This window comes from Pseudonocardia sp. EV170527-09 (assembly GCF_008369905.1).
Lineage (GTDB): Bacteria > Actinomycetota > Actinomycetes > Mycobacteriales > Pseudonocardiaceae > Pseudonocardia.
In genome coordinates, this window is the sequence record NZ_VRMC01000041.1 from 1 (window position 1) to 49143 (window position 49143).

The 49143-nt window shown below is 74.6% G+C and carries 49 protein-coding genes and 3 pseudogenes; 34 read left to right on the forward strand and 18 right to left on the reverse strand.

From position 1 onward, the window contains the following. Window positions 1-392, forward strand: a 392-nt coding sequence (locus FVA95_RS14500; RefSeq protein WP_193564307.1) for a transposase, incomplete at its 5' end; no start/stop codon positions are given. 36 nt (window positions 393-428) lie between these two features. Here FVA95_RS14500 and FVA95_RS14505 read toward each other — a convergent pair. Together FVA95_RS14505 and pdhA are read right to left on the reverse strand one after the other, a co-directional pair. Further along, window positions 429-878 (reverse strand): annotated as a pseudogene (locus FVA95_RS14505) (alpha-ketoacid dehydrogenase subunit beta); the annotation flags it as partial. Window positions 879-916: 38 nt separating this feature from the next. Further along, a complete protein-coding gene (gene pdhA / locus FVA95_RS14510; RefSeq protein ID WP_370460867.1) occupies window positions 917-1975 on the reverse strand; it encodes a pyruvate dehydrogenase (acetyl-transferring) E1 component subunit alpha in 1059 nt (352 codons plus the stop codon). A gap of 171 nt (window positions 1976-2146) precedes the next feature. Here pdhA and FVA95_RS14515 point away from each other — a divergent pair, with 171 nt between their 5' ends. Continuing rightward, window positions 2147-2575: an Lrp/AsnC family transcriptional regulator gene (locus tag FVA95_RS14515; protein WP_255474649.1), complete on the forward strand. Its 429-nt coding sequence runs from the start codon at window positions 2147-2149 to the stop codon at window positions 2573-2575. Here the strand turns inward: FVA95_RS14515 and FVA95_RS14520 are convergent. Genes FVA95_RS14520 through paaZ form a run of 3 tightly spaced genes read right to left on the reverse strand, consistent with a single transcriptional unit; the run spans window position 2572 to window position 6645 of the window. Then, complete coding sequence (locus tag FVA95_RS14520) at window positions 2572-3234, reverse strand: DsbA family oxidoreductase (protein ID WP_149664710.1); 663 nt, start codon at window positions 3232-3234, stop codon at window positions 2572-2574. The genes FVA95_RS14515 and FVA95_RS14520 overlap by 4 nt on opposite strands. A gap of 49 nt (window positions 3235-3283) precedes the next feature. Continuing rightward, a complete protein-coding gene (paaK, locus tag FVA95_RS14525) occupies window positions 3284-4615 on the reverse strand; it encodes a phenylacetate--CoA ligase PaaK (protein ID WP_149664711.1) in 1332 nt (443 codons plus the stop codon). Next, the gene (paaZ, locus tag FVA95_RS14530; RefSeq protein WP_149664712.1) at window positions 4615-6645 is read right to left on the reverse strand and encodes a phenylacetic acid degradation bifunctional protein PaaZ; all 2031 of its coding nucleotides are present in this window, start codon (window positions 6643-6645) and stop codon (window positions 4615-4617) included. Before paaZ ends, paaK begins: the two co-directional genes overlap by 1 nt. 214 nt (window positions 6646-6859) lie before the next feature. Between paaZ and FVA95_RS14535 the strand changes: the two genes are divergently transcribed. Both FVA95_RS14535 and FVA95_RS14540 read left to right on the forward strand, forming a co-directional pair. After that, complete coding sequence (locus tag FVA95_RS14535; protein ID WP_149664713.1) at window positions 6860-7678, forward strand: enoyl-CoA hydratase/isomerase family protein; 819 nt, start codon at window positions 6860-6862, stop codon at window positions 7676-7678. Continuing rightward, a complete protein-coding gene (locus FVA95_RS14540; protein ID WP_149664714.1) occupies window positions 7675-8271 on the forward strand; it encodes a TetR/AcrR family transcriptional regulator in 597 nt (198 codons plus the stop codon). Before FVA95_RS14535 ends, FVA95_RS14540 begins: the two co-directional genes overlap by 4 nt. 13 nt (window positions 8272-8284) lie before the next feature. Here FVA95_RS14540 and FVA95_RS14545 read toward each other — a convergent pair whose 3' ends face one another. Further along, window positions 8285-9232, reverse strand: coding sequence for a DUF559 domain-containing protein (locus FVA95_RS14545; RefSeq protein ID WP_161992307.1), 948 nt, complete (start codon window positions 9230-9232; stop codon window positions 8285-8287). Between the two features lie 162 nt (window positions 9233-9394). Between FVA95_RS14545 and paaA the strand changes: the two genes are divergently transcribed. The 14 genes from paaA to FVA95_RS32915 all read left to right on the forward strand — a co-directional run bounded on the left by paaA (window position 9395) and on the right by FVA95_RS32915 (window position 22046). Beyond that, entirely contained in the window at window positions 9395-10342 is a 948-nt protein-coding gene (gene paaA, locus FVA95_RS14550; RefSeq protein WP_149664716.1) for a 1,2-phenylacetyl-CoA epoxidase subunit PaaA, read from the forward strand. Between the two features lie 44 nt (window positions 10343-10386). Continuing rightward, complete coding sequence (gene paaB / locus FVA95_RS14555; RefSeq protein WP_149664747.1) at window positions 10387-10740, forward strand: 1,2-phenylacetyl-CoA epoxidase subunit PaaB; 354 nt, start codon at window positions 10387-10389, stop codon at window positions 10738-10740. Beyond that, the gene (gene paaC / locus FVA95_RS14560; RefSeq protein ID WP_149664717.1) at window positions 10737-11615 is read left to right on the forward strand and encodes a 1,2-phenylacetyl-CoA epoxidase subunit PaaC; all 879 of its coding nucleotides are present in this window, start codon (window positions 10737-10739) and stop codon (window positions 11613-11615) included. Before paaB ends, paaC begins: the two co-directional genes overlap by 4 nt. After that, window positions 11612-12100 (forward strand): 1,2-phenylacetyl-CoA epoxidase subunit PaaD, encoded by a 489-nt coding sequence (gene paaD / locus FVA95_RS14565; RefSeq protein WP_255474650.1) that lies wholly within the window; start codon window positions 11612-11614, stop codon window positions 12098-12100. Before paaC ends, paaD begins: the two co-directional genes overlap by 4 nt. Window positions 12101-12242: 142 nt before the next feature. Beyond that, window positions 12243-13352: a 1,2-phenylacetyl-CoA epoxidase subunit PaaE gene (gene paaE, locus FVA95_RS14570; RefSeq protein ID WP_161992309.1), complete on the forward strand. Its 1110-nt coding sequence runs from the start codon at window positions 12243-12245 to the stop codon at window positions 13350-13352. A gap of 24 nt (window positions 13353-13376) precedes the next feature. Further along, window positions 13377-14153: an IclR family transcriptional regulator gene (locus FVA95_RS14575; protein WP_149664719.1), complete on the forward strand. Its 777-nt coding sequence runs from the start codon at window positions 13377-13379 to the stop codon at window positions 14151-14153. A 94-nt stretch (window positions 14154-14247) separates the two neighbouring features. After that, window positions 14248-15591, forward strand: coding sequence for an MFS transporter (locus tag FVA95_RS14580; RefSeq protein WP_149664720.1), 1344 nt, complete (start codon window positions 14248-14250; stop codon window positions 15589-15591). Further along, window positions 15588-16640: an aromatic ring-hydroxylating dioxygenase subunit alpha gene (locus tag FVA95_RS14585; RefSeq protein ID WP_149664721.1), complete on the forward strand. Its 1053-nt coding sequence runs from the start codon at window positions 15588-15590 to the stop codon at window positions 16638-16640. The genes FVA95_RS14580 and FVA95_RS14585 overlap by 4 nt, the downstream gene beginning before the upstream one ends. Next, a complete protein-coding gene (locus FVA95_RS14590) occupies window positions 16637-16864 on the forward strand; it encodes a hypothetical protein (protein ID WP_020622247.1) in 228 nt (75 codons plus the stop codon). The genes FVA95_RS14585 and FVA95_RS14590 overlap by 4 nt, the downstream gene beginning before the upstream one ends. Further along, a complete protein-coding gene (locus FVA95_RS14595) occupies window positions 16861-17793 on the forward strand; it encodes a PDR/VanB family oxidoreductase (protein ID WP_149664722.1) in 933 nt (310 codons plus the stop codon). The genes FVA95_RS14590 and FVA95_RS14595 overlap by 4 nt, the downstream gene beginning before the upstream one ends. Window positions 17794-17857: 64 nt before the next feature. After that, a complete protein-coding gene (locus FVA95_RS14600) occupies window positions 17858-18460 on the forward strand; it encodes a phosphoribosylanthranilate isomerase (RefSeq protein WP_149664723.1) in 603 nt (200 codons plus the stop codon). Between the two features lie 97 nt (window positions 18461-18557). Further along, on the forward strand, window positions 18558-19736 hold the full coding sequence (locus FVA95_RS14605; RefSeq protein ID WP_149664724.1) for a CaiB/BaiF CoA-transferase family protein: 1179 nt from the start codon (window positions 18558-18560) through the stop codon (window positions 19734-19736). Window positions 19737-19746: 10 nt separating this feature from the next. Next, complete coding sequence (locus FVA95_RS14610) at window positions 19747-20937, forward strand: alpha-amylase family glycosyl hydrolase (RefSeq protein ID WP_149664725.1); 1191 nt, start codon at window positions 19747-19749, stop codon at window positions 20935-20937. Window positions 20938-21158: 221 nt separating this feature from the next. After that, window positions 21159-22046, forward strand: a complete 888-nt coding sequence (locus tag FVA95_RS32915; protein WP_240051492.1) for a hypothetical protein — start codon at window positions 21159-21161, stop codon at window positions 22044-22046. Window positions 22047-22064: 18 nt separating this feature from the next. On the opposite strand, the gene FVA95_RS14620 is transcribed toward FVA95_RS32915, so the two are convergent. Both FVA95_RS14620 and FVA95_RS14625 read right to left on the reverse strand, forming a co-directional pair. Beyond that, the gene (locus tag FVA95_RS14620) at window positions 22065-22631 is read right to left on the reverse strand and encodes a DUF305 domain-containing protein (protein WP_149664726.1); all 567 of its coding nucleotides are present in this window, start codon (window positions 22629-22631) and stop codon (window positions 22065-22067) included. 63 nt (window positions 22632-22694) lie between these two features. Then, window positions 22695-23156, reverse strand: a complete 462-nt coding sequence (locus FVA95_RS14625) for a DUF6153 family protein (protein ID WP_149664727.1) — start codon at window positions 23154-23156, stop codon at window positions 22695-22697. Between the two features lie 75 nt (window positions 23157-23231). Between FVA95_RS14625 and FVA95_RS14630 the strand changes: the two genes are divergently transcribed. The 3 genes from FVA95_RS14630 (at window position 23232) to FVA95_RS14640 (ending at window position 26194) form a co-directional block, all read left to right on the forward strand. Beyond that, window positions 23232-23513, forward strand: coding sequence for a metal-sensitive transcriptional regulator (locus FVA95_RS14630; protein WP_043278418.1), 282 nt, complete (start codon window positions 23232-23234; stop codon window positions 23511-23513). A gap of 52 nt (window positions 23514-23565) precedes the next feature. Next, the gene (locus FVA95_RS14635; RefSeq protein WP_149664728.1) at window positions 23566-23769 is read left to right on the forward strand and encodes a heavy-metal-associated domain-containing protein; all 204 of its coding nucleotides are present in this window, start codon (window positions 23566-23568) and stop codon (window positions 23767-23769) included. A 73-nt stretch (window positions 23770-23842) separates the two neighbouring features. Continuing rightward, a complete protein-coding gene (locus tag FVA95_RS14640; RefSeq protein ID WP_167306421.1) occupies window positions 23843-26194 on the forward strand; it encodes a cation-translocating P-type ATPase in 2352 nt (783 codons plus the stop codon). On the opposite strand, the gene FVA95_RS14645 is transcribed toward FVA95_RS14640, so the two are convergent. Together FVA95_RS14645 and FVA95_RS14650 are read right to left on the reverse strand one after the other, a co-directional pair. Beyond that, window positions 26151-26951: a GAF and ANTAR domain-containing protein gene (locus FVA95_RS14645; RefSeq protein WP_149664729.1), complete on the reverse strand. Its 801-nt coding sequence runs from the start codon at window positions 26949-26951 to the stop codon at window positions 26151-26153. The two genes, FVA95_RS14640 and FVA95_RS14645, sit on opposite strands and share 44 nt — an antisense overlap. 133 nt (window positions 26952-27084) lie before the next feature. Then, a complete protein-coding gene (locus tag FVA95_RS14650; protein ID WP_149664730.1) occupies window positions 27085-28224 on the reverse strand; it encodes an aromatic acid exporter family protein in 1140 nt (379 codons plus the stop codon). A 192-nt stretch (window positions 28225-28416) separates the two neighbouring features. On the opposite strand from FVA95_RS14650, the gene FVA95_RS14655 reads away from it, so the two are divergent. Beyond that, window positions 28417-29103: a type 1 glutamine amidotransferase gene (locus tag FVA95_RS14655; protein WP_149664731.1), complete on the forward strand. Its 687-nt coding sequence runs from the start codon at window positions 28417-28419 to the stop codon at window positions 29101-29103. Here the strand turns inward: FVA95_RS14655 and FVA95_RS14660 are convergent. The 4 genes and pseudogenes from FVA95_RS14660 to FVA95_RS14675 all read right to left on the reverse strand — a co-directional run bounded on the left by FVA95_RS14660 (window position 29075) and on the right by FVA95_RS14675 (window position 33426). Continuing rightward, window positions 29075-31183 (reverse strand): xanthine dehydrogenase family protein molybdopterin-binding subunit, encoded by a 2109-nt coding sequence (locus FVA95_RS14660; RefSeq protein WP_149664732.1) that lies wholly within the window; start codon window positions 31181-31183, stop codon window positions 29075-29077. The genes FVA95_RS14655 and FVA95_RS14660 overlap by 29 nt on opposite strands. After that, window positions 31180-32195 (reverse strand): annotated as a pseudogene (locus FVA95_RS14665) (xanthine dehydrogenase family protein subunit M). The gene FVA95_RS14660 and the pseudogene FVA95_RS14665 overlap by 4 nt, the downstream one beginning before the upstream one ends. After that, entirely contained in the window at window positions 32192-32779 is a 588-nt protein-coding gene (locus tag FVA95_RS14670; protein WP_149664733.1) for a 2Fe-2S iron-sulfur cluster-binding protein, read from the reverse strand. The pseudogene FVA95_RS14665 and the gene FVA95_RS14670 overlap by 4 nt, the downstream one beginning before the upstream one ends. An 80-nt stretch (window positions 32780-32859) precedes the next feature. Continuing rightward, window positions 32860-33426 (reverse strand): TetR/AcrR family transcriptional regulator, encoded by a 567-nt coding sequence (locus FVA95_RS14675; RefSeq protein ID WP_205015861.1) that lies wholly within the window; start codon window positions 33424-33426, stop codon window positions 32860-32862. Between the two features lie 125 nt (window positions 33427-33551). Between FVA95_RS14675 and FVA95_RS14680 the strand changes: the two genes are divergently transcribed. Then, a complete protein-coding gene (locus tag FVA95_RS14680; RefSeq protein ID WP_149664735.1) occupies window positions 33552-34805 on the forward strand; it encodes an FAD-dependent monooxygenase in 1254 nt (417 codons plus the stop codon). On the opposite strand, the gene FVA95_RS14685 is transcribed toward FVA95_RS14680, so the two are convergent. Continuing rightward, window positions 34757-35212 (reverse strand): MarR family winged helix-turn-helix transcriptional regulator, encoded by a 456-nt coding sequence (locus FVA95_RS14685; RefSeq protein ID WP_149664736.1) that lies wholly within the window; start codon window positions 35210-35212, stop codon window positions 34757-34759. The two genes, FVA95_RS14680 and FVA95_RS14685, sit on opposite strands and share 49 nt — an antisense overlap. A 257-nt stretch (window positions 35213-35469) precedes the next feature. Between FVA95_RS14685 and FVA95_RS14690 the strand changes: the two genes are divergently transcribed. From FVA95_RS14690 to FVA95_RS30850, 4 genes are read left to right on the forward strand one after another with little or no spacing between them, the layout of a single operon-like run. Then, entirely contained in the window at window positions 35470-36165 is a 696-nt protein-coding gene (locus FVA95_RS14690; protein ID WP_304627181.1) for an ABC transporter ATP-binding protein, read from the forward strand. Further along, window positions 36162-37379 carry an ABC transporter permease gene (locus tag FVA95_RS14695; protein WP_149664738.1) on the forward strand — a complete coding sequence of 406 codons (1218 nt, stop codon included), beginning with the start codon at window positions 36162-36164 and terminating at the stop codon, window positions 37377-37379. Before FVA95_RS14690 ends, FVA95_RS14695 begins: the two co-directional genes overlap by 4 nt. Window positions 37380-37399: 20 nt before the next feature. Then, window positions 37400-38950, forward strand: coding sequence for an HlyD family secretion protein (locus tag FVA95_RS33700; protein ID WP_149664739.1), 1551 nt, complete (start codon window positions 37400-37402; stop codon window positions 38948-38950). After that, complete coding sequence (locus FVA95_RS30850; RefSeq protein ID WP_161992308.1) at window positions 38916-39080, forward strand: hypothetical protein; 165 nt, start codon at window positions 38916-38918, stop codon at window positions 39078-39080. The genes FVA95_RS33700 and FVA95_RS30850 overlap by 35 nt, the downstream gene beginning before the upstream one ends. Window positions 39081-39093: 13 nt before the next feature. Here the strand turns inward: FVA95_RS30850 and FVA95_RS14705 are convergent, their stop codons facing one another. Beyond that, complete coding sequence (locus FVA95_RS14705) at window positions 39094-40650, reverse strand: MFS transporter (RefSeq protein WP_149664740.1); 1557 nt, start codon at window positions 40648-40650, stop codon at window positions 39094-39096. Between the two features lie 78 nt (window positions 40651-40728). Here FVA95_RS14705 and FVA95_RS14710 point away from each other — a divergent pair, with 78 nt between their 5' ends. The 4 genes from FVA95_RS14710 (at window position 40729) to eutC (ending at window position 44977) form a co-directional block, all read left to right on the forward strand. Then, entirely contained in the window at window positions 40729-41307 is a 579-nt protein-coding gene (locus FVA95_RS14710; RefSeq protein WP_149664741.1) for a TetR/AcrR family transcriptional regulator, read from the forward strand. 186 nt (window positions 41308-41493) lie between these two features. Next, complete coding sequence (eat, locus tag FVA95_RS14715) at window positions 41494-42888, forward strand: ethanolamine permease (RefSeq protein ID WP_149664742.1); 1395 nt, start codon at window positions 41494-41496, stop codon at window positions 42886-42888. Next, the gene (locus FVA95_RS14720) at window positions 42885-44261 is read left to right on the forward strand and encodes an ethanolamine ammonia-lyase subunit EutB (protein ID WP_149664743.1); all 1377 of its coding nucleotides are present in this window, start codon (window positions 42885-42887) and stop codon (window positions 44259-44261) included. Before eat ends, FVA95_RS14720 begins: the two co-directional genes overlap by 4 nt. Continuing rightward, the gene (gene eutC, locus FVA95_RS14725; protein WP_075310997.1) at window positions 44258-44977 is read left to right on the forward strand and encodes an ethanolamine ammonia-lyase subunit EutC; all 720 of its coding nucleotides are present in this window, start codon (window positions 44258-44260) and stop codon (window positions 44975-44977) included. Before FVA95_RS14720 ends, eutC begins: the two co-directional genes overlap by 4 nt. Here eutC and FVA95_RS14730 read toward each other — a convergent pair. Continuing rightward, window positions 44946-45929, reverse strand: a complete 984-nt coding sequence (locus FVA95_RS14730) for an LLM class flavin-dependent oxidoreductase (protein ID WP_205015862.1) — start codon at window positions 45927-45929, stop codon at window positions 44946-44948. The two genes, eutC and FVA95_RS14730, sit on opposite strands and share 32 nt — an antisense overlap. A gap of 45 nt (window positions 45930-45974) precedes the next feature. Between FVA95_RS14730 and FVA95_RS14735 the strand changes: the two genes are divergently transcribed. From FVA95_RS14735 to FVA95_RS14745, 3 genes are read left to right on the forward strand one after another with little or no spacing between them, the layout of a single operon-like run. Further along, on the forward strand, window positions 45975-46955 hold the full coding sequence (locus FVA95_RS14735) for an ABC transporter substrate-binding protein (RefSeq protein ID WP_240051494.1): 981 nt from the start codon (window positions 45975-45977) through the stop codon (window positions 46953-46955). After that, complete coding sequence (locus FVA95_RS14740) at window positions 46952-48088, forward strand: iron ABC transporter permease (protein WP_149664745.1); 1137 nt, start codon at window positions 46952-46954, stop codon at window positions 48086-48088. The genes FVA95_RS14735 and FVA95_RS14740 overlap by 4 nt, the downstream gene beginning before the upstream one ends. Further along, window positions 48085-48849 carry an ABC transporter ATP-binding protein gene (locus FVA95_RS14745; protein WP_149664746.1) on the forward strand — a complete coding sequence of 255 codons (765 nt, stop codon included), beginning with the start codon at window positions 48085-48087 and terminating at the stop codon, window positions 48847-48849. Before FVA95_RS14740 ends, FVA95_RS14745 begins: the two co-directional genes overlap by 4 nt. 72 nt (window positions 48850-48921) lie before the next feature. Here FVA95_RS14745 and FVA95_RS31380 read toward each other — a convergent pair. Further along, a pseudogene (locus FVA95_RS31380) lies at window positions 48922-49143 on the reverse strand (ABC transporter ATP-binding protein); the annotation flags it as partial.

Genomic DNA, 49143 nt, shown 5'->3' on the forward strand with positions numbered 1-49143 from the left:
GAGCTATTTACACCGCGTCCACCGCCGATGCCGCTGCAGCCGCGCTGGATGATCTCGATGACGAGTGGGGGCGAGCCTATCCGGCGATGATACGTTTGTGGCGTAACGCCTGGACCGAGTTCATGCCGTTCCTCGACTACGACATCGAGGTCCGGAGGGTGATCTGTACGACGAACGCGATCGAATCGTTGAACGCCCGCTACCGGCGAGCGGTCCGAGCGCGAGGGCATTTCCCCAGCGAGCAGGCCGCGATGAAATGTCTGTACCTTGTCACCCGCAGCCTCGACCCGACCGGACGAGGCCACACCCGATGGATGATGCGCTGGAAGCCAGTCCTCAACGCCTTCGCCATCACTTTCGGTGACCGCTGGCCGGGCGCCGAGCACTACTGACAACATCGCCGGAACCACCGTTCTCGTTACAGACCCGTGGGCATCGGCGTTCGTGGCCGGGGCGAGCACGGTCAGCCCGGCGGTGTGGGCGTAGTACGCCTCGGAGGAGTCGCAGTGGTGCTCGACGCCGCCGATCCCGCCGGCGTAGGGCACCCGGATGACCATCGGCAGCCGCATCCGGCCCGAGGTGCGGTTGCCGAACTTCGCGACGTGGCTGACGATCTGCTCGAACGCCGGGTAGGCGAACGCGTCGAACTGCATCTCGACGACGGGCCGCAGCCCGTTCATCGCCATCCCCACCGCAGTGCCGACGATGCCGGACTCGGCGAGCGGGGTGTCGAAGCAACGGTGCTCGCCGAACTCGGCGGTGAGCCCGTCGGTGACCCGGAAGACCCCGCCGAGCGGGCCGACGTCCTCCCCGAACACGACGACGGTCGGGTCGGCGGCCATCGCCTCGCGCAGCGCGGTGTTGATCGACTGCGCCATCGTGAGCTTCACGGGACCGGTGTGCACTGCCTCGGTGTTCACGGCGTGACCTCCAGCTCGGCGCGCAGCTGGTCGCGCTGCTCGCGCAGCTGCGGGGTGGGGTGGGCGTAGACGTGCGCGAACAGCTCCTCGGGGTCGGCCGGGGACTCGGCCGCGATGCCGGCGCGCAGGTCCGCGGCCATCTGCTCGGTGTCCTCGACGAGAGCGCGCTCGGTGTCGTCGTCGAGCAGGTCGTCGGCGCGCAACCGGGCGCGCAGCCGCGCCAGCGGGTCGCGCGCGGCCCAGGAGGCGACCTCGTCGTCGCTGCGGTAGCGGCCGGCGTCGTCGGCGTTGGTGTGGGCGTCCATCCGGTAGGTGTCGGCCTCGACCAGCGTGGGGCCGCCGCCGGCGCGGGCCCGCTCCACGGCGTCGTCGAGGACGGTGAGCAGGGCCGCGAGGTCGTTGCCGTCGACCCGGACACCGGGCATGCCGTAGCCGACCGCCTTGTCCGCGAGGCTGGCGGCAGCGCTCTGGCGGTGCAGCGGCACCGAGATCGCGTACTTGTTGTTCTGCACCAGGAACACCACCGGCGCCCGGAAGACCGCGGCGAAGTTCAGCGCCTCGTGGAAGTCGCCCTCGCTGGTGGCGCCGTCGCCGCAGAGCGCAAGGACGGCGTCGGGCTCACCCTTGAGCCGCGCGGCGTGGGCGACGCCGACCGCGTGCAGCAGCTGCGTCGCGAGCGGGGTCGCCTGCGGGGCGACGCGGTGGGCGGCGACGTCGTAGCCGCAGTGCCGGTCCCCGCGCAGCATCGTGAGGACCTCGACCGGGTCGACACCGCGGGCGACGATCGCGGCGGTGTCGCGGTAGGTCGGGAAGAGCCAGTCGCCGTCGGCCAGCACCATCGCCGCGGCCACCTGGCAGGCCTCCTGCCCGCGCGAGGACGGGTACACGGCCAGGCGTCCCTGCCGGACCAGCGCGCCGGCCTGCTCGTTGAGCCGACGGGCGCGCACCAGGCCGCGGTAGCCGGCGAGGAGCCGGTCGGGCGACGGGAGCTGGGCCCCGGGAACCGTGGTGCCGTCGGGCTCCACGAGGCGGACGGTCTCGTGCCGGTCGTCCACGACGACTCCCTTCCGTGCGGCCACAGTGCTCCGAGAATGGCGCATGATCCGTACGATCAGCCTGGATCGTGGAGAGGACGAGACGATCGGCCCGCAGCGCGATATCGCCCCGGACGAGTGGTCCTGGGCACCCTCGCCCGGCGGGTCCCGGCGAGACGAACGGAGGCGGCGGTGCTCGACGACATCGACCGGCGGATGGTCGCGGAGCTGCAGCACGACGGCAGGCTGACCGGCCGCGCGCTGGCCGAGCGCCTGACGATCTCGCGGGCGAACGCCTACGCCCGCCTCGCCCGGCTCGTCGACGACGGCGTGATCACCGGGTTCACCGCCGTCGTCGACCCGCACCGGATGGGGCTGCACACCTCGGCGTACGTGACGCTGACGGTGCGCCAGAACAGCTGGCGCGAGCTGCGCGAACAGCTGCGCGCCATCCCCGAGGTCCGGCACATGGCGTTGGTCGGCGGGGACTTCGACGTGCTGCTGCTGGTGCGCACCAGCGGCAACGACGCGTTGCGCAGCGTCGTGCTCGAGCGCCTGCAGGCGCTCCCGACGGTCGTGTCGACGCGGACGATCCTGATCTTCGAGGACGAGTCCCGCTAGCTCCGGGCGGGTGTCTCCTGCTCGGACCAGGCGGTGTCGAGGAGCTGGCGCAGCGCGTCCACCGGCTGGGCGCCGGCGACGCCGTAGCGGTCGTCGACGACGAGGAACGGCACCGAGGTGATGCCGAGGCGGCGGGCCATGTCCTCGTCGGCGCGGACGTCGTCGAGGTACCGGTCGGAGCCGAGCACGGCGCGCACCTCGCCGTCGTCGAGACCGGCGGCCACCGCGATCCGGGCGAGCGCCTCGGGGTCGCCGATCGGCTCGCCGTCGGTGAACGAGGCGCGCAGCAGCCGCCCCTTCAGCGTGTCCTGCAGCCCGGACCCGCCGGTCGCCCAGGCGTGGTGGAGCAGCCGGTGGGCGTCGACGGTGTTGCCCTGGCGGGCCCGGTCGAAGCGGAACTCCAGCCCGTCCGCGGCCGCGGTGGCGGTGACCTGCTCCTCCATCCGGCGGGCCGCCGCGACGCTCACGCCGTACTTGGCCGCCAGGTGCTCGGCGCGGTCACCGGGCTGCTCGCGCGGCGCGGCCGGGTCGAGCTCGACGCTGCGCCACCGCAGTGTCACCTCGTCGCGGTGCGCCAAGCCGGACAACGCCGTCTCCAGGCGCGCCCGCCCGATCGCGCACCACGGACAGACGACGTCGGACCAGATCTCGAGCTTCACGACCGGTCGCAACCCGCACGCGACCCACGGCATTCCCGCGCCGGACAGGTCAGGACCTCGGCTCCCGCCGGTCCTTGAGGCGTTGCAGCTTCCCGACCGAGCGCTCCAGGGTGTCGGGGTCGACGACCTCACAGGTCACCGAGATCCCGACGGTCTCCTTCACCGCGCGCACGAGCTCGGCGGCGGCCGGGTCGCGGCGGTCGGCGGGGGTGTCGCCGCGGGCCTCGACGCGCACCGTCATCGCGTCGAGCCGGCCCCGGGTCGTCAGCTCCAGCTGGAAGTGCGGCGCGAGCCCAGGCGTGCGGAGCACGATCTCCTCGATCTGGGTCGGGAACACGTTCACCCCGCGCAGGATGATCATGTCGTCGGACCGGCCGGTGATCTTGGCCATCCGCCGCATCTGCGGCCGCGCGGTGCCCGGGAGCAGCGTCGTGAGGTCGCGGGTGCGGTAGCGGATGATCGGCAGCCCCTCCTTGGTGAGGCTGGTGAACAGCAGCTCGCCCTCGGCGCCGTCGGGCAGCGGGGTGCCGTCGAGCGGGTCGACGACCTCGGGCAGGAAGTGGTCCTCCCAGATGTGCAGGCCGTCCTTGGTCTCCACGCACTCCTGCGAGACGCCGGGCCCCATGACCTCGGAGAGCCCGTAGATGTCGACGGCGTGGATGCCGGCCCGCTCCTCGATCTCGGCGCGCATCCGTTCGGTCCACGGTTCGGCGCCGAGGATCCCGACCTGCAGGCTCGTGGTCCGCGGGTCGACGCCCTGGCGCTCGAACTCGTCGAGCAGGGTCAGCATGTAGCTCGGGGTCAGCATGATGACCTCGGGGGCGAAGTCGCCGATGAGCTGCACCTGCCGCGGGGTCATGCCGCCCGAGACCGGGATGACGGTCGCACCCAGCTTCTCCGCGCCGTAGTGCGCGCCGAGCCCGCCGGTGAACAGCCCGTACCCGTAGGCGACGTGCACGCGGTGGCCGGGGCGCCCGCCCGCGGCCCGGATGGACCGCGCGACGAGCCCGGCCCACCGGTCGAGGTCGCTCCCGGTGTAGCCGACGACGGTCGGGCGGCCCGTGGTGCCCGACGACGCGTGGATCCGTGCGATCCGCTCCCGGGGCACCGCGAACATGCCGAACGGGTAGGTCTCCCGCAGGTCGGCCTTGGTCGTCGTCGGGAACTTCGCGATGTCGGCGAGCTCGCGGCAGTCGTCGGGGTGCACGCCGTGCTCCTCGAACCTCCGCCGGTAGTGCGGGACGTTGTCCCAGGCGTGCCGCAACGTCCACTTCAGACGCCCCAGCTGCAGGGTGCGCAGCTCGTCGACCGACATCCGCTCGGCCGGGTCCAGCAGCTCCGCCGGGGGCGCGTCGCCGAGGCGCTTGGTGGCCGCGGTCATCACACGTCCTTCTTCGCGACGAGGGTGAGCACGTCGTAGCGGGCGACGGACTCGCCGTCCTGCCGCGTGACGTCGGCGTCCCAGCGGACCTCGCCGTAGCCGGCGGACTCGCGCGGGGTGAGCTGCTTGCAGGTCAGGGTGACGGTGAGCTCGTCGTCGAAGCGGACCGGGGTGAGGAACCGCAGCCCGTCGACGCCGAAGTTCGCGAGCACGGGGCCCGGGTCGGGGTCGACGAACAGCCCGGCGGCCAGGGACACGACCAGGTAGCCGTGCGCGACGCGCTGTCCGAACAGCGGGTTCGCCGCGGCAGCTGCCTCGTCCATGTGCGCGTAGAACGTGTCGCCGGTGAACTCGGCGAAGTGCTCCACGTCCTCCCGGGTCACCCGGCGCGGGCCGGCGACCAGGCAGTCGCCCGGGCGCAGCTCCTCCAGGTGCTTGCGGAAGGGGTGCACATCGGTGGTGTGGCGCTGCGCTCCGGTGACCCAGCGCCCGGTGATCGCGGCGAGCGAGTCGGGGTCGGCCTGGACCGCGGTGCGCTGCATGTGGTGGAACACCCCGCGCACGCCGCCCATCTCCTCGCCACCGCCGGCCCGGCCCGGCCCGCCGTGGACGAGCTGCGGCAGCGGCGACCCGTGCCCGGTGGACTCGCCGGCGTCGCGGGCGTTGAGCACGTGCACGCGGCCGTGGAACGGGGCGACGCCGAGCACGACCTCGCGGACGAACCCGGGGTCGGCGGAGACGACGGAGCCGGCGAGCGAGCCCTGGCCGCGGGCGGCGTAGTCGATCAGCTGCTCGGTGGTGTCGTAGGGCAGCACGGTCGACACCGGGCCGAACGCCTCGACCTCGTGCGGCTCGGCGCGGTCCGGGTCGCCGACCAGCAGCAGCGGGGAGACGAACGCGCCGCGGTCGGCGTCGGCGCCGGCCACCTCGACGCGGTCGGGGTCGCCGAACACGATCCGGCCGGCGTCGCGCAGGGACTTCACGCTGCGGCGGACCTCCTCGCGCTGGTCGAGGCTCGCGAGTGCCCCCATCCGGACACCCTCGGCACCGGGCGCACCGACCACGACCGTCGACAGCCGGGCCGAGACCGCCTCGACGACGGCGTCGACGTGCGCGCGCGGCACGAACGCGCGCCGGATCGCGGTGCACTTCTGTCCGGCCTTGACCGTCATCTCGGTGGTGAGGGCCTTCACGAACAGGTCGAACTCCGCAGTGCCGGGCGTCGCGTCCGGGCCGAGCGCGGCCAGGTTCAGCGAGTCGGCCTCGGCGGAGAACCGCACGGAGTTGCGGACGATCCCGGGGTGGCTGCGCAGGGTCTGCGCGGTCGACGCCGAGCCGGTGAAGCTCACCAGGTCCTGCCCGGTGAGGTGGTCGAAGGCGTCGCCGAGCGACCCGGCGACGAACTGCACGGACCCCTCGGGCAGCAGACCGGAGCCGATGATCAGCTCGACGAGCTCCGCGGTGAGGAACGCCGTCGGCGACGCCGGCTTGATCAGCGTCGGGACCCCCGCGAGGAAGGCCGGGGCGAGTTTCTCCAGCGGGCCCCAGACCGGGAAGTTGAAGGCGTTGACCTGGACCGCGACCCCGCGCAGCGGGGTCAGCACGTGCTGACCGAGGAAGGTCCCGCCCCGACCGAGCGGCTCGACGTCGCCCTCGACGTGGATCGTGTCGTTGGGCAGCTCGCGCTTGGCCCTGGACGCGTAGGCGAGCAGGACGCCGATGCCGCCGTCGACGTCGAACGTGGAGTCGCCGAGCGTCGCGCCGGTCCGCGCGGAGACGGCGTAGAGCTGCTCGCGGTGCTCGCGCAGGTGCTGCCCGAGCGCCTTGAGCAGGGCGGCGCGCTGGTGGAACGTGAGCGCGCGCAGCGCGGGCCCGCCGGTCCGCCGCCCGAACTCCAGCGCCCCGGCGAGGTCGAGACCGTCGGCGGAGATGCGGGCGACCTCGTCGCCGGTCACCGCGTCGTACAGCGGGCGGCCCTCGCCGGTCCCCGTCTGCCAGGTGCCGGAGAGGTGACTGCGGAGCAGGGTCATCGGCGGGCCTCCGTCGCGCTTCGTCGTCGCGGGTCGGCCATTGGACCGACCGTTCGTTCGGGGAACCTAGCACCGCTCCACGGAGCCGCACCAGGGTCCGTCCGGGCGTCCGGCGGCACCCGGACAACGGGCCCGGGGGCACGCGTGGGACGCCTCCCGGCATCGCCCGCCGGACAGGGAGACCGATCGTTCGGTCGGCCGTTAGGCTCAGCGGATGACCTCCCCCGCCACCGGCACCGATCCCGCCGTCCTCGTGACCCGCGACGAGACCGACCCGTCGGTCGCGGTGGTCACGCTCAACCGGCCGGCGAAGTACAACGCGCTCACCGTCGAGCTCAAGGAGGCGCTGCTCGCCGCGGTCGTCGAGGTCGCCGGGGACGAGTCCGTGCGCGCGATCCTGCTGACCGGCGCGGGGAAGGCGTTCTGCGTCGGACAGGACCTGGGCGAGCACGCCGCGACACTCGACGCCGACCCGGTCGGGGCCCTGGGCACCGTGCGCCAGCACTACAACCCGCTGATCCGCGCGCTCAACGAGGCACCGAAGCCGGTGGTCGCCGCGATCAACGGACCCTGTGTGGGCGCCGGGCTCGGCATCGCCCTGGCCGCCGACCTGCGGATCGCCGCGGACGGGCTGAAGTTCGCGACCGCGTTCACCGGCATCGGACTGTCCACCGACAGCGGGCTCGCGGCGTCACTCGCACACGCCGTCGGGGTCTCCCGGGCCACCGAGCTGGTGATGCTGAACGAGCAGTTCACCGCCTCCGACGCCCGCAACTGGGGTCTGGTGCGCGACGTCGTGCCCGCCGAGAAGGTCCTCGACGCCGCACTGGACCTGGCGCGGCAGCTCGCGGCGGGTCCCACCCGCGCCTACGCCGAGGTGAAGGGCGCGCTGCGCTTCGGCGCGGTCAACGAGCTCCCCGCCGTCCTGGAGTACGAGGCCGACGCCCAGATCCGGCTGTCGACCACGCGCGACCACCAGCAGGCCGTGAGCGACTTCCTGGCGAAGAAGAAGCCCGTCTTCGAGGGCCGATGAGCTCGCCGGTCAAGCGGGCCCGGCGCCCGAGCGGGGGCCGCGACGCGCTGCTCGAGACCGCGGTCGGCGAGTTCATCGACCGCGGCTACGACGCGACGTCGATGGAGGACCTCTCGCGGGCCGCCGGGATCACGAAGTCGTCGTTCTACCACCACTTCGCGGGCAAGGAGGCACTGCTGCGCGCGGCCCTGGAACGCGCCGTCGACGGGCTGTTCGGGGTGCTCGACCTGCCCGAGGCCCGCACCGGCTCCCCCGCCGAGCGGCTGCGGACGATCGTCGCCGCGCAGGTCGGGGTGCTCATGGCCGAGCTGCCCTACGTCACCCTGCTGCTCCGGGTGCGCGGCAACACCGAGACCGAGCGCTGGGCGCTGGAACGCCGCCGCGCGTTCGACGGGGCCGTGCGCGCCCTGGTCAGCGAGGCCGTCGACGCCGGCGAGGTCCGCTCCGACGTCGATCCCGCCCTGGCCGCCCGGCTGCTGTCCGGCACGATCAACTCGATCGTCGAGTGGTACCGCCCCGGTCGCCCCGGGACCGCCACCCTGCCGCAGGACGTCGTCCGCGCCGCCTTCACCGGCATCGTTCCGGCCCCCTGACACCCGCCGAGCGTCACGAACCGGTGCCCACGACCACGGATTCGCGACGCTCGAGGTGGGCCCGGACGGTGAGTGCGAGCAGGTCCGGGTGCCGGAGGACGTCGGCGGCGGAGGGGCGCAGGATCACCCAGCCCGCCCGGGACAGGTACTGCTGCCGCTCCAGGTCCCGCCGGGCCTGCGCCGGGTCACGATGGTGCTCGCCGTCGTACTCGATGCCCCACCTCAGCCGCGGGTAGGCGAGGTCGATCGCGTAGGGACCGACCGAGCACTGCAAGACGGGTGGCGGCAGCCCGCCGTCGTGCAGCGCCAGCCGGACACGGGTCTCCATCGGGGACCCGGCGAGCGGGTCCGACAGCGCGACGAGGCCGGGAAGCCGCCGGATCCCCCGCGCTCCCGGACACCGCCCGGCGAGATCGAGCACGGCGGCCGGGGCGAAACCGCCGACCCGGGCCAGTGCGTCGAGGGCGATCACCGCTTCCGTGCGCGGCACCCGGCGGGCCAGGTCGAAGGCGGTGCGCAGCGGGGTGGTGGCCGTGACCGTCCGGCCGGGGACGAACCTGGGCCGACGGCCACCGGGGGCCGGGATCCGCACCCCCGCCACCAGCTCGTCCGGCGCGAGCAGGCCACGGTGGACCAGCACGCCGTCGAGCCGCCGGTTGCCACCCGGTACGGCGATCTCGACCGGAACGCCCTGCGGCGCGCACCGTGCGTCGTGCACCTCCGCCGCCGCCCAGCCCGCGAGCGCGGTACGGGCGTCGCCCGGCCGAGGTCGACCCGTGGCGGCGAGCGCTCCGACCGTCAGCGCCACTGCCTCACACCGCAGCAGGTAGGTCACCGGAACGTCGACGCGGACGTGGACGCCCCGAACCAGACGCCGGAAGCGCGGGCCGCGCAGCTCGTTGGGGGTGACCAGGCCGGCGCGGACCGCCGTCGCCCCGTGGAAGGGTCTCGTGAGATCCATGGGTCTTGGACGACACCAGCGGCGCTGCGGTTCCACTCGTCGTCGAGTGTCGCGTTCGCGTGGTGGGGACCACGGGAACGCGACACCCGGCGTCGGGGTTGCGGGAGCATCCGGCATCGGCCACACTCGTAGCCGAACGAACATTCGGTACGGAGGTGTCCAGTGACGAGCACCGCGCCACCCCCGGCGGAGCTGGCGGAGCGGTTCGACGCGACAATCGCGGCGGACCAGCGGATCGAGCCGCGGGACTGGATGCCCGAGGCCTACCGCAGGACGTTGATCCGGCAGATCGCCCAGCACGCGCACTCGGAGATCATCGGGATGCAGCCGGAGGGCAACTGGCTGCTGCGTGCACCCTCGCTGCGGCGCCGGGCGATCCTGCTGGCCAAGGTGCAGGACGAGGCCGGCCACGGCATGTACCTCTACGCGGCGGCCGAGACCCTCGGCGTCGACCGCGAGGAGCTCACCGAGAAGCTGATCGACGCCAAGCAGAAGTACAGCTCGATCTTCAACTACCCGACGCTGTCCTGGGCCGACATCGGGGTGATCGGGTGGCTGGTCGACGGCGCGGCGATCGCCAACCAGGTCCCGCTGTGCCGCTGCTCCTACGGGCCCTACGCCCGGGCGATGATCCGCATCTGCAAGGAGGAGTCGTTCCACCAGCGCCAGGGCTACGAGTCGCTGCTCGCCCTGACCGCGGGGACCGACGCGCAGAAGCGGATGGTGCAGGAGGCCGTGGACCGCTGGTGGTGGCCGTCGCTGATGATGTTCGGCCCGGCCGACGGCGACTCCCCCAACACCCACCAGTCGATGGCGTGGGGCATCAAGCGGCACACGAACGACGAGCTGCGCCAGCGCTTCGTCGACATGACCGTGCCGCAGGCGGCGGCGCTGGGCGTGACGTTGCCCGACCCGGACCTGCGCTGGAACTCCGAGCGGCAGGCGCACGACTTCGGGGAGCCGGACTGGTCGGAGTTCAATGCGGTCGTCTCCGGGGCGGGACCGGCGAACCGGCAGCGACTGGACCACCGCCGCCGGGCGCACGAGAACGGGTCGTGGGTCCGCGAGGCGGCCCGGGCCTACGCCGAGAAGCAGGGGGCACGGGCATGAGCGAGCAGGACGTGGGCACCGAGAGCAGCGCCAGCGGAACGAGCATGAACACCGAGGGCGGCCACGGCGCCGTCCCGACGACGGGCGTCGAGACCGGGCAGGGCGAGCGGCCGAGCCGTCGCGCCTGGCCGCTCTACGAGGTGTTCGTCCGCGGCAAGCGCGGGCTCAACCACGTGCACGTCGGGTCGCTGCACGCCCCCGACGACGAGATGGCCCTGCACAACGCCCGCGACGTCTACACCCGTCGCAACGAGGGCGTGAGCATCTGGGTGGTCCGCGCGGACTCGATCACCGCGTCCAGCCCGGACGAGAAGGACCCGTTCTTCGCCCCCAGCGGGGACAAGGTCTACCGGCACCCGACGTTCTACGCGATCCCGGAGGAGGTGCCGCACCTGTGAGCGGCTCCGTCTACGACGCGCTGACCGAGGAGGGCGACGACCCCCGCTGGGCGTTCGGGTCGGGCTTCGAGGACTCCGAGGCCGACATCGTCGCGCCCGTCCCGGACGGCGTCGACCCCGCCGACCTGGCCGCGTACTGCCTGATGCTCGGCGACGACGCGCTGGTGCTGTCGCACCGGCTCACCGAGTGGGTCTCGAACGCCCCGGAGCTGGAGGAGGAGGTCGCGCTCGCCAACACCGCGCTCGACCTGCTCGGTCAGGCCCGGGTGCTGCTCTCGCGCGCCGGGCACCTGACCGGCCGCGACGAGGACGCGCTGGCCTACTGGCGCGAGGTCGAGGAGTTCCGCTGTGTCGGGCTCGTCGAACCGTCCGACGACCTGGACTTCGCCCGGTGCATCGCCCGGCTGCTGGTGTTCTCCACCTGGCGTCTCGCGCTCCTGCACCGGCTGCAGGGCTCGGCCGACCCGGTGGTCGCCGCCGTCGCCGCGAAGGGGGTCAAGGAGGTCACCTACCACCGCGACCACGCCGCCCGCTGGACGCTGCGCCTCGGCGACGGCACCGACGAGTCCCACCGCCGCATGCAGGACGCACTGGAGTGGGTGTGGCCGCACATCGAGGAGCTGTTCCGCACCACCGAGCAGGAACGACGCCTGGTCGCGGCCGGGGTCGCGGTCGACCCCGCCGACACCCGCGAGGAGGTCGAGGTCGTGCTCGCGCAGGTGCTGGAGCGGGCCACGCTGACCCGCCCGACCGTGCCGCCGACCGGGACGGTCGGCGGTCGCGGCGGCCGGCAGGGGCTGCACACCGAGAAGCTGGAGCACGCGCTGGTCGTGCTGCAGAGCCTCGCGCGCCGGCACCCCGGGGCGTCCTGGTGAGCGGGGCGGGCGGGGTCGTCGCGCAGGTCGTCGACCCCGAGATGCCGATGCTCACCCTCGACGACCTCGGGGTGATCCGGTCGGTCTCCGAACAGGACGGCACGGTGACCGTCACGATCACCCCGACCTACTCCGGCTGCCCGGCGATCGAGGAGATGCGGGCCGACATCCGCGGCGCGCTCACCGCGGCCGGGTACACACGCGTCGAGGTGCGGACGGTGTTCTCCCCCGCCTGGAGCACCGACTGGATCAGCGGGACCGGGCGCCGCAAGCTCGCCGAGGCCGGCGTCGCACCGCCCGGGAGCGCCCCGCGCACCACCGGGCCGATCCCGCTGACGCTGGACGCGCCGTCGACGGTCGTGCCCTGCCCACAGTGCGGGTCGCGGGCGACCGAGGAGCTCTCGCGCTTCGGCCCGACCGCGTGCACCGCGCTGCGCCGGTGCACGACCTGCCGTGAGCCGTTCGAGCACATGAAGGAGATCTGAGGGTGCGTGAGCATCGCAGCGAGCCCTGGCGAGCGAGGAGCGGAGCGTGCCCGGTGATCGACCGAACCGGCGAGGAGCTGTGATGAGCGAACGGCGCGCGGCGGCGTGGCAGGCCCGGGCCAACCGGGCGTACGGCCGGACGATGCTCGCCCTGGACGACGAGATCGAGGCCCTGCTGACGGAGGGGACCGAGCTCCCCGCCGGCTTCCACCGGCTGGTCGTCAGCGGGGTCGAGCGGCTGTGCGACGACGCCGTCGCCGTCACCTTCGACGTGCCCGACGACCTGCGCGCGCACTACGACTTCCGGCCCGGCCAGTACCTGACCCTGCGGAAGGTCACCGCCGACGGCGAGGAGCGCCGGTCGTACTCGATCTGCTCGGCCGCCGGGACCGCGCCGCGGGTGGGGGTGCGCCGGGTCGACGGCGGCCTGTTCTCCGCGTGGCTGGTCGACGAGGTGACCCCGGGCGACGTCGTCGAGGTCGGCCCGCCCGCCGGGTCGTTCACCCCGGAGCTGAGGGCGGGCACGCACCACGGCCTCGTCGCCGCGGGGTCCGGGATCACACCGGTGCTGTCGATCGCGGCGTCGCTGCTGGCCGCGCACGACGACACCCGCGTCACCCTCGTCTACGGCAACCGGCGGACCGACACGGTGATGTTCACCGAGGAGATCGCCGACCTGAAGAACCGCTACGGCCCGCGGCTGCACCTGCTGCACGTGCTGTCCCGCGAGCCCACCGAGGCCGAGATCGTCAACGGCAGGCTCGACGCCGACCGGCTGCGGCTGCTGTTCACCGCGCTGGTCGACACCGGCGACGTCGACGACTGGTGGTTGTGCGGCCCGCTCGGGATGACCGAGGCCGCGGTCGCGGTGCTCGGCGAGCTGGGTGTCGAGCGGCGCCGGGTGCACCGCGAGCTGTTCTACGTCGACGAGCCGCCGCCGGAGGTCGACCGCCACGAGCCCGAGCCGGACGGCGACGGCGCGCAGGTCACGGTCGTCCTGAACGGACGGTCGACGACGCTGGCCGTCCCGTCCGGGGCGTACCTCCTCGACGCCGCGCAGAAGGTCCGCGGCGACCTGCCGTTCGCCTGCAAGGGCGGGGTGTGCGGGACCTGCCGGGCGAAGGTGACCGACGGCGAGGTGACCATGCGGCGCAACTACGCGCTGGAGCCCGAGGAGGTCGCCGCCGGGTTCGTCCTCACCTGCCAGTCCCGCCCGGTGACGGGGACCGCCACGGTCGACTACGACGCCTGACCACGACGCCTGATACTGGCGGGCATGACCACGTCGCGTCGCGGCCACCCGGTGGGGCCGACCGGGTCGGTCGTGGTGCGCGCGCTCGGCCTGCTCGACGCGTTCGGACCCGACCGGTCCGCGCTGTCGCTCAGCGACCTCGCCCGGCACGCCGACGTCCCGCTGTCGACCGCCCACCGGCTCGTCGCCGACCTGGCGGCGTGGGGTGCGCTGGAGCGTGACGAGCAGGGCCGCTACCGGATCGGGCTGCGTGTCTGGGAGCTGGGCGCGCTCGCCCCGCGCGGGCAGGCGCTGCGCGAGACGGCGTTGCCGTTCCTGGAGGACCTGTCCCGGATCACCCGGGAGAACGTGCAGCTCGCGGTGCGCGAGGGCGCCGAGGTGGTGTTCGTCGAACGGCTCGCCGGGTCCGGCGCGGTCCCGGTGCAGACCCGGGTCGGGGGGCGTTTCGCGCTCACCGCGACCGGGGTCGGCCTGGTGCTGCTCGCGCACTCGCCGCCGGAGTTGCAGGACGAGGTGCTGGGCGGGCGGATCGAGCGCTACACCCCGTTCACCGTGACCGACCCGCAGCGGCTGCGCCGCATGCTCGCCGACGTCCGCCGCGACGGCCACTCGGTCAGCGACCGGCAGGTCACCGACGACGCGCTGTCGGTCGGCGCCCCCGTCTCCGACGCCCGCGGCCAGGTCGTCGCGGCCGTCTCGCTCGTGGTGCGGCACGGCAGCGTGCCCGCCCGTGCGCTGGCCCCGCTGGTGCGCACGACCGCCGCCGGGATCAGCCGCGCGCTCAGCACCAGCACGCCCTGAAACCCTTCCATTCTCCGGAAGGCACGTACGGCGCTCGCCCCGTCGCCCCGCATCCTCGCTGCACCACCACCGCGCGGAGACGACGGAGTCCACCATGCCCCCACCACCCGCGACGGACACCGTCCGCCGCCTGCTCGACGACGCCCCCATGTCCCGCTACCAGTGGGGCGCGGTCGCGGCGTGCGTCCTGCTCAACGTCCTGGACGGCTTCGACGTCCTGGTCATGGCCTTCACCGGCCGTTCGGTCGCCACCGAGTGGGGCCTGTCCGGCAGCCAGCTCGGCCTGCTCCTGTCCGCGGGCCTGGTCGGCATGGCCGCCGGTTCGGTCCTCATCGGACCGTGGGCCGACCGCATCGGGCGACGACCGATCGTGCTGGGCTGCCTGGTCGTCGCGGGGCTGGCGATGCTGGCCTCGTCCGCGGCGCAGTCCCCCGGTCAGCTCGGCGCGCTGCGGCTGGTCACCGGGCTCGGTGTCGGCGGCATCCTCGCCACCAGCAACGTCGTCGCCGCCGAGTACGCCTCGGCCCGCTGGCGGGGGCTCGCGGTCAGCCTGAACTCCACCGGCTACGCGATCGGGGCCGTCCTCGGCGGCGTGCTCGCCGCCACGCTGATCGGGCAGCTCGGCTGGCGGTCGGTGTTCCTCGTCGGGGGTCTGGCCACCCTGGCGGCGGTCCCGCTGGTCTGGTGGCGGCTGCCGGAGTCGCTGGACTTCCTGCTCGTGCGTCGCCCGGCCGGGGCGCTGGAGCGGGTCAACGTGCTGCTGGCCCGCATGGGGCACGCGGCGCTGCCCGCGCTCCCCGGGGACGCTCCGGTGCGCACCGGTGTCGCAGCCGGGTACGGCGCGCTGCTGCGCCCCGCGCTGCGCCGCACCACGGTGCTGCTCTGGATCAGCTTCTTCTGCGTGATGGCCGGGTTCTACTTCGTCACCAGCTGGACGCCGACGCTGCTCGTCGAGGCCGGGCTCTCTCCGGACGCGGGCATCGCGGGCGGCACCCTGCTCAACGTCGGCGGCATCTTCGGCGCCGCCGGGCTCGGCCTGCTCGCCGCCCGGTTCGCGCTGCGGCACGTGCTCGCCGGGTACCTGCTGGCCACCGCGGTGCTGCTCGCCGTGTTCATCGCCAGCACCTCCTCGCTCGCGGTGGCGTTCGTCGTCGCCGCACTGGTCGGGCTGTTCGTCAACGGCTGCGTCGCCGGGCTGTACGCGATGGCACCGACCTCCTACGGCGCCGACGTGCGCACCACCGGCGTCGGCACCGCACTCGCGGTCGGCCGGTCCGGGGCGATCCTCGCGCCGACCCTGGCCGGGGCGCTGCTCGACGGCGGCGCCACCCCGCAGTCGCTCTACCTGCTCTTCGCCGCGGTGTTCGTCGGCGCGGCCGTCCTCGTCCTGCTGCTCCGCCGATCCGGCGCCCCCACCACCCAGGGAGTCCCCGCATGAGCTCGATCCCCCGCGACCAGTGGTACGTCGCCGCCTACTCCGCCGAGATCGGGCGTGAGCTGTTCGGCCGCACGATCTGCGACGAGCCGATCCTGTTCTGGCGCACCGAGGCCGGCCAGGTCACCGCGCACGCCGACCGCTGCGTGCACCGCCGGTTCCCGCTGTCCCAGGCCCCGAGCCGACTCGTCGGCGACACCGTCGTCTGCGGCTACCACGGCTTCACCTACGGCGCCGACGGCGCGTGCGTCGCGGTGCCGGGCCAGAAGCGGGTGCCGCGCACGGCCCGCCTGGCGGCCTACCCGGTCGTCGAGCAGGACTCGCTGATCTGGGTCTGGATCGGCGCCCCGGAGCGCGCCGACGCGACCCGCATCCCGCGCGCGACCTACCTCGACGACGACGCGTGGACCACGGTGCGCGGCATGGAACCCCTCGCGGCGCGGTTCTCGCTGCTGGTGGACAACCTGCTCGACCTGTCGCACGAGACCTACCTGCACGGCGGCTACATCGGCACCCCCGAGGTCGCGGCCACCCCGATCTCGACCGAGGTCGACGAGGACGCGGGCATCGTCCACGTCTCCCGGCACATGGCCGACGCCGAGTGCCCGCCGTTCTACGAGCGCTCCACCGGCCTGTCCGGGCGGATCTCCCGCTGGCAGGACATCGAGTACACCCCGCCGTGCCTGTACAAGCTGCACTCCCGGATCGCGCCGGTCGGCACCGTCCCGAACCCGGACGGCTCCGACCCGGACGCCTTCCACGTCGAGGTCGTCTACGCGATCACACCGGAGACCGAGCACTCCACGCACGACTTCTGGATGGTCGCGCGCGACTTCGCCCCGGGCGACGTCGAGGTCTCGGCGTTCCTGGCCGAGCAGAACCGCACCGTGGTGCTGCAGGACGTCGAAGCCCTCGACGTGCTGGAGAAGGTCGTCGCGACCGAGCCGCCCGGCTACCAGGAGCTGTCGGTCAACATCGACACCGGTGGGCTCGCCGCCCGCCGGATGCTGGCCAGGATGGCCTCGGCACCGCAGGCGGCGACCGTCCGGTGAGCGACATCCCCGAGGCGCCCCCGGTGTTGCACGGGCGCCGCGTGCAGCGCATCCACTGGGTGCTGGGCACCGATCTGCAACGCGCGGTGTGCCACTGCGGCGCCGAACGCGTCTTCGACGACCCCGTCCCGCTGTGGGAGTGGCTGCTCGCCCACCCCGACGGCCACGACCCGCTGCCCGGGCCGCCGTCCGCCCGGCGGGAGTTGGAAGGGGCGACGCGATGAGCACCCCCCTCGTGGTGGAGAAGAAGGAGGCCGCCGCCGACGGCGTGGTGCTGCTGACCCTGCGCGACCCGTCCGGTGCGGACCTGCCGGCCTGGGAGCCGGGCGCGCACATCGACCTGCGGATCGGGCCGGACCTGGTCCGGCAGTACTCGCTCTGCGGCGATCCCGGGGAACGGTCGGTCTACCGCGTCGCGGTGCTGCGGGAGGTCGACGGTCGCGGCGGGTCCGCGCACGTCCACGACGTCCTCGCCGAGGGCGACACCGTCGACGTGGACGGCCCCCGTAACCACTTCGGGCTCGTCGACGCGCCCGACTACCTGTTCGTCGCCGGGGGCATCGGGATCACCCCGATCGTCCCGATGGTCGCGGCGGCACAGGCTGCGGGAGCGGACTGGCGGCTCGTCTACGGCGGCCGCAGCCGGGCGTCGATGGCCTTCACCGAGCTCGCCGAGCGGTACCCCGACCGCGTGGTCCTGGTGCCGCAGGACGAGGACGGGCCGCCCGACCTCGCCGCCGTGCTCGGGGCGGCCGGGGACCGGCCGGTCTACTGCTGCGGTCCCGGCGGCCTGCTCGACGCCGTCTCCGAGCTCGGCGACCGGCTCGGCCTCGACGTCCACCTCGAACGGTTCGCCCCCGCCGACGGCGCGCTCGACGGGCCGCAGGACGGGTTCGAGGTGCAGCTCGCCGGGTCCGGCCGGGTGGTCGAGATCCCGGCAGGCTGCTCGATCCTCGACGCGCTCGAGGGCGCCGGGATCACGATGCTGTCCTCGTGCCGGGAGGGGACCTGCGGCACCTGCGAGACCGGGGTGCTGGACGGCGAGCCCGACCACCGTGACTCGCTGCTCTCCGACGACGAGCGCGCGGCGGGCGAGGTGATGATGGTCTGCGTGTCCCGCTCGCGGTCCCCGCGGCTCGTGCTGGACCTGTAACGGATCCGCCGGCCTCCTCCCCGGCGCGCCGAGCAGCGCGGCCGTGCCACGTAGGGTCGACCCCGTGTTCGTGAAGGTGTGCGGGTTGTCCACCCCGGCCGACGTCGACGCGGCCGTGGCCGCCGGCGCCGACGCGGTCGGGTTCGTCGTGTACCCGCCGAGCCCCCGCCACGTCGACCCGGCCGGGCTGGCCGCACTCGTCGCGCGGGTGCCGGACGGGGTGCGGTCGGTGGTCGTGGTCGCCGACCTGCCCGCGGGCGAGGCCGCCGCGGTGACCGCCGACGCCGACGCCGATGTGCTGCAGCTGCACGGCCGCTACACCGCCGGGGACTTCGCCGTCGCCGGGCGGCACCCGGTGACCCTGTGGCGGGCCACCTCGCTCGCGGACGACCCGGACCTCACCGTCGGCCTGCACGGCGAGGACGTCCTGCTGCTCGACTCCCCCGTCGCCGGGTCCGGCGAGCGGTGGGACGCCGAGGCACTCGACCCGAAGCCGGACGGGCGCTGGCTGCTCGCGGGCGGCCTGGACCCCGGCACGGTCGGACAGGCGGTGCGCCGGGTGCGGCCCTGGGGCGTCGACGTCTCCAGCGGCGTCGAGTCCGCCCGCGGGGTGAAGGACCACGGGCGCATCCGCGACTTCGTCGCCGCCGCCCGCGACGCCGGCTGACCCCCGGCCGGGCCCACGACGGCCGGGCGGGGCGTCGTCGGTCGGGGTCGTGCATGATCCGGGGGACCAGGCATCGTCTCTACGCCGAGGAGCCGTCATGGCCACGGACGCACTGCTCCCGCTGGAGGGCCTGCTCGTCGTCTCCTGCGAGCAGGCCGTCGCCGCGCCGCTGGCGACCCGGCACCTCGCCGACCTCGGCGCCCGCGTCATCAAGATCGAACGCGAGGGCTCCGGCGACTTCGCCCGCGACTACGACGAGACCGTCCACGGCATGTCCAGCCACTTCGTGTGGCTCAACCGGTCCAAGGAGTCGGTCACCCTCGACCTGAAGTCCGAGGACGGCCGCGCCACGATGGCGCGGCTGCTGGAGCGGGCCGACGTGTTCGTGCAGAACTTCGCCCCGGGCGCCGCCGAGCGGCTCGGGCTCGGCGCCGGCCCCCTGCGCGAGCGGTACCCCCGGCTGGTGACCTGCTCGATCTCCGGCTACGGCAGCTCCGGCCCGTACCGCGACGCGAAGGCCTACGACCTGCTCATCCAGTCCGAGGCCGGGCTCGTCTCGATCACCGGCACCGAGGACGCCCCCGCCAAGAGCGGCATCCCGGCCGCCGACATCGGCGCCGGCATGTACGCCTTCTCCGGCATCCTGTCCGCGCTCTACGAGCGGGAACGCACCGGGCTGGGCACCGACCTGGAGGTCAGCCTGTTCGACTCGCTGGTGGAGTGGATGGGCTACCCGCTCTACTACGCCGGCTACGGCGGCACCGCCCCGCGGCGGACCGGCACCAGCCACGCCGCGATCGCCCCGTACGGCACGTTCTCCGCCGGGGACGGCACCGACGTCGTCCTCTCGATCCAGAACGAGCGCGAGTGGGTGACGTTCTGCGAGGTCGTGCTGCGCCGCCCGGAGGTCGCGACCGACCCGCGGTTCTCCAGTGGCCGGGCCCGGGTGGAGAACCGCCCCGCCCTGCACGCCGAGATCGACACCGTGCTGACCGGCCTGACCGGCGACGAGCTCGTCGCGCGGCTAGTGGCGGCGCGGATCGCGCACGCCCGGCAGCGAGAGGTCGGCGAGGTGCTGGAGCACCCGCAGCTCGCCGCGCGGGACCGGTGGACCGAGGTCGGTAGCCCGGTCGGGCCGCTGCGGGCGCTGCAGCCGCCGATCACCGTCGCCGGGCGGCGGGCACGGATGGACCCGGTCCCGGCCGTCGGCGAGCACACCGAGGCCGTCCTCGCCTGGCTCGACGGGCGCCGGGCCGAGGACCCGTTCGACGACTAGGGTCGCGCGGATGGACTGGGTACGGCACGCGATCTGGTGGCACGTGTACCCGCTGGGGTTCACCGGGGCCCACCCCGACCGCGGCGACGGGGCGGACCACTCGCTGCGGCGGATCATCGGCTGGCTCGACCACGCGGTCGCGCTGGGGGCGAACGGACTGCTGCTCGGCCCGGTGTTCGCCTCGGCCACCCACGGCTACGACACCACCGACCACCTCCGGATCGACCCGCGTCTGGGCTCGGGCGCCGACTTCGACGCGCTCGTCGCCGAGGCGAAGGGGCGCGGCCTGCGGATCCTGCTCGACGGCGTGTTCAACCACGTCGGGCCCGAGCACCCGCGGCTGCTCGCCGCCCGCGCCCACCCCGGCGGGCCGGACGACGCCTGGTTCCGGCACACCGACGACGGGGAGATCGCCGTCTTCGAGGGCCACCCCGGCCTGCACACGCTCGACCACGACAACCCCGCGGTGCGCGACCACGTCGTGGACGTGCTCTGCCACTGGCTCGACCGCGGCGCCGACGGGTGGCGGCTCGACGCCGCGTACACCGTCCCCGACGACTTCTGGGCCGACGTGCTCCCCCGTGTCCGCGCACGTCACCCGGGCGCCTGGTTCCTCGGCGAGGTGATCCACGGCGAGCACGACGCGGTCACCGCCGCCACCACGATCGACGCGCTCACCCAGTACGAGCTGTGGAAGGCGGTCTGGTCGAGCCTCAACGACGGCAACCCGCACGAGCTGGCGTGGGCGCTGCAGCGCCACGACCGGTTCGTCGCCGCCGCGGTGCCGAACACCTTCCTCGGCAACCACGACGTCACCCGGCTCGCATCGCAGCTGCACGACCGCCGCCACATCGAGCTGGCCGTGGCCGTGCTGTGCACCGTCGGTGGCACCCCCTCGGTCTACGCCGGCGACGAGCTCGGCCTGACCGGCGTCAAGGAGGAGCGGGCAGGCGGCGACGACGCGGTCCGCCCCGAGTTCCCCGCCGACGGGTCGTTCCCCGACGGCGCCGACCCGCACGTCCTCGCGGTGCACCAGGAGCTGATCGGGCTGCGCCGGCGCCACCCCTGGCTGTACGACGCACGGACCGAGGTCCAGGAGGCCACCGACGACCGGCTGGTCTACCTCAGCCACGGGGACGGCGGAGCGCTGCGGGTCACCCTCGACTACGCCGCCGGCACCTGGGACGTCCAGGACGCCTGACCCGCCTCGGCAACCGACGGATCGCCGTTGATCCTTCCGGCCGAGCCGCCCGCCACTCGCAGCACCGCGACGGCCGGTGGTCGCGGACCGACCCCGCGGCGGCAACCCGGTCCGTACGGTCGATCACGGAACGGTCACGGTCCTGATCCCCAGCAGGACCCGCGCGCCCCGCTCCCCAGGCATCCGGGCGCAGCCGTCTCCGACGAGGAAGGACGCCCTGCGTGCCGAGGAACATCCCCGGCTCCGTGGCGGCCCGGCGCTCCCCGAGCCGGACCGACCCGAGCCGACCGTTGCCGTCGACGACCGTCGTCACCCGTGACGTCGGCCCGGAGCGGGGCGGGAGGCACCGTCGCGCGGGCCGGGCCCGCACCCTGCAGGTCCTCACCTCCGCGCTCGCGGGCGGCGGGCTCGTCGCCGCGCACGCCGCGACCGGCGGCGGGCTCCCCCGGGTCGACGACCTCGCGCTGCAGGCGTTCAGCTCCCCGGCCGCGGACGCATCGCTGACCGACGCGGCCGCCGCGGCGCCGTCGGCACACTCCGGGACGGCGCGGTCGCTGGCCGAGCCGCCGCCCCCGGTCGACGTCGACGCGATCGTCGGCGCCGCGAACGGTGCGGTCGGCTCCGCGGTGACCGCCCGCGACGAGGCGCGCGAGCGCGCCCGGGCCGCCGCCCGCGAGGTACGGGAGGCGGCCGCCCGCGCAGCCGACTCCGCGCGCTCCTCCGCCGGGACCGCCGACGCACCCTCGGCCGGCGGCCCGACCGGCTCCACCACGTGTGCCCTGGGCACCGCGGGCATGGAGGGCGTCGCCGCGAACGTGGCGAGGGCCGGGGAGAAGCTGCGCTGCCTGTTCGGCGTCGACTCCGTGCTGGGCATCGGCAGCCGCGGCAACGCCTCCGACCACCCGAGCGGCAAGGCCCTGGACTTCATGGTCGACCGGGCGACGGGCGACCGGCTCGCCGCCTACGCCCAGCAGAACCGGGACGAACTCGGGATCTCCTACATCATCTGGCGGCAGCGCATCGACACCGGCAGCGGCTGGACGACCCAGGAGGACCGGGGCGGGGCGACGGCGAACCACATGGACCACGTGCACATCTCGTTCAGCTGACGCCGCGACGATGATCGCTCAGCCCAGCAGCGCCCGCATCTCCGCGATCTCCGCCTGCTGCGTGTCGGCGATCCGCTGCGCCAGCTCCCGTGCCCGCGGGTCCACCCCGGCGTCGAGCTCCGTGCGGGCCATGGTCACCGCACCCTCGTGGTGGTCGATCATCATCTCGAGGAACGACCGGTCGAACGCGGCGCCGGACGCGCGTTCCAACCCGGCCATCTGCTCGTCGGACATCATCCCGGTCATTCCGGCCATCCCGGCAGGGCCACCGTGGCCGGCGTGGTGGTCCGCCGCGGGCGCGGCGTCCCACTCGGCCAGGAGTCCCTGGAGCTGCGCGATCTCCGGGCCCTGGGCGGTCTCGATCCGGTCGGCGAGGGCGCCCACCCGGGCCCCGGCGCGGCCGTCGGCGAGCCGTGCCATCGCGACCGCCTGCTCGTGGTGCGGGATCATGTTCTGGGCGAAGGCGACGTCGGCGCTGCTCGACGACGCGGCCGGCGGGGCGGACGCGGCTCCGCCGGCACAGCCGGTCAGGACGAGGGCAGCGGTCAGTGCCGTGGCGGCGAGCGCCACGTTCGTGCGTGTCATGTGTCGGTACTCCCGTGTCGTGGGTGCTCGGCGGCTCCGGCGCTCTCCCGCGCCGGAGGCCGGTCACGTCCGCGACACGCAGAGCAGCGCGAGCCGCCGTGGGACCGGGGGCGGGCGGCCGGTCGGTCCGGTCCGCGGGCGCCCCGGGCCGACCGGCCCCCGCCACGCCGGCGGCGGCGCCCACCCGGGCAGCAGCACGGCCACGGCCAGGACGACCCCGGCCACGAGCACGGCAAGGCACAGGTGCAGCAGGTGCGCGGCCCCGTCGTGCGACGACCCGTGGGGATCGGGACGCGTGGCCCCCGCCGACGCGCCGTCCGGGACGGGGTGCGCCGGTACCGCGGCGGCACGGGCCGGTCCATCACGCAGGGCGGAGTGCAGTCCGGAGTGCGGGGCGGGGCGCGCGGTGAACGCGGGACGGTCGTGTACACCGGAGTGCGCGGATGGCGCCGCGAGCGCGTGCATCCCCAGCAGCCCGAGCAGCACCGGCAGCACGAGCACGAGCAGCCGGGTCCGGTCCGTCACACCCCGACCGTACCGGCGGGGTGGATACCACTACCCCCTAGGGGTATGGTCGCGGTGGACCCCGAGGAGGACGCGATGCCCGGCTACGCCGACACCAAGGACGCGCACGTCAAGCGGATGCGCCGGATCGAGGGCCAGGTCCGCGGCATCACGAAGATGATCGAGTCGGACAAGTACTGCATCGACGTGCTGACCCAGGTCGCCGCGGTCAACAAGGCCCTGGAGGCCGTCGCGCTGGGCCTGCTCGACGAGCACCTGAAGCACTGCGTCGCCGACGCCGCCGCCGAGGGCGGCCCCGTCGCCGAGGAGAAGATCCAGGAGGCCAGCGCGGCGATCGCCAGGCTGGTCCGATCCTGACCCCGATGGCGCCGCCCCCGATGGCGCCGAACCCCGCACAGGAGAGAGCACGATGAGCACTGCCAGCTACACCGTCACCGGTATGACCTGCCAGCACTGCGTCGCCTCGGTCACCGAGGAGATCAGCGAGATCGCCGGCGTCACCGACGTGGCCGTCGACCTGCCGACCGGCGCCGTCACCGTCACCAGCGACGACGAGCTCTCCACCGACGCCGTCCGCGACGCCGTGCGCGAGGCGGGCTACCAGCTCGTCTGAGCACCCCACCCGACCACCCACCCGGCGCGGGTCGCGACCGCCACCCGCGCCGGGTCGCCCCGGAGGACCGACCATGAGCGACACGTCCCCGGCCCACGGACCCGTCACCGCCCTGCCCCGCGCAGCCGCGACCGGGACCGTCGCCGAGAGCGGCCCAGGCAGCGCGGACCGCACAGCCGGCCCGGGCAGCACAGACAGCACCGTCACCGAGATCGAGCTCGCCGTCGGTGGCATGACCTGCGCGTCCTGCGCGAACCGCATCGAGCGCAAGCTCAACAAGCTCGACGGCGTCACCGCCACCGTCAACTACGCCACCGAGAAGGCGCGGATCAGCGCCCCCGGCGGCGTCGGGCTCGACACCCTGCTCGGGACCGTCGAGGCGGCCGGCTACACCGCCACCCCGCCGAGCGCCGAGCCCGACCTCGATCCCGAGCGCGACCTGCGCGACCTGCGGAACCGGCTGATCGGCGCCGTCGTGCTGTCGGTGCCGGTCGTCGTCCTCGCGATGACGCCCGCGTGGCAGTTCGTCGGCTGGCAGTGGGTCTCGCTGCTGCTCACCCTGCCGGTGTGGGGCTGGGCCGGGGCACCGTTCCACCGCGCCGCCTGGACGAACCTGCGTCACGGCGCCGCCACGATGGACACCCTCGTCTCGATGGGGACGACGGCCGCGCTCGCCTGGTCGCTCTACGCGCTGTTCCTCGGCACCGCCGGGATGCCCGGCATGGTGCACCCCTTCGAGCTGACGATCTCGCGCACCGACGGCAGCGGGAACATCTACCTGGAGGTCGTCGCCGCGGTCGTCACGTTCGTGCTGGCCGGTCGCTACGTCGAGCTCCGCTCCCGGCGCCGGGCCGGCGCCGCGCTGCGCGCGCTGCTGCAGATGGGCGCGAAGGACGTGACGGTGCTCCGCGACGGTGCCGAGGTGCGCGTCGGTGTCGACGAGCTCGCGGTGGGCGAGGAGTTCGTCGTGCGCCCCGGGGAGAAGGTCGCCACCGACGGCGAGGTCGTCGACGGCCGGTCGGCGGTCGACGTCTCGATGCTCACCGGCGAGTCGGTGCCGGTCGAGGTCCGGGCCGGTGACACCGTCGTCGGCGGGTGCGTGAACTCCGGCGGGCGGCTCGTCGTGCGGGCCACCCGGGTCGGTTCGGACACCGCGCTCGCGCAGATGGCGCGGCTGGTCGAGGAGGCGCAGAACGGCAAGGCCGAGGTGCAGCGCCTCGCCGACCGGATCTCCGCGGTGTTCGTGCCGGTCGTCGCCGTGATCGCCGCCGCGACGCTGCTGGCCTGGATCCTCACCGGCGCCCCGGCCTCGACCGCGTTCACCGCGGCGGTCGCCGTGCTGATCATCGCCTGCCCGTGCGCGCTCGGGCTGGCCACACCGACCGCGCTGCTCGTCGGCACCGGACGCGGCGCCCAGACCGGCATCCTGATCAAGGGCCCGGAGATCCTGGAGTCCACGCGCCGGGTCGACACCGTCGTGCTCGACAAGACCGGCACCGTCACCACCGGCACCATGGCGCTGACCGGTGTGCACACCGCCGACGACACCGACGAGGCGACCGTGCTGCGCCTCGCCGGTGCGCTGGAGCGCGCCTCGGAGCACCCGGTGGCCGCCGCGATCGCCGGGGCGGCCACCGAGCGGGTCGGTGACCTGCCCGCCGTCTCCGACTTCACCAACCACGAGGGTCTCGGCGTGCAGGGCGTCGTCGACGGTCACGCCGTGCTCGTCGGCCGCCCGCGGCTGCTCGAGCAGTGGTCGGTCCCGCTGTCCGACGATCTCGCCGCGGTCGCCGCGGACGAGGCCGCACGGGGCCGCACGACGGTCGCCGTCGCCTGGGACGGGGCCGCCCGCGCCGTGCTCGTCGTCGCCGACACCGTGAAGCCGACGTCGGCGGAGGCGATCGCGGAGTTCCGCAGGCTCGGGCTGCGCCCGGTGCTGCTCACCGGGGACAACCGGGCCGTCGCCGAGACCGTCGCCCGTGAGGTCGGCATCGAGCCCGGCCCGGAGACCGTCGTCGCCGACGTGCTGCCCGCGGACAAGCTCGCCGTGGTGACGCGGCTGCAGGAGCAGGGCCGGGTCGTCGCGATGGTCGGCGACGGGGTGAACGACGCGGCCGCGCTGGCCCGGGCCGACCTGGGCCTGTCCATGGGCACCGGCACCGACGTGGCGATCGAGGCGTCGGACATCACCCTGGTCCGGGGCGACCTGCGGGCCGCGGCCGACGCCGTCCGGCTGTCCCGGCGCACGCTGGGCACGATCCGGGGCAACCTGTTCTGGGCGTTCGCCTACAACACGGCCGCGATCCCGCTGGCCGCGTTCGGGCTGCTCAACCCGATGATCGCGGGTGCGGCGATGGCGTTCAGCTCGGTGTGCGTGGTGCTCAACAGTCTGCGGCTGCGCCGGTTCCGTCCGCTGGCGGTCTGACCCCACCGGCCGCGGGGTCGCGGGCCAGGTGCTCGGCGATCGAGCGGAGCTTGATGTTGAGGTGCTGCGAGGCACGGGTGAGCCGGTCGAAGGCCTGCTCCGAGGTGATCCCGTAGCGCTCCCGCAGGATGCCGATCGCCTCGCCGATCACCTGCCTGCTCCGGACGGCCTCGTGCAGGTTCTCCCGCGTGCGTGCGGCGTCGATGGCGACGGCGGCGTGCGCGGCCAGCACCGCGATCCGGTCCTGCGCGGCGGTGTCGAACGCACCGGCGGCGCCGAAGACGTTCAGGGCGCCGGTGGTGCGGTCGTCGGTGAACAGCCGCGACGCCACCACCGAGCCGATCCCCCGGCGCGCGGCGGCCGGGCCGAAGCGGGGCCAGCGCGGGTCGTGGTCCAGATCCGCCGACACGACGTTGCGGTCGGCGCGGATCGCCTGCAGGCACGGACCCTCACCCAGCTCACGCTGCAGGTCGTCGAGGATCTGCGCGGACGGGCCGGTGCTCGCCGGGGTGACGATCCGGCCACCCGTGGTGAGGGTGAGGGTCGCGTGGGTGCAGCCCTCCACGAGGCCGGTGCAGGCCTCGAGCACACGCTCGCAGGCGTCGGTGGCGTCCTGGGCACGGTAGAAGTGGCGGGACAGCCCGGCCATGACGCCGGCCAGCTCCTCGGGGGCGCGGGCGGCGTCGGCGTCGGCACGGAACTCCCCGGAGGGCCGCTGTGACAGCTCGTCGGTCCAGGGCGACCGCCGTGCCGTCATCTGCCGCTCCTCGGTGTCCGGGGGGCGGCCCCGCCGGCTGCAGGATCTCAACCGACAGGACCTGGGCCGGCGTACGCCCCGGGTACGAGTGCCGGCATGGTCCTGGCGTACCCGGTCGGCAGCCGCCCACACGTCATCGGCCGGCCGGATGCAGATCCGGGCTGCGGTCGGCCGGGCCGGCGTGCAGGTGGTCCAGGCACCGCCGCAGGTGCAGCACGATCCCCGACGCGGCGAGGCTGTCCTCCCAGCCCGCGCGCTGCGAGTCGAGCCGGTCGGTGACGCGGTCCAGCGCCTCGCGGGCGGCGGCCAGGTGGCGGCGGTGCCCGTCGAGCCCCGCGGAGGCGGGACCGCGGGTCAGGTGTGGCAGCTCCGCCGACCGGATCGCGGTGGCCAGGTCCGCCATCGCCTCCGCGACCGGAGTGCGCAGCTCCGGGTCGAGGACGAGGACGGTGCGCTCGGCCCACGCCGTCTGGGCCAGGACCGTGCTGATGTCGCGGACGAGCACCGCGAGCTGTTCCAGGGTCTGCGCGGCCTCGTAGAGCTGCTGTCCGCGGGTCCGGTAGGCGCGTGCCCGCAGGTTGGCGCGCCGGCCCGCGTCGGCGGAGCGGACCGCCTCCCGCGTCGCGTCGATCAGCGGCTCGAAGTCGTGGCGGTGGCGTGTCCACTCCTCGCGCTCGGGCGGCCACTGCTCGGCCAGGACCTCCGCCATCTCCTGCAGGTGGTCGGCGATGCCGTCGCGCAGCCGCGTCACCACACGGTGCGCGCGGGCGTTCTGCGGCGGAGGTGGCAGGGCCAGGGTGACCGCGATCCCGACCAGCACACCGAGCAGGGTCTGGCCGAGGTAGCCGGCCATGAACCCGGACGGGTCGGCGGCCCCGACGAGGATGGTGAACAGCGCGGCCGTGGGGATCAGGTCCCGCGCCGCGGCCAGCACCGGCACCGCGCCGACCGCGATCCCGGCCAGGACCGCGACGGCCACCGCCCACCACCGGGCCCCGCCCAGGTGCAGCGCGGCGGCGCCGAGACCGACGCCGATGCCGGAGGCCAGCACCGCGTACAAGCTCTGGCGCAGCGAGTCGAAGACGGTCGGGTAGCAGACGAGCAGGGCACCGAGCGGCGCGTAGTAGGGGTACTGGCCGAGCACACCGGGGACGAGGGTGGCGAGGTACCAGGCCGCGCCGGCCGCGGCGCCGGCCCGCCAGGCCAGTCGCATGCGGTGGCGCAGCCCCTCGGTGAACAGGGAGGCCGGGGAGTTCGGGTGGTGCGGGATCAACGACGGCTCCGTCGGTCGTGCAGGTGGTGTGGGAAGCCGGGCCGGCTGTTCGACCGCGAGGGCCCCGACCACCCGTCGGCCGCGGGGAACGCGGTGGAGTCCGGGGGTGGCGCCGTGCGCACACGGACGCGGGCCGGACGAGGACTACCCGCGGCCGTGCGGCACAAACCCGGCCGGTGGCAGGGTGGGCCCGTGCGCGCCATCGTGATCGGCCACGACCACGTCGCCGGGCTCGGGCTGCTCGGCCCGGCCCTGGAACGGCGCGGTGTCCGTCCGGAGTGGACGACGGTGGTGCCCCCGGCCCGGTACGACACCCCGGACGTCGACACCCGGTTCCCCGACCCCGCCGGGGCAGACCTGGTGGTCACCCTCGGCGCGCCGTGGCCGCGGGAGCGGATCGCCGGGTGGGCGAGCCGCGAGGTCGACTTCCTGCGTGCCGCGCACGACGCCGGCGTGCCCGTCCTCGCGGTCTGCTTCGGTGCCCAGCTCCTCGCCGAGGCCCTCGGCGGCGGCCGGACGACGCCGCCGGCCGCCCGGATCGGATGGCACCCGGTCGACCCGGTCGACGGCCGCCTTCCGGCCGGACCGTGGTTCTGCTGGAACGCCGAGCAGCTCGTCGCGCCGCCCGGGGCGCAGCTGCTCGCCACCAGCGGGGCCGGGCACGAGGCGTTCGTGGCCGGTCGCAGCGTCGGCGTGCAGTTCCACCCCGAGATGACCGTGGACCTGCTGGAGCGCTGGTTCACCACGGGTCTGCCCGACGGTCTCGACGCCGACGCGCTCCGGGCGGCGACGGCGGCGCAGGACCCGCAACGGCTCGCGGAACGGGCGCAGCGGGTCCTGGCCCTCGCGCTCAGGCCCCCAGGAAGTGCTCCAGCGTGATCGGCAGCGACCGGACCCGCACGCCGGTGGCGTGGTGGGCGGCGTTCGCGACGGCCGCGGCCACCCCGACGATCCCGATCTCCCCGATGCCCTTGGCGCCCACCGGGTTGACGAGCGGGTCGTGCTCGTCGACCCACTCGGCGTCGATGTCGCCGACGTCGGCGTTCGCCGCCACGTGGTAGCCGGCGAGGTCGTGGTTGACGACGTGCCCGCGGGCCGGGTCGACGATGCCCTCCTCGTGCAGTGCCATCGACAGCCCCCACACCATCCCGCCGAGGAACTGCGAGCGGGCGGTCAGCGGGTTGAGGATGCGTCCCGCGGCGAACACCCCCAGCATCCGCGGCACCCGGATCTCACCGGTGTCGGCGTGCACCGCGACCTCGACGAAGTGCGCCCCGTGCGCGCCCATCGCGTACTCGGCCATCGCCGGGTTGTGCCCGGCGACGCCGTCGGCCTCCGCCCCGTCCTCGGGGTCGGTGCCCCACTTGTCGCGGAACCGGTCGGCGGCCTCGACGATCGCCGTCGCCCAGGACGCGGTGCCCGCGGAGCCCCCGGCCATGGTCGCGTGCGGCAGGCCGGTGTCGCCCAGGTTCAGGTCCACCTGCGCGGGCGGCACCCCGAGCGCCTCGGCCGCGATCTGGGTGAGCACCGTGCGGGCGCCCTGGCCGATGTCGGACGCGGCGATGTCCACCCGGTAGCGGCCCGGCGCCCCGCCGCCGGGGGTGTCGTCGACGGAGTACCGGATCGCGGCGGCGGAGCCGGGCATCGCGAACGTCGGGAAGAACGCGGCGGCGACACCGGTGCCGTGCCACCAGCCGTCGACGAGCCGGGTGCGCGGCCGCGGGTCGCGGTCCGCCCAGCCGAACCGGTCGGCGCCCCGCCGCAGGCAGGCCACGAGGTTGCGGCTGGAGAAGGGCCTGCCGGTGTCGGGGTCGACGTCGGGCTCGTTGCGGATCCGCAGCTCGACCGGGTCGATCCCGAGCGCGACGGCGAGCTCGTCGATCGCGGACTCCGCACCGAAGCTGCCGGGGGCCTCGCCGGGGGCGCGCATGTACGTCGGCGTCGACAGGTCCAGCGGCACCACCCGGTGTGAGGTCCGCCGGTGCGGCGCCGCGTACAGGTGGCGGCTGATCACCGCGGTCGGCTCGCCGAACTCGGCCATCCGTGCCCCGGCCTCGACGACGTCGTGGCCGAGCGAGTGCAGCCGACCGTCGGTCCCCGCGCCGAGCCGGACCCGCTGCACGGTCGCCGGCCGGTAGCCGGTGGTGTCGGTCATCTCGCGCCGGGTGAGCGACAGCTTCACCGACCGGCCGGGGACGGCCCGCGCCGCGAGCACGGCCAGCACCGACCCGGCGTGCAGTGCGCCCTTGGTCCCGAACCCGCCGCCGACGTGCGGCGAGACGACGGTGACGTCGTCGTCGCCGATCCCGAACAACGCCGCGACCTGGCGCCGGGCGTCCCAGACCGACTGCGAGGCCTCGAACAGGGTGAGGTGCCTGCCGTCCCAGCGAGCCACGGTCGAGTGCGGCTCCATCGGGTGGTGGTACTCGATCGGTGTGCGGTAGGTGGCGTCGATCCGTACCGGGGCCTGCGCGAACGCCGTCTCCGGGTCGCCGGTGCGGGTGTCCGGCGGGAACGCGACCACCACCTCGGGGGTGTAGGCCTGCGACGAGGCGGGGTCGAACGCGGTGACGGCGTCCTCCGCGTCGTAGGTGACGACGACGGCGCCGGCGGCCTCCCGGGCCGCCTCGGCGGTCTCGGCGAGCACCGCGGCGACGTACTGGCCGCGGTGGTGCACGGCGCGGGTCTGCAGGACGGCCTGCTCGGTGCTCGCGCCGTCGTCGAGCCGCGGCGCGGTGTCCGCGGTGAGTACCGCGACCACCCCGGGGACCGCGGCCGCGGCGGCGGTGTCGACCGCGCGGACCCGGCCACGGGCGATCGTCGCGCCGACACCGCACAGGTGCAGCGGCGCGACGGTGTCCTGCTCGTAGGCGTAGACGGCGTTGCCGGTGACCTTGGCGGGGCCCTCGATCCGGGTGTGCGCGGTACCCGCGGTGCCGGGGGTGACGGTGCTGGTCATGCGGCCTCCGTCCGGTGCGCGGCGAGGCCGCGCAGGGTGGCGGTGACCGTGCCGGCGCCAGCGGGATCTTGAAGGCGTTGCCGCCGACGGCGGTGTCCACGGCACGCGCGTCGGCGGTCTCGGCCGCCGCGGCGGCCCGGAACGCCTCGTCGGTGGCGGGCCCGCCGAGCAGCGCCTGCTCGGCCCGGTGCGCCCGCCACGGCCGGTGCGCGACCCCGCCGAGGGCGATCCGCACGTCGCGGACGGTGCCGTCGTCGGCGACGTCGAGGGCCGCGGCCACCGACACCAGCGCGAACGCGTAGGACGCGCGGTCGCGGACCTTGCGGTAGGCCGAGCGCGCGGCGACCGGCAGTGCGGGCAGCTCGACCGAGGTGATCAGCTCCCCGTGCTCCAGCACGGTGTCGCGGGACGGGTCGTCACCGGGCAGCCGGTGCAGCTCGGTCGCGGCGACGGTGCGCTCCCCGTCCGGGCCGAGGACGTGCACCCTGGCGTCGAACGCGGCCAGGGCGACCGCCATGTCCGACGGGTGGGTCGCGATGCAGCCGCCCTCGGGCGCGCCGAGGATCGCGTGGTGGCGGGCCCAGCCCTGCTGCGCGGAACAGCCCTGCCCCGGGTCACGCTTCGTGCAGGGCGCGGTGAGGTCGGCGAAGTAGGAGCAGCGGGTGCGCTGCAGCAGGTTCCCACCGGTCGTCGCCATGTTGCGCAGCTGCCCCGAGGCCCCGGCGAGCAGCGCCGCGGACAGCGCCGGGTAGTCGCGCCGGACCCGCGGGTCCACGGCGACGTCGGTGTTGCGGGCGCCCGCGCCGATGGACAGGCCGCCGTCGGCGGTCGGGGTGATCGCGGTGGACAGCAGCCCGGTGACGTCGACGAGCGTGCCCGGGCCGGCCACACCCAGCTTGAGGTGGTCGACGAGGTTGGTGCCCCCGGCCAGGTAGACGGCGGACGGGTCGGCGGCGACGGTCGCGACGGCGGCCGCGGCGTCGCCTGGGCGGGTGTAGGCGAACGGCTTCACCGCGACGCCCCCGCTCCGGTGCCCACGGCGCTGACGGCGCTGACGGCGCTGACGGCGCTGACGGCGCTGACGATGCCGGAGTAGGCCGCGCAGCGGCACAGGTTCCCGGACAGACGCTCGGCGATCTCGGCACGGTCCAGCACGGCGGGCCCGTCGGCGGACAGGTCGGCGGTGACCGCGCTGGGGTGCCCGGCGCGGGCCTCGTCCAGCATCCCGACGGCCGAGCAGATCTGGCCGGGGGTGCAGTAGCCGCACTGGTAGGCGTCGTGGGTCACGAAGGCCTCGGCGAGCGGGTGCAGGTCGGTGCCGTCGCCGGTGCCGTCGCCGAGGCCGTCGGCGGTGGTGACCGCGGCGTCGTCGTGGGCGACGGCGAGCGAGAGGCAGGACAGCACGCGGCGGCCCGGCCCCTGCTCGCCGGGCCCGGCCAGCAGGACGGTGCACGCACCGCACTGGCCGTGGTCACAGCCCTTCTTGGCGCTGGTCACGCCCAGCCGGTCACGCAGCGCGTCGAGGACGGTGGTGCGGGTGTCGACCGTCAGCTCGTGGCGACGGCCGTCGACGGTGAGGGAGATCGTGGAGTCCACGATGGTGCGCTCCTTCGGGAGACGGAGTGGAGACCCCGAAACGGAGCCTCCTCCGCTACTATAGAGGAACGATGTTCCGGTTAGGCAACCCGAAGACCGGCGAGGAAGAAGCCGACGGCGCGCCGGGCGTCGTAGGCAGGGTCGACGTCGGCGCCGAAGCACAGGTTGCCGATCCCGCGCAGCACCTCGTAGGTGGTGACGTCGGACGGCAGCTGCCCGGCATCCCACGCCGCCCGGACGATCTCCTCCCCCGCCGGCAGCAGCCGCTCCACGAACAGCTCGTGCAGCGCGGCGGAGCGACCGTCGTCGTGGACGAGCATCGCGACCAGACCGTGCTTGGTGACGACCAGGTCGACGAACTCCCCCACCCACGCGACGAGCGCGTCGAACGGCGTCGGACCGGCGTCCAGGCAGGTCCGGGCAGCCGCGGCACAGCTCTCGACCTGGTGCCGGTAGACGGCGACCACGAGGTCGGGCCGGGTCGGGAAGTGCCGGTAGACCGTCCCCACACCGACCCCCGCGCGGGCGGCGATCGCCCGGACCGGCGCGTCGACGCCCGAGGTCACGAACTCGGCCGCGGCGGCCTCGAGGAGGGCGGCGCGACTGCGCCGGGCGTCGGACCGCACAGGTTCCCGCTGCACACCCACCACAGACTCCCCTGCCGCCCGGAACGCTGTTCCGCATCGTATCCGGAACAGCGTTCTGTTCCATCTCGGGAGACGAGATCGTCGCGCAGGTTTAGCCGACCGGGTAGTTCGGTCATCTAACTACCATGACCTCCTCCCCGCACGCCCTCATCTCCGGCGCCGGCATCGCCGGCTCCGCGCTCGCCCTGCGCCTGGCCGCGTACGGCTGGCGGACGACCGTCCTGGAGCGCACGCCGCGACGGCGCGACGAGGGGCACAACGTCGACGTCCGCGGCGCCGCACGCGAGGTCCTGCGCCGGATGGGTCTGGAGGATGCGGTGCGGGCCGCGGGCACCCGGGAGGTCGGCTTCCGCGTGATCGGCGACGACGGGCGCGCCGTCGCGGAGATCCCGATGGACCCGACCGGGCCGACCGACGGGCCGACCGCCGAGCTGGAGATCCTGCGCGGGGAGCTGGCCCGGGTGCTGATCGAGGCCGCGCCGACGTCCACGACGTTCCGGTTCGGCACCCGGATCACCGGCGTCGAGGACCGGGGCACCGCCGACGGCCCGGCCCGGGTCGCCCTCGACGACGGCACGACCGTCACCGCCGACCTCGTCGTGGTCGCCGAGGGGCTGCGGTCGCGCACCCGCGAGCTGGTCTTCGACGACGTCACGGTCCGCGAGACCGGCATGTACGGCGCCTACCTGACGATCCCCCGCACCACCGACGACGACGCCTGGTGGAACTGGTTCCACGGGACCGGCTCGCGCAGGGTGCACCTGCGCCCGGACAATCTGGGCACCACCCGCGCCATGCTGACCTTCCTGTCCGGGGTGCGCGGTCTGGAGACCCTCGGCGACGCCGACGTCCGGACCGTCCTCCGCCGGACCTTCGCCGACGCGGGTTGGGTCGCCCCGCGGATCCTGCGCGAGCTCGGCGACGGGCAGGACGGGGCCCCGATGTACTTCGACGCCGTCGGGCAGGTCATGGCCCCGCGCTGGAGCTCGGGACGGGTGGTGCTGCTCGGCGACGCCGCGCACTGCCCGTCGCCGCTGGGCGGCGGGGGCACGAGCCTGGCACTGATCGGCGCCTACGTGCTGGCCGGGGAGCTGGCCTCCCACCCCGGCGACACCGCGGGCGCACTGCACCGCTACGAGGAGCTGCTGCGGCCCGCGACCGATCGGGCGCAGAAGCTCCCGCCGCTGAGGCTGGCCAACCCGCGGACCCGGGCCGGGATCCGGACGCTGCGCACCGCGTTCCGGACCGTCGCGAGCCCGGCCGGGAAACGGGTCACCGGACTGCTCGGGGCCACGCCGACCGGCGCGGTCGACACGTTCGGACTCCCGGACTACCCGGCGCCGAGCTCGTCGAGCGTGGCGACGACCTCGCGCAGGTAGCGCTCGACGACCGCGCCCTCGTCGTCGGAGAGGCGGCGGGCGACGTCGTCGAGGGCCCGGACGGCCGGCTCCCACTGCGCGAGCCGCGCACGGAAGGACTCCTCCCGCGAGCGCACGGTGACCCGGCGGCGGTCGTGCGGGTCGGGCACCCGCTCGAGGTGACCTGCCGCCTCGAGCCGGTCGATCAGCGCGGTGGTCGAGGCCGGCCGCAGGTCGAGCCGCCGGGCCAGCTCGGTCGGCCCGAGCGAGCCGTGCACGTCGAGCAGCCGCAGCGCCCACAGGTCGGTCGGGTGCAGCCCCGCCCGCCGGGCCTGCCTCCCGGTGAACTCGTGGGTCGCCCGGGCCACCGCCTCCAGCGCGACGGTCGGGCCGGCGAGCCCCTCCAGCAGGTGTCGGCTCTCGTTCATACGGCCTCCCGGCTTCGGTCCACGGCACCGTAGCCGGACAGGGCAGGCCGCATTCACGGCGGGATCGGTCACGAGATGGTCACGAATTCATCGCGCCCCATCGGGGGCGATCACCCTGTCGCCGCCCTGGAATGGCGACGATTCCGCGTAAATTGATCAACCAACCGCAGGTGACGGCCCTATGATGTGATTCACTCGATCGAGTGTCAACGCATTTTTACCCGCCATTCCCGGAGTCGACCCGACGAATTCCCGGAATGACGGCGTGCGTAATCTCCGGAATCGTGATCGAACTCGAGGGGGTCTCCAAGCTCTACCGGACCGGAGCCCTCGAGCTGCGCGCACTCGACTCCGTGGACCTGCGCGTCGACGACGGCGACCTCGTCGCGATCATGGGCCCCTCCGGCTCGGGCAAGTCCACGATGATGAACATCCTCGGCTGCCTCGACGTGCCGAGCTCCGGCAGCTACCGGCTCGACGGCATCGACGTCGGCCGGATGTCGGACAACCGGCTCGCCGACATCCGGCTGCAGAAGATCGGCTTCGTCTTCCAGTCGTTCAACCTGCTGCCGCGCACCACCGCGCTGGCCAATGTGGAGCTGCCGCTGGTCTACGCGGGCGGGCGCGACCGCCGGGGCCGGGCGCGGCGCGCGCTGGAGCGGGTCGGGCTCGCCGACCGCGGCGACCACCGGCCCAACGAGCTCTCCGGCGGCCAGCAGCAGCGCGTCGCGGTGGCCCGCGCACTGGTCACCGACCCGTCGATGATCCTGGCCGACGAGCCGACCGGGAACCTCGACACCACCTCGACCACCGACGTGATGAACCTGTTCGTGGAGCTCAACGAGTCCGGCCGCACGGTCGTGCTGATCACCCACGAACCCGAGGTCGCCGAGTTCGCCAAGCGGGTCGTGACCCTGCGCGACGGCCGGATCGTGAGTGACGAGCGCCGATGACGATCTGGGAGTCCGCACGGATCGCGGTACGGGGCCTGCGGGCCGGGCCGCTGCGGTCGCTGCTGACGATGCTCGGGATCATCATCGGGGTCGCCGCGGTGATCGTGCTGGTCGCATTCGGCAACGGGCTGCAGCGCTTCGTCGCCGACGCGTTCGGGCCGCTCGCCAACCAGATCCAGATCACTCCGGACCGCGGCGGCATCAGCGGCACCGGCACCCCGCGCGACCTCACCGACGCCGACGTCCGCGCCCTGCGCGACCGGGCCTCCGCCCCGGCGGTCGCCTCGGTCAGCCCGTCGGTGACCGGCTCGGCGCAGCTGCAGCTGGCCGGCGGCGGGAGCGTCCGCAGCGGCGTGACCGGCGCCGACGCCGACTACCTCGACATCGCCAACCGGGAGCTCGTCGTCGGGTCGTTCTTCGACGACCGGCAGGCCACGACCCGGGCGAAGGTCGTGGTGCTCGGGCCCAACCCGGTGGCCACGCTGTTCGGCGGCCGCGCCGGCGAGGCGCTCGGCTCGGAGGTGCGGATCGGGCGCACCTCGTTCCGGGTGATCGGTGTGCTCGCGGCCAACGGACAGCAGGACGACGTCGCGGTCATGCCGCTGGGTGCCGCACGGGCCTACCTGACCGGCGGCGACGACGTCGACCAGATCACCGTGCGGGCGGTGTCCACCGACGCGGTGCCGCAGGCGGTCGAGCAGGTCACCACGATCCTCGACGAACGGCACCGCATCGACGACCCGCAGGACCGCGACTACACCGTCACCGCGCTGCAGAGCCTGCTCGACCAGTCCTCACAGGTCCTGAGCTTCGTGACGATCTTCGTCGCGGCGGTCGCGGGCATCTCGCTGCTGGTCGGGAGCATCGGCGTCGCCAACATCATGCTGGTCACGGTGACCGAGCGGACCCGCGAGATCGGCATCCGCAAGGCCATCGGCGCACGTCGCCGCGCGATCCTGCAGCAGTTCCTCATCGAGGCGATGGTCCTGACCGGCATCGGCGGGGTCATCGGGATCCTGCTCGGTGTCGGCGTGTCCGCGCTGGCCGGGATCGTGCTGCCCCGCCTCGTGCCCGACTTCCCCGCCCCGTCGGTGTCGGCCGGATCGGTGGTGCTCGCCTTCGGGGTGAGCCTGCTGATCGGGCTGCTCGCCGGCGGTTTCCCCGCCAACCGGGCCGCACGGATGCGGCCCATCGACGCCCTGCGGCACCAGTGACAGCAGCTGAGGAGCACTTCATGACCCGACTGCGGCTCGCGGGCAGCCTCCTGCTCGCCGGACTCGTCGGCCTCACGGCCTGCAGCGGCGGGGAGCAACCGCCGCCGACGGCCGTCGTCGACCGGGGTGTGGTCTCCACCGGGGTGTCGGCGTCGGGCTCGCTGGTGTCGATCACCCAACAGAACCTCGGGTTCACCGAGGGCGGCCGGATCACCGAGCTGCTGGTCGAGGTCGGCGAGACCGTCGCGGCGGGGCAGCCGCTGGCCCGGCTGGACGACGCCGAGGCCCGGTCGAAGGTCGTCGCCGCGCAGGCCGCCCTGGACCAGCAGCAGGCGTCGCTGGGCAAGCTGACCGGCGCGAACACCGTCGAGGCCGCACAGACCTCGCTGGGCTCGGCCGAGTCGGTGCTCGCCGCGACCCGCGACCAGGTCGGTGCGCAGAACGCCGCGAACGACACCGCCGTCGAGCGGGCGAAGGTCCAGCTGGCCTTCGACCGCAAGCAGCTCGCCGCGGCGCAGGAGAAGCTGGAGACCGACCGGCGGGCCTGCACGCGTTCCGGTGGCAGCACCGCGACCGCCACCCCGGACCCCGCCACCCCGGAGCCCGACGCCGCGTCCTCCGGCGGCGGCCTGCTCGGCGGCCTGTCCGGCGGGTCCGGCACGTCGGGCGGGTCCGGACTCGGCGCGGCCACGACCGACCCGGCCTGCACCGCCGTCGCCGCCGACGAGCAGGCCGTGACGACGGCGAAGGGCCAGGTCATCGCCTCCCAGACGGCGCTGGCGCAGGCCGAGGGCACCCGCGACACCGGGGCCGCCTCCGGCCGGGTCTCGATCGCGAACGCCGAGAGCGCGGTCGCCGACGCCCGCTCCCAGCTCACCGGGGCGAACAACGACGCACCGGCCGACGTCGCGGTGCAGGACGCCGTGGTCGCCGACGCCCGCAACACCCTCGCCGACGCCCAGCGCGGCCTGGACGACACGCTGCTGCGCGCCCCGGTCGCCGGCACCGTGTCCGCGATCAACGGCGCGGTCGGCGACGTCGTGCCCGCCGCGAGCTCCACGACCGCGCTCGCCCCCGGCTCCGACGCCCGGATCCCGCAGGCCGTCGGGTCGGCGTCGGCGGCATCGGGCGCCGCGGGGGCCACCGGGGGCGGCGCGTCCGCGGCCGGTGGGGCTCCGTTCATCACCCTCAACGACCTGCAGACCTACCAGCTGGTCGTCCCGTTCGAGGAGAGCGACGCGGCCCGGGTCGCGCCGAACCAGACCGTCGACGTCACGGTCGACGCGCTGCCCGGGGTGAGCCTGCCCGCAACCGTGGTGGCCGTCGCGCCGACCGCGACGCAGCTGTCGGGCGTCGTGAGCTACTACGCGACCGTCGTGCTGAACCGCACCGACCCCCAGCTGCGCGACGGCCAGACCGCACAGGCCGACGTGCGCACCGAGGCCCGCAACGGGGTGCTGCGGGTGCCCAACACCGCCGTCCGGCAGGAGGGCGGGCGCTCGGTCGTCGACGTGCCCGGCGACGACGGCGGCCCCGGTGATCCGGCAGTTCGTCCCCGGCCTGGTCGGTGACCAGTTCACCGAGGTCCGCTCCGGCCTGGACGACGGCCAGCAGGTCCTGCTGCCGCAGGCCACCGTCCAGGCGACCCCGGGCGGCCCGGGCGGAGGTGGCCCCGGCGGGGGCGGCGCGGGCGGGAACTGACCCGCTCCGCCCATCACCCCCGGCGCGCTCCGCCCCGGTGGGTGACCGGACGCGACGGCGCGTCCTCGGCGACCGTCCCGGCCGTCGCCGGGATGGTCCGCCAGGCGACGATCGCCGCGGCCAGGGTGACCGCCGCGGCGATCAGCGAGGTCGTCTGCATGGCGACGGTGAACGAGGCACGGGCACCGTCGAGCACCGGCGAGGCCGGGTCGAGGGCGTTCGTGCCCGCGGCGAGCGAGTCGGTCACCGCGGCCCGCGCGGCCGGGTCCAGCCCGGCAGGCAGCGTGAGGCGGTCGCGGTAGATCAGGGACACCACCGACCCGAGGACGGCGACGCCCATCGCGACCCCCAGCTCCAGCGCCGTCTCGGAGATGGCCGACGCCGCTCCCGCCTTGCGCGGCGGCACCGACGACACGACCGCGTCGGTGGTCAGCGTCTGGGTCAGGCCGACGCCGAGCCCCAGCGGGACCAGGGCCAGCGCCAGCCACAGGTAGCTGGTGAAGCCCTCGGCGACCGCGACGGCCACCAGCCCCGCGGTCACCAGCCCGAGGCTCACCGCGATCGCCCGGCCGAGCCCCAGTGCGCGGGAGAACCGCCCCACGACGGCGACGACGGCGACCGCCGACAGCGTGGTCGGCAGCTCCCCGAGACCGGCCTGCAGCGGTGAGAACCCGCGCACGAGCTGCAGGTACTGGGAGAAGAAGAACAGCGTCCCGATGAGGGCGAACACGGCCATGAACCCGGCGAACACCGAGCCGGCGAAGGCCGGGCGGGCGAACAGCGACACGTCGATCAGCGGGACGGTCAGACGCCGCTGGCGACGGACGAACAGCGCGCCCAGCGCGAGCCCGGCCGCCAGCGCGGCGACGCCGGCGACGTCGATCCCGGCCGTCACGGTGTGCTTGACCGCCCACACGACCGGCACGATCGCGGCCATCGACAGCAGCGCCGACACCAGGTCGAACGGTCCCGGTGCAGGGTCGCGCGACTCGGGCAGCAGCCACACCCCGGCCACGATCAGCACGACCATGATCGGGACGTTGATCAGGAACACCGAGCCCCAGGAGAAGTGCTCCAGCAGCGCGCCGCCGACCAGCGGGCCGACCGCGGCACCGCCGCTGGCCGCGGCCGCCCAGGCCGCGACGGCCCGGGCCCGCTCGGCCGGGTCGGTGAACACGGTCCGGATCAGCGACAGCGTCGAGGGCATCAGCGTCGCGCCGGCGACGCCGAGCAGCAGCCGGGCCGCGATGAGCATCGCGGGGCTGGTGGACAGCGCCGCGAACAGCGACGCCGCCCCGAACGCGGCGGCGCCGATCAGCAGCAGCCGCTTGCGGCCGACCCGGTCGGCCAGCGACCCCATGACGACGAGCAGCCCGGCCAGCGCCAGGGAGTAGACGTCGCCGATCCACAGGATCTCGGTCGCCGTCGGCGACAGGTCCGCGGTCAGCGAGGGCACGGCGAGGTAGAGGACGGTGTTGTCGACCGCGAGGACCAGGACGGCGATCGACAGCACCGCGAGGGCCGCCCAGCGGCGGCGGGGCGTGAGCCCCCGGGCGGTGTCGGCGTACATGAGCGAAACTGTACCGACTGGTCGGTTTAGTTTCGACGTGGTGTCCGTCTCGTCGGCACCGGACGGGAGGATGGACGCATGGGTCGCACGACCGGACGGTCCCCGGAGGACACACGCAGGCTGGTGCTCGACGCCGCCGCGTCCGCCATCCGCACGCACGGCATCGGGGCGACGCTCGACCTCGTCGCGCGGGAGGCCGGGATCTCCAAGGGCGGGCTCGTCTACCACTTCCCCAGCAAGACCGCGCTGCTCGTCGCCCTGGCGCAGGGGGAGCTCGACGCGTTCTGGGACGCCGTGCACGCCCACCTCGACCACCCCGAGGGCACCCCCGGACGGCTGGTGCGCGCCTACGTGCGGGCCAGCCTGGCACCGGTCGACGAGGGCGAGGCGCTGGAACGGTTCACCCTGATCGCCCAACTGCTCGCGGTGCCCGAGGTCCTCGACCTGGCCCGGGTGGACGACGAGCGCTGGCAGGCCGCGCTCGCCGGGGACGGGGTGCCGGAGGCGACGCGCACGCTGGTCCTCGCCGCCGCCGACGGGATCGGCGGACGACCGCTGTGGGCGGCGGACCTGGAACCGGCGGTGCGGGAGCGGCTGGAGGCCGACCTGCTGGACATGGTGGACGCGGCGCTGCGCACGCCGCCGGCCGACCACTGACTCCGCGGCACGGTCGGCCGTCCCCTACCCGTCGACTGTGACGATCGTGTGTCCTACCGCCCCTGCGGCGACACGCATTCCTCACACCGGTTACCCCGCGCGGCCCTGTCCGCGACCGGGCCGGACTCCCTAGCTTGTCCACACCCGACGGGCCCCGTCGGTGACGACGCGCCCCGGGAGGACACCATGGCGAACGATCCGTCGGACTACCTGGAGCGACGACGGCTGCGCACCGGGGCGGCGGGCTGGGTCCTGCTCGCCGGTCTCGGCGTCAGCTACGTCATCTCCGGCGACTACTCGGGATGGAACTTCGGTCTCGCCGAGGGCGGGTTCGGCGGGCTGCTGATCGCCGGCGTCGTCATCGCCGCCATGTACTTCGCGATGGTGCTGGGGATGGCCGAGCTGTCCTCGGCGCTGCCGGCGGCGGGCGGCGGTTACACCTTCGCCCGGCGCGCGCTCGGCCCCTGGGGCGGGTTCGCGACCGGCACCGCGATCCTCATCGAGTACGCGATCGCCCCGGCCGCCATCGCCACCTTCATCGGCGCCTACGTCGAGTCGCTCGGCCTGTTCGGCATCACCGACGGCTGGTGGGTCCACCTGGCCGCGTACGTGCTGTTCATCGGCATCCACATCGCCGGCGTGGGCGAGGCGCTCAAGGTCATGTTCGTGATCACCGCGATCGCCGTGGTCGGACTGCTGATCTTCGCCGTCGCCGCGGTGCCGCTGTTCGACGCGGGCAACCTCGTCGACATCCCGCCGACCGACGCCGCCGGCGCCTCGGCGTTCCTGCCGTTCGGCTGGCTGGGGATCTGGTCGGCCGTGCCGTTCGCGATCTGGTTCTTCCTCGCCCTGGAAGGCGTCCCGCTCGCGGCGGAGGAGGCCCGCGACCCGGAGCGCAACGTCCCCCGCGGGATCGTCGCGGCGATGCTCGTCCTGCTCGTCACCGGCGCGCTGGTGCTGGTCCTGGCGACCGGGGCGCTCGGCGCGCAGGCGCTCTCGGAGTCGGGCAACCCGCTGGTGGAGGCGCTCGGCGGGTCCACAGCGGGCGTCGTCGTCAACTACGTCGGTCTCGCCGGGCTCGTCGCCAGCTTCTTCTCCATCATCTACGCCTACTCCCGGCAGACCTTCGCGCTGTCGCGGGCCGGGTACCTGCCGCGGGCCCTGTCGGTGACCAACGGCCGCAAGGCCCCCACGCTCGCGCTCGTCGTGCCCGGCGTGATCGGCTTCCTGCTGTCGCTGACCGGGCAGGGCGCGGTGCTGCTCAACATGGCGGTGTTCGGGGCGGCGCTGTCGTACGTGCTGATGATGGTCAGCCACATCGTGCTGCGCCGGACCGCGCCGGAGATGCCCCGGCCCTACCGCACCCCGGGCGGTGTCGTGACGACCGGATTCGCCCTGGTCGTCGCGGTGCTGGCGGTCGTCGCGACCTTCCTGGTCGACCCGGTCGCTGCCGGCGCGACCCTCGGTGCCTTCGCCCTGTTCATGCTGTACTTCGCGCTCTACTCACGACACCACCTGGTCGCCGCGGCACCCGACGAGGAGTTCGCCGCGCTGGCCCGCGCGGAGGAGGAGCTCACGTGACGATCCGCCGGACCACGCTCGGGGGCCACACCCACGAGTTCGCCGACCTGCGCGCACTGCTGGCCGCGGCCACGCCGCCGCGATCCGGGGACGTGCTCGCCGGGGTCGCGGCCCGCTCGGAACAGGAACGGGTTGCCGCCCAGACGGTGCTGGCCGACCTGCCGCTCGCCACCTTCCTCGACGAGCAGGTCGTCCCCTACGAGGACGACGAGGTGACCCGCCTGATCGTCGATTCGCACGACGCCGACGCGTTCGCCCCGGTCGCGTCGATGACCGTCGGCGAGTTCCGCGAGCACCTGCTCGACCCGGCCACCGACACCACCGCGCTCGCCCCCGGACTGACCCCGGAGATGGTCGCGGCGACCTCCAAGCTCATGCGGCTGCAGGACCTGATCGCCGTCGGGCGGCGCACCCCGGTCGTCACCGCGTTCCGCTCGACGGTCGGGCTGCCCGGCACGATGGCGACCCGGCTGCAGCCCAACCATCCCACCGACGACCCCGCCGGGGTGACCGCCTCGATCGTCGACGGGCTGCTGCTCGGCTGCGGCGACGCCGTCATCGGCATCAACCCGGCGACGGACTCGCCGCAGCGCACCACCGACCTGCTGCACCTGATCGACGAGGTCCGCACCCGCTACGACATCCCCACCCAGTCCTGCGTGCTCGCCCACGTCACGACCTCGATCGAGATCATGGAGCGCGGCGCCCCGGTCGACCTGGTGTTCCAGTCGATCGCCGGGACCGAGGCCGCGAACACCGGGTTCGGGGTGACCCTGGCGATGCTGCGGGAGGCGCACTCCGCCGCGCTGTCGCTGGACCGCGGCACCGTCGGCACGCAGTGCATGTACTTCGAGACCGGCCAGGGGTCCGCGCTGTCCGCCGACGCCCACCACGGCGTCGACCAGCAGACCCTGGAGGTCCGCGCCTACGCCGTGGCGCGGGCGTTCGACCCGCTGCTGGTCAACACCGTCGTCGGGTTCATCGGGCCGGAGTACCTGCTCGACGGCAAGCAGATCACCCGCGCCGGGCTGGAGGACCACATGTGCGGGAAGCTGCTCGGCGTCCCGATGGGTGTCGACGTCTGCTACACCAACCACGCCGAGGCCGACGCCGACGACACCGACGCGCTGCTCACCCTGCTCGGCGCGGCGGGCTGCTCGTTCGTCATCTGCGTGCCCGGCGGCGACGACGTGATGCTGCACTACCAGTCGCTGTCCTTCCACGACGCGCTCTACGCCCGCCAGGTGCTCGGGCTGCGCCCCGCGCCGGAGTTCGAGGCGTGGCTGACCACGATGGACATGCTCGACGGCGACGGGCGACTGCGGGACCTGCCTGCGGGCGCCGTCCGGACCCTGACCGCGGGTGTCCGGTGAGCGACCCGCTCGACGTGCTGCGCGCCTCCACCCGGGCCCGGGTGGCGCTCGGCCGCGCCGGGGACGCCCTCCCGACCGCGCGACTGCTGGAGCTGCGCGCCGCGCACGCCGCCGCCCGCGACGCCGTGCACACCCCGCTCGACGTCGACGCGCTCGCCGAGCGGATCACCGGGCTGGGGGTGTCCACGCTGCACGCCGCGGGCGCGCCCGCCGACCGCACCGAGTACCTGACCCGGCCCGACCTGGGCCGCCGCCTCGCCGCGGGTACCGAGCTGCCCCGCGGCGACCACGACGTGGCGCTCGTCGTCGCCGACGGGCTCTCGCCGCGGGCGGTCGCCGAGCACGCCCCGGGGATGCTCGCCGAGATCCTGGAACGGCTCGACGGCTGGCGGGTCGCCCCGGTCGTGATCGCCACCCAGGCCCGGGTCGCGCTCGGCGACGAGATCGCGTCCGCCCTCGGCGCCCGGCACGTCGTCGTGCTCGTCGGGGAGCGGCCGGGGATGAGCTCGGTGGACTCGCTGGGGCTGTACTTCACCTACGACGCCCACCGCGGGCGTCGCGACTCCGAGCGCAACTGCATCTCCAACGTCCGCCCGCCGCACGGCACCGGCTACGCCGCCGCGGCGACCACCCTGGCGCTGCTGATGAGCGAGGCGCGGCGGCTGAAGCTGTCCGGGGTCGCGCTCAAGGCCGATCCGGCGCTGCCGCCGGGCTGAGCGGCCCGCAGCGGGCGCCCCCGCGGCCGGCCGGGGTGGCCCCGGTCGTCCGCGGTCCGGCCGTGACCGGCGGTCCGTCGGCCAGCTCCGCCAGCCCGCGCAGGACCGGACGCAGCTCGGCCAGGGTCAGCCGGGCGGGCTGGACGTGGCAGAGCAGGTCGGTGGCGTAGGGCAGGCAGGGATCCGCCTCCAGTGCGGCACGCACCTCGGGGCCGGTGCCGGCGTGGACGTTCCCGGCGGCGAACCAGGCCGCCGGATCGTGCCCGCGCCGGGCGACGTGCGGCGCGAGCAGCGCGTGCACGGCCGCGCGCGAGGAGCCGGGCAGCACCGGCCGGGACAGCCCGACCCGGACACCCCCGGCGGCCCGGAACCGGGCCAGCAGCCCGGCGGAGCGTCGGTCGTCGGGTCCGGCCGGGCCGGAGCGACGCCCCGACAGCAGCCCCAGGCCGTGGCGCGCGGCGGTGTCGACGCCCTCGGGGGACGACGTCGCCAGCCACAGCCGCTCCCGCAGACCGGGTGCCCGCGGGGTGACGGCCGGGCCGGCGCCGGTGAGCGCGTCCAGAGCGGCGCCCAGACGGACGTGCCGCTGCGCCGGGTCGGCGCCGAACGCCTCGGCGGCGCCCGGGTCGGACCCGGCGCCCAGTCCCAGCTCGAGCCGGCCTCCGCTGAGCACGTCGACGGTGGCCGCGTCCTCGGCGAGGCGCAGCGGGTGCTCCAGCGACGCCACGACGACGGCGGTGCCCAGCCGGATCCGCGAGGTGGCTGCGGCGACCGCGGCCAGCACCACCAGCGGTGACGACGCGTGCCCCTGCTGGGCCCCGAGATGGTGCTGGGCCAGCCAGAACGACGCGAACCCGAGCTCCTCGGCGAGCACCGCGAGGCCGACGGTGTCGGCCAGCTCGGACGCCGCGTCGCGCGGGCCGGCCGCGTGGGTGAGCACGCCCCATCTCACACCGGACACTATGGACATCTGACGAGGTTTTCATACATTGGGTCGGTGCTCCCAGCCCGTCTGCGCGTCGTCGGCGCCGCCCTGTCCCTGCTGCTGCTCGCCGGGTGCGGCGCCGCCGTCACCGATGCCCCGGCAGGTGGGGCGCCGGCCGCCGGGTTCCCGGTCGTCGACGACAACTGCGGCGTGACCACGACCTACACCGCGCCGCCCACCCGGGCGGTCACCCTGACCTCGAACGCCACCGAGCTGCTGCTGGAGCTCGGGGTGGAGCGGTCGATGGTCGGCACGGCGTACCTGAAGAACCGACCGATCGGCGAGCGCTACGCCGCGGCGTACGCGACGGTGCCGGTGCTCGCGCCGGGCCAGCCGTCGCTGGAGCAGCTGCTCGCCGCCGAGCCGGACTTCGTCTACTCCGGCTACCCCGACGGATTCTCCGAGTCCAGCGGACACACCCGTGCCCGGCTCGCCGAGCTGGGCATCGACAGCCACCTCAACCCCGAGTCGTGCCGGGAGGGGCGTTCGGGCTTCGAGGACCTGTTCGGCGAGACGACCCGGATCGGCGCGATCTTCGGGGTGCCGGAGCGGGCCGAGCGCAGCGTCGAGGGCATGCGGGCCCGGCTCGACGCCGTCGCGGCGCGGCTCGGGACCGTCGAGCCGGTGCCGGTGTTCGTCTACAACAGCGGCACCGACGTGCCCCGCACCGCGGGCGGCCGGGCGCTGCTCACCGACATGATCGAGCGCGCCGGGGGCCGCAACGTGTTCGCCGACCTCGACCAGCGCTGGGGCGAGGTGTCCTGGGAGCAGGTCGCCCGCCGCGCCCCCGCCGTCGTCCTGATCTACGACTACCTCGACCCGAGCGTCGAGTCGAAGATCGCGACGCTGCGCGCGACGCCGGCACTCGCCGGGCTGCCCGCGCTGGCCGGTCCGTTCCCGACGGTCCCGCTGTCGGAGGCCCAGCCCGGGCCGCGCTCGGTCGACGCCGTCGAGCGGCTGGCCCGCGAGCTGCACCCCGACCGGTTCCGGTGACCGGGCGCGCGCGGCTCCTCGCGGTGCTGCGCCCGGACGGACCGCTCCCCGATGCCGCGCCGGCCCCCGGCGCGGGCCGCGACGGCGGGCACGGCCGGGTGCCGACGGCGACGGCGGTCGCCGTCCTGGCGGTGCTGCTGGTGCTCGCCGCCGGTCTCGCGCTCACCACGGGCTCGGTGCACGTGCCCTGGTCGGTGACCTGGCGGATCCTCGCCCACCGGGTCGGCGGCACCACCTGGGTGCCCGCCCCGGACTGGTCGCGGGCCGACGACCTGATCATCGCCGACACCCGGTTGCCCAGGGTGCTGCTCGCCGGACTGGTCGGCGCGGCGCTGACGGTGGCCGGGATGGTGCTGCAGGCCGTGGTGCGCAACCCGCTGGCCGGGCCGGGTGTCATCGGCGTCTCCGCGGGCGCGGCGACGGGTGCGGTGGTCGTGATGCGGTTCGGGCTGCTCGGTGCTGGCGCGCTCACGCTGAACGTGGCCGCGTTCGCCGGGGCGCTGCTGACCCTCGCCGTGGTGCTGGTCATCGCCCGCTCCGGCGGGCGGATCACCGTCCTGCGGCTGATCCTCGGCGGTGTCGCGGTCGGGTCGGTGCTGTCGGCGCTGACCAGCCTGCTGGTGCTGACCGCGCCCAGCCCCACGCTGGCGTCGCAGGTGCTGTTCTGGACCCTCGGCGGGTTCGGCGCCGCCCGCTGGGACGTGCTGGTGGTGCCGGCGGTCGTCCTCGGCGCCGGGGTCGTGGCACTCGTGTCGCGGGCGCGTGACCTGGACCTGCTGCTGGCCGGCGACGAGAGCGCGGGCGCCCTCGGGCTGGACGTGCACCGGTTCCGGCAGGCGATGTTCGTCGTCGTCGCCGTGCTGGTCGGGGTGACGGTCGCGGTGAGCGGGGTGATCGGCTTCGTGGGGCTGATGCTGCCGCACGTCGTCCGGTTCCTCGTCGGGTCCGGCCACCGGCGGGGCCTGCCGGTCGCGGTGCTGGTCGGCGCACTGTTCACGGTGCTGGCCGACCTGGTCGCGCGGACCGTCGTCATCCCCGAGGAGCTGCCGGTCGGGATCGTCACGGCGCTGGTCGGCGGCCCGTTCTTCGTGTGGCTGCTGCGCCGCGACGGGCGCCGGGATGGTGCGCGGTGACCCCGCTGGAGATCGACGACGTGCACGTCGTCGCCGGGGCGGCCACGCTGGTCGCCGGGGTCTCGCTGACCGTCGGTGCGGGCGAGGTGGTCGGGCTGCTCGGCCCGAACGGCAGCGGCAAGTCCTCCCTGCTGCGCACCGTCTACCGCGTCGGGGTGCCGTCGTCGGGGGCGGTCCTGGTCGAGGGGACCGACGTGCGGCGGGCCCCGGCGCGGTGGGTGGCCCAGCGGGTCGGCGTGGTCCTGCAGGACATGCCCTCGGACTTCCCGCTGACCGTGCGCGAGGTCGTCGCGATGGGGCGCTCGACGCACAAGCGCCCGCTCGCCGCCGACGACCCGGTCGACGACGCCCTGGTCGCCACCGCCCTGGAGCTGCTGGAGCTCACCCGCCTCGCCGGACGACGCTTCGCCACGTTGTCCGGCGGCGAGCGGCAGCGCGCACTGGTCGCGCGGGCGCTGGTCGGGCGCCCGGCGCTACTGGTGATGGACGAGCCGACCAACCACCTCGACGTCCGCCACCAGCTGGAGCTGCTGACGCTGGTGCGCGAGCTGGGCCTGCCCACGCTGGTGGCCCTGCACGACCTGAACCTGGCCGCGCGCTACTGCGACCGGCTGTGCCTGCTCGACGCGGGCCGGGCGGTGGCCACGGGGACACCCGCACAGGTGCTGACCCCGGAGCGGATCGCCGCGGTCTACGGCGTCACCGCGACGGTGCTGACACACCCGTCGGCGGACTGCCCGCTGATCGTGCTGTCCCCCTGAGTGCGGGCCGCCCGCGCCGGGTGGGTCCCACCCGGCGCGGGCACCACGACGTCGGGCCGGGAACGACCCGCCTCAGCCCCGCACCCGCGGCTGCACGTCGGTGGGCCGGTCGTCGCCGCCCGCTCCCGCCCGCGCCTCCTGCCGGGTGCTGCCGTCCCGCGACGGCCCGGCGAGCTGCGCGGTGGCGTCGGCATCGGCGTACTGCTCCCGGATCGCCTCCTGCGCCGACCGCGGCAGCTCGTGCAGCATCGCCTCGACCCGCTCCCGGCGACGGTGCACCGCCTTCCGGTCCGG

Excerpts from the sequence above, each read along its gene's own strand:
- FVA95_RS14610 (WP_149664725.1), top strand. The coding sequence starts at position 19,747 with ATGGACTGGGTACGGCACGCGATCTGGTGGCACGTGTACCCGCTGGGG.
- FVA95_RS14705 (WP_149664740.1), bottom strand. The coding sequence starts at position 40,650 with ATGTACGCCGACACCGCCCGGGGGCTCACGCCCCGCCGCCGCTGGGCG.
- FVA95_RS14710 (WP_149664741.1), top strand. The coding sequence starts at position 40,729 with ATGGGTCGCACGACCGGACGGTCCCCGGAGGACACACGCAGGCTGGTG.
- FVA95_RS14635 (WP_149664728.1), top strand. The coding sequence starts at position 23,566 with ATGAGCACTGCCAGCTACACCGTCACCGGTATGACCTGCCAGCACTGC.
- FVA95_RS14545 (WP_161992307.1), bottom strand. The coding sequence starts at position 9,232 with ATGGATCTCACGAGACCCTTCCACGGGGCGACGGCGGTCCGCGCCGGC.
- FVA95_RS14640 (WP_167306421.1), top strand. The coding sequence starts at position 23,843 with ATGAGCGACACGTCCCCGGCCCACGGACCCGTCACCGCCCTGCCCCGC.
- FVA95_RS14580 (WP_149664720.1), top strand. The coding sequence starts at position 14,248 with ATGCCCCCACCACCCGCGACGGACACCGTCCGCCGCCTGCTCGACGAC.
- FVA95_RS14645 (WP_149664729.1), bottom strand. The coding sequence starts at position 26,951 with ATGACGGCACGGCGGTCGCCCTGGACCGACGAGCTGTCACAGCGGCCC.
- FVA95_RS33700 (WP_149664739.1), top strand. The coding sequence starts at position 37,400 with ATGACCCGACTGCGGCTCGCGGGCAGCCTCCTGCTCGCCGGACTCGTC.
- FVA95_RS14695 (WP_149664738.1), top strand. The coding sequence starts at position 36,162 with ATGACGATCTGGGAGTCCGCACGGATCGCGGTACGGGGCCTGCGGGCC.
- FVA95_RS14690 (WP_304627181.1), top strand. The coding sequence starts at position 35,470 with ATGACGGCGTGCGTAATCTCCGGAATCGTGATCGAACTCGAGGGGGTC.
- FVA95_RS14680 (WP_149664735.1), top strand. The coding sequence starts at position 33,552 with ATGACCTCCTCCCCGCACGCCCTCATCTCCGGCGCCGGCATCGCCGGC.
- paaB (WP_149664747.1), top strand. The coding sequence starts at position 10,387 with ATGAACACCGAGGGCGGCCACGGCGCCGTCCCGACGACGGGCGTCGAG.
- FVA95_RS14575 (WP_149664719.1), top strand. The coding sequence starts at position 13,377 with ATGACCACGTCGCGTCGCGGCCACCCGGTGGGGCCGACCGGGTCGGTC.
- eat (WP_149664742.1), top strand. The coding sequence starts at position 41,494 with ATGGCGAACGATCCGTCGGACTACCTGGAGCGACGACGGCTGCGCACC.
- paaK (WP_149664711.1), bottom strand. The coding sequence starts at position 4,615 with ATGACCGCGGCCACCAAGCGCCTCGGCGACGCGCCCCCGGCGGAGCTG.
- FVA95_RS14630 (WP_043278418.1), top strand. The coding sequence starts at position 23,232 with ATGCCCGGCTACGCCGACACCAAGGACGCGCACGTCAAGCGGATGCGC.
- FVA95_RS14595 (WP_149664722.1), top strand. The coding sequence starts at position 16,861 with ATGAGCACCCCCCTCGTGGTGGAGAAGAAGGAGGCCGCCGCCGACGGC.
- FVA95_RS14620 (WP_149664726.1), bottom strand. The coding sequence starts at position 22,631 with ATGACACGCACGAACGTGGCGCTCGCCGCCACGGCACTGACCGCTGCC.
- FVA95_RS14540 (WP_149664714.1), top strand. The coding sequence starts at position 7,675 with ATGAGCTCGCCGGTCAAGCGGGCCCGGCGCCCGAGCGGGGGCCGCGAC.
- FVA95_RS14605 (WP_149664724.1), top strand. The coding sequence starts at position 18,558 with ATGGCCACGGACGCACTGCTCCCGCTGGAGGGCCTGCTCGTCGTCTCC.
- FVA95_RS14585 (WP_149664721.1), top strand. The coding sequence starts at position 15,588 with ATGAGCTCGATCCCCCGCGACCAGTGGTACGTCGCCGCCTACTCCGCC.
- paaZ (WP_149664712.1), bottom strand. The coding sequence starts at position 6,645 with ATGACCCTGCTCCGCAGTCACCTCTCCGGCACCTGGCAGACGGGGACC.
- FVA95_RS14660 (WP_149664732.1), bottom strand. The coding sequence starts at position 31,183 with ATGACCAGCACCGTCACCCCCGGCACCGCGGGTACCGCGCACACCCGG.
- FVA95_RS14535 (WP_149664713.1), top strand. The coding sequence starts at position 6,860 with ATGACCTCCCCCGCCACCGGCACCGATCCCGCCGTCCTCGTGACCCGC.
- paaE (WP_161992309.1), top strand. The coding sequence starts at position 12,243 with ATGCTCGCCCTGGACGACGAGATCGAGGCCCTGCTGACGGAGGGGACC.
- FVA95_RS14685 (WP_149664736.1), bottom strand. The coding sequence starts at position 35,212 with ATGAACGAGAGCCGACACCTGCTGGAGGGGCTCGCCGGCCCGACCGTC.